General features: G+C 60.0%; 53 protein-coding genes and 1 pseudogene (1 of these 54 only partly in view). 25 read left to right on the top strand and 29 right to left on the bottom strand.

From position 1 onward, the window contains the following. Positions 1–110: 110 nt before the first annotated feature. Together JBO08_RS06570 and xerC are read left to right on the top strand one after the other, a co-directional pair. Complete coding sequence (locus JBO08_RS06570) at positions 111–923, top strand: M949_RS01915 family surface polysaccharide biosynthesis protein (protein WP_065945301.1); 813 nt, start codon at positions 111–113, stop codon at positions 921–923. Positions 924–1,031: 108 nt separating this feature from the next. Then, a complete protein-coding gene (gene xerC, locus JBO08_RS06565) occupies positions 1,032–1,946 on the top strand; it encodes a tyrosine recombinase XerC (RefSeq protein WP_065873090.1) in 915 nt (304 codons plus the stop codon). Between the two features lie 125 nt (positions 1,947–2,071). Here the strand turns inward: xerC and JBO08_RS06560 are convergent, their stop codons facing one another. Together JBO08_RS06560 and JBO08_RS06555 are read right to left on the bottom strand one after the other, a co-directional pair. Further along, the gene (locus tag JBO08_RS06560; RefSeq protein WP_065873091.1) at positions 2,072–2,929 is read right to left on the bottom strand and encodes an SDR family oxidoreductase; all 858 of its coding nucleotides are present in this window, start codon (positions 2,927–2,929) and stop codon (positions 2,072–2,074) included. A gap of 114 nt (positions 2,930–3,043) precedes the next feature. Continuing rightward, on the bottom strand, positions 3,044–4,252 hold the full coding sequence (locus JBO08_RS06555) for a multidrug effflux MFS transporter (protein ID WP_065873092.1): 1,209 nt from the start codon (positions 4,250–4,252) through the stop codon (positions 3,044–3,046). A gap of 158 nt (positions 4,253–4,410) precedes the next feature. Here JBO08_RS06555 and JBO08_RS28410 point away from each other — a divergent pair. The 3 genes and pseudogenes from JBO08_RS28410 to JBO08_RS06545 form a co-directional block, all read left to right on the top strand. Then, positions 4,411–5,166: pseudogene (locus JBO08_RS28410) on the top strand (MCP four helix bundle domain-containing protein); the annotation flags it as partial. Then, positions 5,161–6,024: a methyl-accepting chemotaxis protein gene (locus tag JBO08_RS28405; RefSeq protein ID WP_371905344.1), complete on the top strand. Its 864-nt coding sequence runs from the start codon at positions 5,161–5,163 to the stop codon at positions 6,022–6,024. The pseudogene JBO08_RS28410 and the gene JBO08_RS28405, both read left to right, overlap by 6 nt. Positions 6,025–6,352: 328 nt before the next feature. After that, positions 6,353–6,772, top strand: a complete 420-nt coding sequence (locus tag JBO08_RS06545) for a hypothetical protein (protein ID WP_065873094.1) — start codon at positions 6,353–6,355, stop codon at positions 6,770–6,772. A gap of 840 nt (positions 6,773–7,612) precedes the next feature. Here JBO08_RS06545 and JBO08_RS06540 read toward each other — a convergent pair. The 9 genes from JBO08_RS06540 to JBO08_RS06500 are packed head-to-tail and all read right to left on the bottom strand — an operon-like array spanning position 7,613 to position 15,943. Further along, complete coding sequence (locus tag JBO08_RS06540; protein WP_065880512.1) at positions 7,613–8,689, bottom strand: chemotaxis response regulator protein-glutamate methylesterase; 1,077 nt, start codon at positions 8,687–8,689, stop codon at positions 7,613–7,615. Further along, entirely contained in the window at positions 8,652–9,185 is a 534-nt protein-coding gene (gene cheD, locus JBO08_RS06535; RefSeq protein WP_065873097.1) for a chemoreceptor glutamine deamidase CheD, read from the bottom strand. The genes JBO08_RS06540 and cheD overlap by 38 nt, the downstream gene beginning before the upstream one ends. Next, entirely contained in the window at positions 9,182–9,991 is an 810-nt protein-coding gene (locus JBO08_RS06530; RefSeq protein ID WP_065873098.1) for a protein-glutamate O-methyltransferase CheR, read from the bottom strand. Before JBO08_RS06530 ends, cheD begins: the two co-directional genes overlap by 4 nt. A 9-nt stretch (positions 9,992–10,000) precedes the next feature. Beyond that, positions 10,001–10,540 carry a chemotaxis protein CheW gene (locus tag JBO08_RS06525; RefSeq protein WP_065873099.1) on the bottom strand — a complete coding sequence of 180 codons (540 nt, stop codon included), beginning with the start codon at positions 10,538–10,540 and terminating at the stop codon, positions 10,001–10,003. A 37-nt stretch (positions 10,541–10,577) separates the two neighbouring features. Then, entirely contained in the window at positions 10,578–12,236 is a 1,659-nt protein-coding gene (locus JBO08_RS06520; protein WP_220074288.1) for a methyl-accepting chemotaxis protein, read from the bottom strand. Positions 12,237–12,265: 29 nt separating this feature from the next. After that, positions 12,266–14,302, bottom strand: a complete 2,037-nt coding sequence (locus tag JBO08_RS06515) for a chemotaxis protein CheA (protein WP_065873101.1) — start codon at positions 14,300–14,302, stop codon at positions 12,266–12,268. Positions 14,303–14,343: 41 nt separating this feature from the next. Continuing rightward, a complete protein-coding gene (locus JBO08_RS06510) occupies positions 14,344–14,631 on the bottom strand; it encodes a lipid asymmetry maintenance protein MlaB (RefSeq protein ID WP_065873102.1) in 288 nt (95 codons plus the stop codon). Between the two features lie 22 nt (positions 14,632–14,653). Continuing rightward, positions 14,654–15,022: a response regulator gene (locus JBO08_RS06505; protein WP_065873103.1), complete on the bottom strand. Its 369-nt coding sequence runs from the start codon at positions 15,020–15,022 to the stop codon at positions 14,654–14,656. A gap of 9 nt (positions 15,023–15,031) precedes the next feature. Next, positions 15,032–15,943 (bottom strand): methyl-accepting chemotaxis protein, encoded by a 912-nt coding sequence (locus JBO08_RS06500; protein WP_225930702.1) that lies wholly within the window; start codon positions 15,941–15,943, stop codon positions 15,032–15,034. A gap of 636 nt (positions 15,944–16,579) precedes the next feature. Between JBO08_RS06500 and JBO08_RS06495 the strand changes: the two genes are divergently transcribed. Continuing rightward, positions 16,580–17,206 carry a DUF1349 domain-containing protein gene (locus tag JBO08_RS06495; protein WP_065880509.1) on the top strand — a complete coding sequence of 209 codons (627 nt, stop codon included), beginning with the start codon at positions 16,580–16,582 and terminating at the stop codon, positions 17,204–17,206. Positions 17,207–17,264: 58 nt separating this feature from the next. On the opposite strand, the gene JBO08_RS06490 is transcribed toward JBO08_RS06495, so the two are convergent. Beyond that, positions 17,265–17,777, bottom strand: a complete 513-nt coding sequence (locus tag JBO08_RS06490; RefSeq protein WP_220078210.1) for a GNAT family N-acetyltransferase — start codon at positions 17,775–17,777, stop codon at positions 17,265–17,267. 90 nt (positions 17,778–17,867) lie between these two features. Continuing rightward, positions 17,868–18,116, bottom strand: coding sequence for a CsbD family protein (locus JBO08_RS06485; RefSeq protein ID WP_220074290.1), 249 nt, complete (start codon positions 18,114–18,116; stop codon positions 17,868–17,870). Positions 18,117–18,306: 190 nt separating this feature from the next. Here JBO08_RS06485 and JBO08_RS06480 point away from each other — a divergent pair, with 190 nt between their 5' ends. From JBO08_RS06480 to JBO08_RS06470, 3 genes are all read left to right on the top strand, one after another. After that, on the top strand, positions 18,307–19,119 hold the full coding sequence (locus tag JBO08_RS06480) for a DUF1206 domain-containing protein (protein ID WP_065873106.1): 813 nt from the start codon (positions 18,307–18,309) through the stop codon (positions 19,117–19,119). A gap of 80 nt (positions 19,120–19,199) precedes the next feature. Next, positions 19,200–20,642, top strand: coding sequence for an ATPase domain-containing protein (locus tag JBO08_RS06475; protein WP_065880508.1), 1,443 nt, complete (start codon positions 19,200–19,202; stop codon positions 20,640–20,642). A gap of 23 nt (positions 20,643–20,665) precedes the next feature. Then, positions 20,666–21,028, top strand: a complete 363-nt coding sequence (locus JBO08_RS06470; RefSeq protein WP_065873108.1) for a response regulator — start codon at positions 20,666–20,668, stop codon at positions 21,026–21,028. A gap of 88 nt (positions 21,029–21,116) precedes the next feature. Here JBO08_RS06470 and JBO08_RS06465 read toward each other — a convergent pair whose 3' ends face one another. Next, entirely contained in the window at positions 21,117–22,157 is a 1,041-nt protein-coding gene (locus JBO08_RS06465) for a zinc-dependent alcohol dehydrogenase family protein (RefSeq protein WP_065880507.1), read from the bottom strand. A gap of 135 nt (positions 22,158–22,292) precedes the next feature. Here JBO08_RS06465 and JBO08_RS06460 point away from each other — a divergent pair, with 135 nt between their 5' ends. From JBO08_RS06460 to idi, 5 genes are all read left to right on the top strand, one after another. Then, positions 22,293–22,757, top strand: coding sequence for an Lrp/AsnC family transcriptional regulator (locus tag JBO08_RS06460; protein WP_065873110.1), 465 nt, complete (start codon positions 22,293–22,295; stop codon positions 22,755–22,757). 131 nt (positions 22,758–22,888) lie between these two features. Continuing rightward, a complete protein-coding gene (locus JBO08_RS06455) occupies positions 22,889–23,758 on the top strand; it encodes an oxaloacetate decarboxylase (RefSeq protein ID WP_065873111.1) in 870 nt (289 codons plus the stop codon). A 432-nt stretch (positions 23,759–24,190) separates the two neighbouring features. Further along, positions 24,191–26,428, top strand: a complete 2,238-nt coding sequence (locus JBO08_RS06450; protein WP_065890995.1) for a cytochrome P450 — start codon at positions 24,191–24,193, stop codon at positions 26,426–26,428. Further along, complete coding sequence (locus tag JBO08_RS06445) at positions 26,425–27,231, top strand: trans-aconitate 2-methyltransferase (RefSeq protein WP_220074291.1); 807 nt, start codon at positions 26,425–26,427, stop codon at positions 27,229–27,231. Before JBO08_RS06450 ends, JBO08_RS06445 begins: the two co-directional genes overlap by 4 nt. 27 nt (positions 27,232–27,258) lie before the next feature. Beyond that, the gene (gene idi / locus JBO08_RS06440) at positions 27,259–27,801 is read left to right on the top strand and encodes an isopentenyl-diphosphate Delta-isomerase (RefSeq protein WP_065873114.1); all 543 of its coding nucleotides are present in this window, start codon (positions 27,259–27,261) and stop codon (positions 27,799–27,801) included. A 129-nt stretch (positions 27,802–27,930) separates the two neighbouring features. Here idi and JBO08_RS06435 read toward each other — a convergent pair whose 3' ends face one another. After that, positions 27,931–29,286, bottom strand: a complete 1,356-nt coding sequence (locus JBO08_RS06435; protein WP_065880504.1) for a PAS domain-containing methyl-accepting chemotaxis protein — start codon at positions 29,284–29,286, stop codon at positions 27,931–27,933. A gap of 123 nt (positions 29,287–29,409) precedes the next feature. After that, on the bottom strand, positions 29,410–29,898 hold the full coding sequence (locus JBO08_RS06430) for a helix-turn-helix domain-containing protein (RefSeq protein ID WP_065873116.1): 489 nt from the start codon (positions 29,896–29,898) through the stop codon (positions 29,410–29,412). Positions 29,899–30,006: 108 nt separating this feature from the next. On the opposite strand from JBO08_RS06430, the gene fabF reads away from it, so the two are divergent. The 3 genes from fabF (at position 30,007) to JBO08_RS06415 (ending at position 33,871) form a co-directional block, all read left to right on the top strand. Further along, positions 30,007–31,275: a beta-ketoacyl-ACP synthase II gene (fabF, locus tag JBO08_RS06425; protein WP_065873117.1), complete on the top strand. Its 1,269-nt coding sequence runs from the start codon at positions 30,007–30,009 to the stop codon at positions 31,273–31,275. Positions 31,276–31,340: 65 nt separating this feature from the next. Continuing rightward, complete coding sequence (locus tag JBO08_RS06420) at positions 31,341–31,721, top strand: RidA family protein (RefSeq protein ID WP_065873118.1); 381 nt, start codon at positions 31,341–31,343, stop codon at positions 31,719–31,721. Positions 31,722–31,891: 170 nt separating this feature from the next. Then, positions 31,892–33,871: a U32 family peptidase gene (locus JBO08_RS06415; protein WP_220074292.1), complete on the top strand. Its 1,980-nt coding sequence runs from the start codon at positions 31,892–31,894 to the stop codon at positions 33,869–33,871. 113 nt (positions 33,872–33,984) lie between these two features. On the opposite strand, the gene JBO08_RS06410 is transcribed toward JBO08_RS06415, so the two are convergent. Next, entirely contained in the window at positions 33,985–34,899 is a 915-nt protein-coding gene (locus JBO08_RS06410) for a DMT family transporter (RefSeq protein WP_065945973.1), read from the bottom strand. A gap of 109 nt (positions 34,900–35,008) precedes the next feature. Between JBO08_RS06410 and JBO08_RS06405 the strand changes: the two genes are divergently transcribed. Next, entirely contained in the window at positions 35,009–35,449 is a 441-nt protein-coding gene (locus JBO08_RS06405) for an Lrp/AsnC family transcriptional regulator (RefSeq protein ID WP_065880500.1), read from the top strand. A gap of 119 nt (positions 35,450–35,568) precedes the next feature. Here JBO08_RS06405 and xylB read toward each other — a convergent pair whose 3' ends face one another. Genes xylB through JBO08_RS06380 form a run of 5 tightly spaced genes read right to left on the bottom strand, consistent with a single transcriptional unit; the run spans position 35,569 to position 41,527 of the window. Beyond that, complete coding sequence (gene xylB, locus JBO08_RS06400; RefSeq protein WP_220074293.1) at positions 35,569–37,029, bottom strand: xylulokinase; 1,461 nt, start codon at positions 37,027–37,029, stop codon at positions 35,569–35,571. A 14-nt stretch (positions 37,030–37,043) separates the two neighbouring features. After that, positions 37,044–38,036, bottom strand: a complete 993-nt coding sequence (locus JBO08_RS06395) for a LacI family DNA-binding transcriptional regulator (RefSeq protein WP_065873122.1) — start codon at positions 38,034–38,036, stop codon at positions 37,044–37,046. Positions 38,037–38,057: 21 nt separating this feature from the next. Next, positions 38,058–38,990 (bottom strand): ABC transporter substrate-binding protein, encoded by a 933-nt coding sequence (locus JBO08_RS06390; RefSeq protein WP_065873123.1) that lies wholly within the window; start codon positions 38,988–38,990, stop codon positions 38,058–38,060. Positions 38,991–39,024: 34 nt separating this feature from the next. Next, positions 39,025–40,002, bottom strand: coding sequence for an ABC transporter permease subunit (locus JBO08_RS06385; RefSeq protein WP_065873124.1), 978 nt, complete (start codon positions 40,000–40,002; stop codon positions 39,025–39,027). Beyond that, positions 39,995–41,527: a sugar ABC transporter ATP-binding protein gene (locus tag JBO08_RS06380; protein ID WP_220074294.1), complete on the bottom strand. Its 1,533-nt coding sequence runs from the start codon at positions 41,525–41,527 to the stop codon at positions 39,995–39,997. The genes JBO08_RS06385 and JBO08_RS06380 overlap by 8 nt, the downstream gene beginning before the upstream one ends. 324 nt (positions 41,528–41,851) lie before the next feature. Here JBO08_RS06380 and JBO08_RS06375 point away from each other — a divergent pair, with 324 nt between their 5' ends. From JBO08_RS06375 to JBO08_RS06360, 4 genes are all read left to right on the top strand, one after another. Beyond that, complete coding sequence (locus JBO08_RS06375) at positions 41,852–43,192, top strand: HAMP domain-containing sensor histidine kinase (protein ID WP_065873126.1); 1,341 nt, start codon at positions 41,852–41,854, stop codon at positions 43,190–43,192. Further along, on the top strand, positions 43,177–43,560 hold the full coding sequence (locus JBO08_RS06370; protein WP_065909326.1) for a response regulator: 384 nt from the start codon (positions 43,177–43,179) through the stop codon (positions 43,558–43,560). The genes JBO08_RS06375 and JBO08_RS06370 overlap by 16 nt, the downstream gene beginning before the upstream one ends. Positions 43,561–43,569: 9 nt before the next feature. Then, positions 43,570–44,787: an EAL domain-containing response regulator gene (locus tag JBO08_RS06365; protein ID WP_220074295.1), complete on the top strand. Its 1,218-nt coding sequence runs from the start codon at positions 43,570–43,572 to the stop codon at positions 44,785–44,787. Between the two features lie 251 nt (positions 44,788–45,038). Continuing rightward, positions 45,039–46,391, top strand: a complete 1,353-nt coding sequence (locus tag JBO08_RS06360) for a sodium:proton antiporter (RefSeq protein ID WP_065880495.1) — start codon at positions 45,039–45,041, stop codon at positions 46,389–46,391. Here the strand turns inward: JBO08_RS06360 and JBO08_RS28090 are convergent. The 3 genes from JBO08_RS28090 to JBO08_RS06350 all read right to left on the bottom strand — a co-directional run bounded on the left by JBO08_RS28090 (position 46,382) and on the right by JBO08_RS06350 (position 47,366). Next, on the bottom strand, positions 46,382–46,516 hold the full coding sequence (locus tag JBO08_RS28090; protein WP_256530457.1) for a hypothetical protein: 135 nt from the start codon (positions 46,514–46,516) through the stop codon (positions 46,382–46,384). The two genes, JBO08_RS06360 and JBO08_RS28090, sit on opposite strands and share 10 nt — an antisense overlap. Before the next feature lie 11 nt (positions 46,517–46,527). Continuing rightward, positions 46,528–46,740 carry a hypothetical protein gene (locus tag JBO08_RS06355; protein ID WP_049708360.1) on the bottom strand — a complete coding sequence of 71 codons (213 nt, stop codon included), beginning with the start codon at positions 46,738–46,740 and terminating at the stop codon, positions 46,528–46,530. An 80-nt stretch (positions 46,741–46,820) separates the two neighbouring features. After that, positions 46,821–47,366, bottom strand: coding sequence for a hypothetical protein (locus tag JBO08_RS06350; protein ID WP_065873130.1), 546 nt, complete (start codon positions 47,364–47,366; stop codon positions 46,821–46,823). Between the two features lie 405 nt (positions 47,367–47,771). Here JBO08_RS06350 and JBO08_RS06345 point away from each other — a divergent pair, with 405 nt between their 5' ends. Together JBO08_RS06345 and JBO08_RS06340 are read left to right on the top strand one after the other, a co-directional pair. Beyond that, positions 47,772–49,181 carry a circularly permuted type 2 ATP-grasp protein gene (locus tag JBO08_RS06345; protein ID WP_065873131.1) on the top strand — a complete coding sequence of 470 codons (1,410 nt, stop codon included), beginning with the start codon at positions 47,772–47,774 and terminating at the stop codon, positions 49,179–49,181. A 2-nt stretch (positions 49,182–49,183) separates the two neighbouring features. After that, the gene (locus tag JBO08_RS06340; protein ID WP_065873132.1) at positions 49,184–50,134 is read left to right on the top strand and encodes an alpha-E domain-containing protein; all 951 of its coding nucleotides are present in this window, start codon (positions 49,184–49,186) and stop codon (positions 50,132–50,134) included. A gap of 63 nt (positions 50,135–50,197) precedes the next feature. Here JBO08_RS06340 and JBO08_RS06335 read toward each other — a convergent pair whose 3' ends face one another. Together JBO08_RS06335 and JBO08_RS06330 are read right to left on the bottom strand one after the other, a co-directional pair. Beyond that, entirely contained in the window at positions 50,198–51,139 is a 942-nt protein-coding gene (locus JBO08_RS06335) for an alpha/beta fold hydrolase (protein WP_065880494.1), read from the bottom strand. After that, positions 51,096–52,058 carry an AraC family transcriptional regulator gene (locus JBO08_RS06330; RefSeq protein WP_065873134.1) on the bottom strand — a complete coding sequence of 321 codons (963 nt, stop codon included), beginning with the start codon at positions 52,056–52,058 and terminating at the stop codon, positions 51,096–51,098. The genes JBO08_RS06335 and JBO08_RS06330 overlap by 44 nt, the downstream gene beginning before the upstream one ends. A gap of 102 nt (positions 52,059–52,160) precedes the next feature. On the opposite strand from JBO08_RS06330, the gene JBO08_RS06325 reads away from it, so the two are divergent. Continuing rightward, complete coding sequence (locus JBO08_RS06325; RefSeq protein WP_065873135.1) at positions 52,161–53,120, top strand: oxidoreductase; 960 nt, start codon at positions 52,161–52,163, stop codon at positions 53,118–53,120. Here the strand turns inward: JBO08_RS06325 and JBO08_RS06320 are convergent. Together JBO08_RS06320 and JBO08_RS06315 are read right to left on the bottom strand one after the other, a co-directional pair. Next, positions 53,110–55,374, bottom strand: a complete 2,265-nt coding sequence (locus tag JBO08_RS06320) for an ATP-dependent DNA helicase (protein WP_065909319.1) — start codon at positions 55,372–55,374, stop codon at positions 53,110–53,112. The genes JBO08_RS06325 and JBO08_RS06320 overlap by 11 nt on opposite strands. Next, a protein-coding gene (locus JBO08_RS06315; RefSeq protein WP_220074296.1) for a VRR-NUC domain-containing protein crosses the window boundary here: on the bottom strand, positions 55,371–56,837 show its 3' portion. The gene runs 180 nt beyond the window's last position; the window shows 1,467 of its 1,647 coding nt (coding positions 181–1,647); the start codon falls outside the window, past its right edge; the stop codon is at positions 55,371–55,373. Before JBO08_RS06315 ends, JBO08_RS06320 begins: the two co-directional genes overlap by 4 nt.

Below are 56,837 nucleotides of genomic sequence, written 5' to 3'. Positions count from 1 at the left end.
AGGGTTCAACTTGGGCACGCACGCTCGGCCACCGAATTTTAGTGAAGAATCTTCTCTGCAATGCACCCCAAGTGCCGGTAAAGTAAGCCGTCTCTTGCCAGGGTGATCGGATGAATAGCGTGCAGCTTTTACGCGGCCAGTTGCGGCCAGTGTTGATGGGGTTGTTGATGAGCGTGGCGTGTGTCACGACCGTGCAGGCCGATGACGGGGTGGCGCTTACCAGCATCGACCAGGTGCCGGAGGGTGTGGAAGTGCGTGGCAAGCAGATCGCCGCCTATACCTGGGACGATAAACAAGGCAAGAACTTGCTGGTGCTCGCCGAGCAAGTCAGCGAGCGTGACGACGACGGCACCCAGTCCGCCTTTGTGTACGCGGCCCAGTACCTGATCGACGGCAACCGCCCTAAACGCGTGTGGATGCTGTACGACGATGTGCAGCATTGCGAGTTCGACGCGTCCCTGCGCTTCGACCGGGCCGCCACCAAGGTCACCGACTTGACCGGCGACGGCATCACGCAGGCTACCGTGGGGTATTCGCGCACCTGCACCAGCGACGTCAGCCCTAACGAATTCAAGCTGATCATGCATGTCGGTAAGTCGCAGAAGTACCGTCTGCGCGGTGTCGACCGCGTCGGTGCGGCCTGGTGGGACGAAGAGGCCGGCGCACTGCGTGGCATGCCATTGCCCAAGGATTGCAGCGTGGCCGGGCAGCAGGAGCTGGTCAGCCAATACAAGGAGCAGGGCACCGAATTGCCATTGCCGGGGTGTTATGGCGACGAGAAGGACTTTGCCAAGGCGCCGGAAGCGTACCTGACGTTCATGCGCCAGCACTGGTTCGCGCTGATGCAGAAGCAGGACAGCGACTGGAGCCAGACCCTGGTCCAGCCGCAGGAGCCCACCGAGGATGACGACACCGCCCCGTGACTTTGTGCCAGGGCCCGTCCTGGGTTAGACTCGGCCTTCGCCAATTCACTAAATACCTCGATTAAACAAAGGCTTGCTCGAGGTATTTAATCCAAAGGCTGATTTACTTTGACTGAGTCTATCCGCAACCCGCTGACCCTCTACCTCACCCGCCTGGCCCCCTCCAGCCAACTGACCATGCGCTACGTGCTGCAAGATGCAGCCGACCGCCTGGGCTTCGAGGACATCAACCTCGAAGACATCGACTGGCATCTGCTGCAACCCGAACACGTCATCGCCCTGGTCGCCGCTTTGCGCGAAGATGGCTATGCGCCAAACACCTCGTCGCTGTACGTGAATGCCGTGCGTGGAGTGATGAACGAAGCCTGGCGTATGAGCCTGATCAGCCAGGACCACCTGCTGCGCATGCGCACCGTCAAGGCCACACCCGGCACGCGCCTGAGCCAGGGCCGCAACCTGCGGCGCAGCCTGATCCGCGAAATGATGGAAGTCTGCGCCGCCGACCCACGCCCGCAAGGCCTGCGGGACGCGGCGGTGATCGGCATTCTGTATGGCTCCGGCATGCGCAAGTCGGAGTCGGTCAACCTCGATTTGGCGCAGATCAACTTCGAAGAGCGCAGCCTGCGGGTGATCGGCAAGGGCAACAAAGCGTTGATCAAGTACGCGCCGGACTGGGCGTTCGCTAAGTTGCAGGCGTGGCTGGCGTTTCGACGTGAGCAGCTCAAGGAGGGTGAGCAGGACGACAGCTTCCTGTTCAACCGCATTCGCCGCGGCAGCCATATCACCCGCGAGCGCATCACCAAGCATGCGATTTACTACATTGCGCGCCAGCGCGGCGAGCAGGTGGGGGTGAAGATCATGCCCCATGACTTCCGTCGCTCGTTTATTACGCGGGTGATCGAGGAGCATGACCTGTCGATCGCGCAAAAACTGGCGCATCACACCAATATCCAGACCACTGCCAGCTATGACGTGCGCGATGACAATGAGCGACGGCGGGCGGTGGATCGGTTTGATCTGTAGAACCGGCGAAGGGGATCCCCTGTGGGAGCCGGGCGTGCCCGCGATGCAGTCACCTCGGTATTTCTGGTGTACCGAGATGATGCAATCGCAGGCAAGCCAGCTCCCACAAGGGTATTGGGCAGGGTTTAGAGGATGGGTTTGCCGCCGGTCACCGCGTAGCGCGAGCCGGAGATATAGCTGGCCTCATCCGAGGCCAGCAACACGTAAATCGGCGCCACTTCCACTGGCTGCCCAGGCCGGCCCAGCGGCGTTTCACTGCCGAAGCTCTTCACGTCTTCATCGGTCATGGTCGCCACAATCAACGGCGTCCAGATCGGGCCCGGCGCGACGCTATTGACCCGAATGCCTTTACTGCCGAGCAATTGCGCCAGACCACCGGTGAAGTTGGCAATCGCGCCTTTGGTGGCGGCGTAAGGCATCAGCGTTGGCTTGGGCATGTCGGAGTTGACGGACGACGTGTTGATGATGGAGCTGCCGGCCTTCATATGCGGCACCGCCGCCTTGCACAGGCGAAACATCGCGGTGATGTTGATATCGAAGGTCTTGACCCATTCCTCGTCCGAGATTTCATCCAGCGTTTCATGGCTCATCTGGAACGCAGCATTGTTGACCAACACATCGATATGGCCGAATTGCTCGACCGTCTTGTCGACCAGCGCCTGGCAGACGCTGCGCTGCGCGATGTCACCGGGCAGCAACAGGCACTGGCGACCGGCTTCTTCGACCCAGCGTGCTGTTTCCTTGGCGTCTTCGTGTTCGTCCAGGTAAGCGATGGCCACATCGGCGCCTTCGCGGGCAAACGCGATGGCGACCGCGCGGCCGATACCGCTGTCGGCGCCGGTAATCAGGGCGATCTTGTTGGCCAACCGACCAGACCCTTTGTAACTCTGCTCGCCGCAATCGGGGTACGGGTCCATTTTTTTCTGGGAGCCGGGCACGGATTGAGCCTGCGGGGTGAAGGGCGGGCGAGGGTAGTCAGTCATTTCAATCTCCATAGGTTTCCAAAGGTGCTATGGGATTAGTAATGAGCAGGCCGGCGATAGTTGTAATGGATGCCGGTTGGGCCCGACGAATGGTTTACGTCGGGCCTGAGCCTATCAGGCGGAGGGCGGGGCGCTTGCCAGGTGCGCGGGCAAGCGTCGCAACGTCCACCACGTGGTGAGCATCGCCGCGATGGCACACAGTGCGATGCCGACCAACATCGGCGCGGGCGTGTGATCGGCAAACACGCCGACCAGGGTCATGGACAGCGCGGCGGTAATCATCTGGATCGCTCCGAGCAAGGCCGACGCCGAACCCGCTATCGCACCATGATCCTCCAGGGACAACACGCCGGCCGCCGGCAGCAACAGGCCGAGAAAGCCGAAGCCGATAAACAGCAGCGTCATCATCAATGCCAGGCTGTCGACCCACAACGTGGTGATTGCCAGCAGCACCATGACCGCCGCCACGGCCACTACCGACCAACGAATCAGCGGCGCCAGGCCAAAACGCGCGCTGAGGCGGGCGGTCAGTTGGCTCATCGCAAAGAACGACGCGGCGTTCAGGGCAAAGCACAGGCTGAATTGCGTAGGTGTCAGGCCGAAGTACTCGATGTACACGAACGGCGCACTGCCGATAAACACGAAGAATGTGGCCAGGCCGAAGCCGCAGACCACCGATAAACCAATGAACACCGGATCGCGCAGCAACGCCCCATAACTGCTGAATGCGTTGCCCAGGGTTTTGCCCAGCCGGCGCTCGGCGGGATGGGTTTCCGGCAGTTGCACGATGGTCATTATCAGGCACGCCACGGCGACCACCGCCAGTACGGCAAACACTTCACGCCAGCTCCACAGCGAGATCACCAGGCTGCCGGCCAGCGGCGCGAGGATGGGCGAGACACTCATCACCAGCATCAGCAGCGCCATGAGTCGCGCGGCTTCATGCCCGGTGTACAGGTCACGCACGATAGCCCGGGGAATCACCATGCCCGCGCACGCGCCGAACGCCTGCACGGCGCGAAAGGCGATCAGGCTTTCGATGGTGGGCGCCAGCGCGCAACCCACACTGCCCACGGCAAAAATCACCAGGCCGGCATAGATCGGTGGCTTGCGCCCGAACACATCACTGATCGGCCCGTAGAACAACTGGCAAACCCCAATGATGACAAAGAATACCGTGAGGCTCATTTGTACCAGCGCCGGCGAGGCGTGCAGGCTGGCGCCCAGGGTTGGCAGGGCCGGCAAGTAGATGTCGATGGCAAAGGGGCCGACGGCAGTGATCAAGCCAAGGAGCAAGGCAAGGTGGGCGATACGTTGAGGCATGGGGCAGTTCCGGGCGAAGCAAAGGTCGATCAGCTTAAGGGATCCGTACAAAACCGCAAACGTGGGCTTCAATAACTCGTGGTGGCGGCCGATAACGTGACCAGTGGCGCTTCTGCGGTTGACTTTCCAACCGGCTCACCAGATACGGGGATATCTGCATGACGATCAAATTACGCTTGATTCTGTTGATTGTGACAGGACTGCTTACCGCCTTGATCATGAGCTTTGTCAGTTACCTGGGAAATACCCGGATGGGTGACGCCGTGCAGGAAAATGAAGTCAGCATGACGGTGCTGCGCAACCACATGGAAGCCGACATGATGCACGACGCCCTGCGCGCCGATGTGTTATCGGCCATGCTGGTGGGCTTGGGTAAAAGCACCAGCACCAAGGCCGAGGTCAACAGTTCGCTGCAGGAACACGCCGAGCATTTTCGCCAAGTGTTGGCGGACAACCTGAAACTGCCACTGGACGATACGCTCAAGGCAAACCTGGAAAAAATCCGCCCGAGCCTCGATAGCTATATAGGTGCAGGCGAGCGCATCGTCGCCCTGGCGCTGGACAATCCGGAAGCCGCTCGCGGCGAACTGGATACGTTCAACACCGCTTTCACCCGGCTTGAAGAACAAATGGCAACCCTGAGTGAGCTGATTGAATCCAACACCCAACAGACCAGCGTTGGCACTCACCATACCATCAGCAACGCCAACTTCACCCTGGGCACCGTGCTGATCGCCAGCCTTTTATTGCTATTGGCTCAGGGCCGCTGGGTCATCCTCAGCATCATGGGGCCGCTGCAGACGGCCAGCCGCATTGCTGCCAGCATTGCCAGTGGCAACCTGAGCGAACCGATTGTCGAGCCCAAACGCAAGGACGAAGCCAGTTCATTGATTCGCAGCCTCGCCACCATGCAGCGGGATTTGCGCGGCATGATCGAAGTGGTGCGCAGCAACGCTCATGGTGTGAATGACATGAGCGAGCAATTGAGCCACGGTTGTCATGAAGTGGCTGGCAGCAGCCAGCAACAAAGCGCAGCGGCCAGTACCATGGCTGCTGCCGCGAGTGAAATGACCGCCAGCATTGAAGAAATCACTCGGCACGCCGGGCGCGCATTGGACATGGCCAACCAGGCTGAAACCTTGGCCAAGGACGGCGGCCGGGTGATTCATCAGGTGGTCAGTGACATGGACGGCATTGCCCGTTCCGCGCAGCAATCCGCCCAGGTTATCCGCACGCTGGACAAGGAGTCCGAGGCGATTTTCAGCATTATCCAGGTGATCAAAGGGATCGCCGATCAAACCAACCTGCTCGCCCTGAATGCCGCAATCGAGGCCGCACGCGCCGGTGAGCAAGGGCGTGGTTTTGCTGTCGTCGCCGATGAAGTACGCAGCCTTGCCGGACGCACCAGTGCTTCGACCCAGGAGATTGCCAGCATGGTCGGGCGTATCCAGCAAAGCACGCGGGAAGCGGTGACCAGCATGGAGGAGGGCGTAGCCCAAGTGGATAAAGGCATGGCGGTGACCGCCGAGGTGGAGCGGGCGATTCGCGAAATTCTCCAGGCCACCTTGAACACCACGGAAATGGTCAACGATATCTCCCGTACGATCGGGGAACAAAGCCTGGCCAGCAATGAAATTGCGCATCAGGTCGAGATGATTGCGGGTATGTCGGAGGGTAATAGCCGGGTCATCGCAACGACGGCGTCGACCACGGACGAGTTGTCGTCGTTGGCGGGCAAGCTGTCGCAGTCAGTTGATCGCTTCACGCTTTAGGTGCTTAACTATTTGATTTTAATGGTTATTTTTGTGCTTACTATCAGGGCAGGGGACTTAAGGTTCCGTGCCCCTTTGGCACACTGCACACCGGGCTGCCTCCGACTTTCCACGAATCTCTTTAGCTCAGGCGGCGGTCTACAACCGCCTTTGTCTCGCTGACCTTTTCTCACCCATTTGTTGGTCAATATATATAACTAAACTAAATGACTATTTAGTTGAGTTATACCTTAATTGCATTAATAAAGAGCAGGGTACAAGCGTTGGGGTAACCAGTTCATTGCCCTATAATTCCCGACCATGCCCAACACTTAGGAGCAACATCGCTATGGAAACAAGCACCTCCCAACCTTGGTACAACACACGTCCCGCGCCGGTCTTCATGACGGTTTTCTACTGCACTATTGTCTTGCTGCAAGCCGGTCTCTGGGTGGGATACGTAGGATTTCCAATGGTCCGGATGGGCGACATGTCGATCTTGCTCTTTATCAATGTCTGTGCCGTCACGCTGCTGACCTTCGCAGGCGGCTTGATGCTGCTGTGCAGGAAAAAGAGCAACTCGTTGTGTTTTATTCTGGCGTTGGCGTTGGGTGCGGTTTCTACACTGAGCCTGTTGAGCAGTAATTCCTTCGGAGAGGTGTTGTCGCTTCCAGTATTCAAGGAGTACGCCTTGGTGTTCGGCATTTGGATTTACAGCCTGCAACTGCGTACTTGCGGCTATTACGATTCCAAGCACGTTGCCAGTTAGTCAGCGTCGCTGAGCTGGGCCGTATCGAGTTAACCGTCGCAGGGCTTTTTTGGCGTCGCCAGATTTAGAGTGAGGCGTCGCTGGATATTTGTGGGTGGCGTTTGCTCTGATGCGAGAAGTTCGGCTTGGTCAGCTGGTAAAAGCAGCCTTCAGGGCTGCCCAGCTCTATAGATAACACTTCGCATAATGTATATTATGTTAAATTGTGTATTATGCTGTGGGTGGTTAATCCCTGTATCTCAGCCACTCTCATTTGGTGTGCTGGCCCGATGGGGTTTGTGGCAGTTTTTTCCAGTGCACAATCGACGAAGGCCTGACCGCTGACGCCAATCCTATTCGGTCCGTCAAACAAGAACCCAACTTTAAGCAGCGCAACACGGTGATCAGCCCTGGTAAGGCGCTGACTCCGCTCCAGTGGAATTATGTAATCGAGACCGCAGAAGTCATGGCTGCAGAGGATCCTAGGCACGAGCCTACGCTATTCATTGTGGCCACCCTCTCTCTACCTCCGAATCTCTGATCTCGTCGGTTGGGACAACTGGAAGCCTACGATGGGTTCGTTCAAGTACGACGGTGAAAACGGGTGGTTCAACGTTGTCGGTAAGGGCAACAAGGCCGCGAAAATTAGCGTGCGAGACGAATATATTGAAGCCTACTTGAAGCGTTATCGGACCACACTCTCCCTTCCTCCCTTCCTCCCTTCCCCCTTTGCCGTCTTACAAGGAGAGTACTCCACTAGTCACAACGGTCAGAGGTCGAGCTGGCCTGTCAGATCGTTACATTCGTGCCCTCATTCAGAGGGTGTTCGATAAATCACAGGAGGTGTCATGCGCCTCAAGTTCACTTATACAAAATCGCTTGATGAATATCCTCCAGTGCCATGATGCGCTGGGCGGCGTTGAGTTTGATGGCTTCCTTGGGCATGCCGAACACCACGCAACTGGCTTCGTCCTGGGCGACTGTCGCGGCCCCGGCCTCAAGCATTTCTTTGAGTCCGCGCGCGCCGTCGTCGCCCATGCCGGTCATGATGATGCCGGTGGCGTTCTTGCCGGCGAACTTGGCCACCGAGCGAAACAGCACATCCACTGATGGCCGGTGCCGGTTGACCAACGGTCCATCAATGACCTGGGCGTGATAATAGGCGCCGCTGCGAGTGACCATCAGGTGCTTGCCGCCAGGGGCGATCAGGGCCAGGCCAGGCAGGATGCGGTCGTTGTTGCGCGCTTCGCGCACCTCGACCTCGCATAAGCTGTTGAGGCGCTCGGCAAACGAGGCGGTGAATTTTTCTGGCATGTGCTGCACGATCACCATGCCTGGGCACACCCTCGGCAATGCCGTCAGTACCGCCTCCAACGCTTGGGTACCGCCGGTGGACGTGCCGATGGCGACGATACGCTCGGTGGTCTGTGCCATGGCATGGCCATTGGCGGCAGGCAGGATCGCATCCGCACTGAGCTTGCTGGCCGGGACCCGTGCCGGGCTGGCGCTTCGCTTGCCCAGGTTCCTGACGTTGGAATTCGCTGCGGCGCGGATCGCGGTAACCAACTCGGCCGCCGACTCGATCAGGAAACTCTTCAACCCGGTGCTGGGCTTGGTGATGATTTCCACAGCACCCGCCGACAGCGCCTGCAGGGAAGTTTCCGCGCCTTTCTGGGTCAGCGAGGAACAGATCACCACCGGTGTCGGCCGCTCGCTCATGATTTTCTTGAGAAAGGTGATGCCGTCCATACGTGGCATTTCCACGTCCAGCACGATCACATCCGGCCATTCCCGGGCGAGTTTGTCCATGGCGAAAATCGGGTCGGAGGCGGCGCCCATGACGTGAATATCCGGCGTATCGCTGAGGATCGCCAGCAGTACCTGGCGCACCACGGCCGAGTCATCGACCAGCAGCACACTGATTTTTTTGGTAGGCATCTTGTTGAATTATTCCCATTGGTTGGTGCCGGACCCAGACGTTGCCGTTCCACAGGTCGAACATGATCGTGCGGTAACCGGTACTGCCCATGTCCTGGGCTGTCAGGTGCAGGTGATAGTGCTCGGCAAGGGCCAGCGCTGCGCGAATATTCAGGCTGGCCACGTCCTGCGTTGGCAGGCGGCGCTGCTGCTCGGGAAACATCTTGCCGCCGCCGAACAACTTGACCTGGTAATCCCGTGCATGCGTGCCATTGACCTCGGCGTGGCGCAGCAGCAGTTCCAGGGCTTCGTCGGCATATCGGCCATCCAGGGGCTGGTGGTCGCGCAGGCGCCCCGGCAGCATGAAGTGACACATGCCGCCGATCAGCCGTTGCGGGTGCCAAAAGGTGATCGCCACGCAGGAACCGAGCAAGGTGCGCAGGCGCGTCGACTGCGTCGCAAAGCTGACCTGCCCAGGGGCTAATACCACTTCGGCCGTACCGACAGGCTTTTTCATGGCTTGCGGTAAATCGACGGTGCCACCAGCTTCAGGGTGTCATTGACGCCGTGGAGGCTTTCCGAGTGACTGATGATCAAGTAGCCGCCGGGTCTGAGCAGCGGCAGCAGGCGCGCGATTACCTGGCTCTTGGTCTGCTGGTCGAAATAAATCATCACGTTGCGCAGGAAGATCACCTCGAACTCTCCCAGGGCGGGCAGCGCTTCGTTAAGGTTGACCTGGACAAAATTGACGCGGCTACGCAAGGCCTTGTCGATCAGCAAGGTGCCCTCCTGGCGACCAATGCCCTTGAGGCAGTACTTGGCCAGCAGCGGCTGGGGCAATGTCTCGGTGCGTTCCATGGAGTAATGGCCGGTGCGCGCCTTGGCCAGCACTTGGGAGCTGATGTCCGAGCCGACCACTTCCCAGGGCGTGCTGCCGAGGCTTTCGGCCAGGGTCATCGCCAGGCTGTAGGGCTCTTCGCCCGAGGAACTGGCCGCGCTCCACACGCGAAACACCTTGCCAGGCACGGCCTGGGGCAGCACCTGCTGACGCAGGAAGTCGAAGTGCTTGGGCTCGCGAAAAAAATAGGTTTCGTTGGTGGTCAGCAAATCCAGCGCAACCTGCAATTCGCCCTTGCGCTGGTCATTCATGATCAGCTTGAAATACTCACCATAGCTCTGCAGCTCATAGTGCTTGAGGCGCTTGAACAGGCGCCCGGCCACCAGGGCTTTCTTGGCCGGCGACAGGTTGATGCCGGCCGCGCGGTACAGCCAGGTCTGGAACTGACCGAATTCACGGTCGTCGATGGAGACAGTGTCTTGCATGGTCGGGTCTCAACGCGGGTCGAGGTCGAGGGCCGGCGCCTGGCCGGCCTCGGCGAGGCTGGACATCTCATCGATAGACAGCACCCTGTCCACCTCCAGCACGATCACGAACTTGCCGTCGACCTTGGCCATGCCGCTGATGAAATCGGCGCGAATTCGCGCGCCGAAGTTGGGTGGCGGTTCGATCTGCGTGGCCGGGATCTCCCTCACGGCAGACACCGTATCGACCAGCAGCCCGATGTCCTGGGGCTGACCATCTTCGGTACTCGCTTCGATGATGATCACGCAGGAGCGCCGCGTGATCGCCGAGTTGGCCCGCCCAAAGCGCGCCGACAGGTCGACCACCGGCACCACCGCGCCGCGCAGGTTGATCACCCCGCGCACAAAAGCAGGCATCATCGGCACCACGGTCAGGCTGCCGTATTCAATAATTTCCTTGATCCCCAGAATGCCGATGGCGAACATTTCGCCGCCGAGCATAAAGGTCAGGTACTGCGCATCCTCATCTACCGCCACCGCGGTCTGCCGGTTCGTCATTACTGCGCCCATGTCACTCTCCCTAGTAAGGCCCGTATTGATCGTGCGATCAGAAGCGGGTGAAATCTGCTTCGTCAGGGGCACTGGCCATGGTGTAGGCGAACGCCTTGCGCTGCGCCGGTGGTTTCGGGCGTGGTGCCTGACGGTTGGGCTTGCTGCCCGGGCTGTCCACGCTGCTGCTTTGAACCGCGGCCTTGGGCGCCGAATCCAGCACGAAGAAGCTCATGGCCTGCTGCAGTTGCTCGGCCTGGCTGCTCATTTCCTCGGCCGTGGCCGCCAGTTCCTCGCTGCTCGAGGCATTTTGCTGGGTCACCTGGTTGAGCTGGGTCATCGCGGTGTTGATCTGCGCGACACCGGCGGCCTGTTCCTCGGACGCGGCGCTGATTTCCTGCACAAGGTCGGACGTCTTGTTGATGGAAGGCACCATTTCGTCGAGCAACTTGCCGGCTTTCTCGGCCATGTCCACGCTGCTGGAGGACAGTTCACCGATCTCTTGGGCGGCTACTTGGCTGCGTTCAGCCAGCTTGCGCACTTCGGCGGCTACCACGGCGAAACCCTTGCCGTGCTCGCCGGCCCGAGCAGCCTCGATGGCGGCATTGAGCGCGAGCAGATTGGTCTGGTAGGCAATGTCATCGATGATGCTGATGCGCTGGGCGATTTTTTTCATCGCCACCACCGTCTGCTGGACCGATTCGCCACCCTCGGTGGCTTCCTTGGCGGCCTTGCTGGCCATGCCATCGGTGACCTTGGCGTTTTCGGTGTTCTGGTTGATGCTGGCGCTCATCTGCTCGACCGACGCACTGGTTTCCTCGACGCTGGCGGCCTGCTCACTGGTGGCCTGGCTCATCGATTGCGCGGTGGCGCTGACCTCCTCGGAGGCACTGGCCAGGTTATCGGCGGCGTTACGCACTTCGCCGATGATATGCGCCAGCTTGCCGACCATATTGCGCATGGCGTTGAGCACCATGCCGGTTTCATCTTTCCCACCCGGCTCGATGTGCGCACTGAGGTTGCCTTCGGCCAATTGCTCGGCGGCGCTCGCGGCTTGGCGCAACGGGCGGGAAATGATCCGTGCGATGAATACCGCCAGGCCCAGGCCGATCAACAGGGCCGCGACCAGTACCGCGATAATCGACACGCGTGCGCTTTCATACAGCGCCGAGCCCTTGTCACCGGCGGCAGTCGCGCCGGCGTCATTGAGCTCGACCATTTTCTGCAGGCGAGTGGTCACCTCATCAAAATGGCTCTTGGACTCTCCCCTGAGCAAACCGCGCGCCTGGGCTTCCTGGTTCTGCCGGGAAAACTCGAGCAACTGCTTGCTGGATGCCAGGTAGGCGTCCCAAGCGCTTTTCACGCTGGCCAGGAGCTGTCGATCTTCATCGTTCGACAGCAATTGCTCGTAGGTGCCCATGCGGGTTTCGAACTGTTGGCGCGCGTCGATGGCTTCGCGTTCGGCCTGGGCCTTCTCCTCTGCAATCTCGGTACCGATGTGGCGGTTTTCTTTCAAGCGGTAGTTGGCGGCAAAAAAACGCATGCCTGCCGCTGCGCGCATGGAGGGCATCCAGTTGCCCTTGATGTCCTGGGCGGCCTGGTTGACGGCACCGAGCTGAAGGACGGCGAAGCCGCCCATGGCCCCGGTGAGCGCCAGGACCACCAGGAATGAGCAGATCAACTTGGTGGAAATTTTAAGATCGTAGAACCATTTCATCGGGGAACCTCCATGGAATTGCAAATACGTCAGCGGGCGACGACCGGTAGCGACTGAGGCGCCTGGGTCGTGCGGGCTTCCAGGTGTACGATTTGGTTGAGCAGTGCCGGTACATCCAGGATCAGGGCCACCGCGCCGCTGCCCAATATGGTCGAGCCGCTGATGCCGCGCAGTGCGCCGAACAACTTGCCCAAGGGTTTGATCACGGTCTGGAACTCACCGAGCAGGTCATCCACCACCAGCCCGGCCTTATGCTCGGCGTAGCGCACCACCACCACATTCTGGCGTCGGCCAACAGGGCCTTCATGGCTGAAGTGATCACGCAAGTGCACCAGCGGCAACACCTCGCCACGCAGATCCAGATAGCCCGTGTCGCGGCTGGACTGGCGCTGGTGTTCATCCAGCTCGATACATTCCTGGACCATGTCCAGGGGAATCACGTAGGTGGACTGGTCGATGCCGACCAGGAACCCATTGATGATCGCCAGGGTCAGCGGCAAGCGAATGCGCACCACGGTGCCCTGCCCTGCGCGGCTGTCGAGGTCGACAGTGCCGCGCAACAAGGTGATATTGCGCTTGACCACGTCCATGCCGACGCCGCGCCCGGACAGGTTGGTCACGGCCTCTGCGGTGGAGAACCCCGCTTCGAAGATCAGGTTGTAGATCTCCTGGTCGGTGAGCACCGCACCGCCGGCCACCAGCCCGCGTTCCTGGGCCTTTTGCAAGATGCGTTCGCGGTTGAGCCCGGCACCGTCGTCGGCGATCTCGATGACGATGCTCCCCGAGTCATGGTAGGCATTGAGGCTCAAGTGGCCCTTGGCCGACTTGCCGGCCGCACGCCGCGCATCGGCGCTTTCGATACCGTGGTCCATGGCGTTGCGCAACAGGTGCATCAGCGGGTCGCCGATCTTCTCGACCACGGTCTTGTCCAGTTCGGTCTCCGCGCCGCTGATGCTCAGTTCGATGTCCTTGCCCAGCTCCTGGCTGATATCGCGCACCACGCGGCGAAAGCGGTTGAACGTATCGCCGATCGGGATCATGCGCAAATGCAGGGCGCCATCGAGGATCTCTTCCACCAGCCCCGATACCGTCGAGGTGGCCTCTTGCAAGGGGTCGTTGTTACAGGAACGGGCCAGCAGGCTCGCGCCGGCGCTGGCGATGACCAGCTCGCCGACCAAATTGATCAACTCGTCGAGCTTGTCGGCGTTGACGCGTACGTAATTGCCGTCGCGGGGTTTCGCCTCGCTGGCTGCCGGACGCTGCGGTGCGGCGGTCACAAGGCCCGGCTCGACCGGCGTGACCAACTCGCCAGCGATGGCCGCCGTGCTGGCGGGCGCTTCGTCGACGGCACTGATGTGCACTTCACAGTCGTCACGCACAAAGTCGAATACTTCGTTGAGGGTGGCGTGGCCGGCGGTCGAGCGCAGGTCGATCTCGAAACCCAGGTAGCAGCTTTCCGGGTCCCAGCTGTCCATGGGCGGGATGCTGTCGGTCAGTGTGGTGACCTGCATCATCTGCCCCAAGGTCTCGAGGTAGCGCAGAAATGACAGCGGGTCCATGCCATTACGGAACACATCCACGCCGAAGCGCAGGGAGATGTGCCAGAGCACTTCGACCGCCGCGTCGTCGGCCACCTCAGCGGTTTCGACGATGGCAGTGGCGGTTCGCATCGGCTGATAGGCACTCAGCGCCTCGCGCAATGCCTCACCGCGCTCCAGAGCCGCAGGCGTCGGCGCTTCACCGCGGTTGGCGACCACTTCGACCAGTTCGAGCATGTGATCGCCGCACTTGAGCAGCAGCGCGATCAATGCGGCGTCCACCGCCACATTGCCTTCGCGCAGGCGGTCAAGCACGTCTTCGACGATATGCGTGAACCCCACGATCGACGCCAGGCCGAAAAGGCCCGCCGAACCCTTGATGGTGTGTGCGGCGCGGAAAATCGCGCCAATGGCATCCTGGTCGCCGGGCTCGCTTTCCAATTGCAGCAGGGATTGCTCCATGGCCTGCAACAGCTCGCGTGCCTCTACGATGAATGTCTGCTGTGCCTGATCGAGATTGATGCTCACCGGGACTTTCCTTGTCGATCAAAAAACGTGGGAAGCGCTGACTACGAGGCCGCGCTGCGACACAGTTGGAGCGTCTGCATGACCACCTGGCTCTGGCCGGTCACGCTCAAGGCGGTACCGGCGATGCCGGCTTCACGCCGGATGACCGCGAGCAACTGCAAGCCGGCGCCATCCATTTCCGTGACCTCAGACAGGTCCAGTTCCAGGCGGGGTGCCGCGCCCATCTGCGGCAGCAGCGCCCCCGCCAGTTCCGCTACGGTGTAGATCGTAAGCTCGCCGTCAATGCGCACGTGGGCAGTGTCGTCGACTGTTTCAGTGGTTATCGGCATGGGAGCCTCCCTGGCGCCGGGATCAAGGCAGGATCAGTTTAGACACGGCTGCCAACATCTGCGCAGGCTGGAACGGCTTGACCACCCAGGCCTTGGCGCCAGCGGCCTGGCCCTCGGCCTTCTTCGACTCCTGGGACTCTGTGGTCAGCATGATGATCGGGGTGAACTTGTAGTTGGCCAGCTTCTTGACCTCCTTGACGAAGGTGATGCCGTCCATGTTGGGCATGTTCACGTCGCTGATGATCAAGTGCACTTTCTGCCCGGTCAGCTTGCCCAGGGCATCCTTGCCGTCGCTGGCCTCGATGACGTCGTAACCGGCGCTTTTCAAGGCGATGCCGACCACTTGCCGCACGCTGCTGGAGTCGTCGACCACTAATACATTCTTCGCCATGATGTGCTCCTAAAAGAAGGTGATGTCTTGAGAATTCTGCTGCACGGCCGCCTCTCCATGATGGAGGCGCCGTTGCTCGTCGGTGGCGTAGGTGGCTTCCATGCGCGCCAGCCATTGGCGGGCGTCGACGGCCACGGCCTGGTCCGGGGCCCGGCTGGCCTGCAGGAGGTGCTCATGCAGGGCGTGCATGTTGTCTCGTACGTGGCTGAGGATCTGGCTGACCCGGTCCTGGAATTGCAGGTTCACCAACACTTCGGTCATCTCATCCCGGATGCCGTAGCTTTCCTGCTTGAGCAGGTCGGCGGATTCGGCCAGGCGCCCGGTGATGTTCTGGAAGCGTTCGAGCACCACTTGAATACTGTTTTCGGACTCGGCCACCGAATGGCTGTCCTGGTCGGCACTGCTGGACGCGGCCTGGACCAATTGCGTAATGGCGCTATTGATGATGTCAACCTTGGCCGACATCTGCTGGCCGGTTTCACTGGATTTGCTCGACAGGCTGCGCACCGCGTCGGCCACCACCGCAAAGCCGCGACCGGCCTCACCGGCACGTGCCGCTTCGATGGCTGCGTTGAGGGCCAGCAGGTTGGTTTGTGCGGCAATCGCCGCCACATCAGCGGCCATGGTGCGCAGTTCGCCAGTGTAGGCGGTCAGGCTGCGGACCTGGGCCAGGGTTTGGTCACGGCTGCTTTGAGTGGCCTTGAGCGAATTGATCACCTGGCTCAGTTCACTGTCACTGCGGGCCAGCGCCTCAAGCGCCCCGTCGGCGGCGTCGCCATCCAGTTCACCGGCAGCGTGCTGCGAGGCTTGTACCGTTTCCTGCAAGCGCGCGGCGATCCCGGTAAACCGGTTAGCCAGGCTCACAATCGCTTCTTCGGTCTGATGGCGCGAGCTTTCCACCTGCTTGGCCCAGATCGGCATGGCGCCCAGCAACACCTCATCGAGCTGTGTCCGGGAGGCCATGCCGGTGCGCGCCGCGTCGGCGTCGGCCAGATCCGCCTGCGCCCGCGCAACGCCCAGCTGTACTGCGTCACGCTGCGAACTCGCGCTCCAGGCGCAGGCACCGAGGCCGATCAGCACCAGTACCGCGCAGGCCGCCAGATTGGCCGCAGAGGTTGATTGCACGAGTGTCCAAATCACGGCCGGTACGACTGGAATGAAAGCGAACCAGCGAAAACGCGGATGACCGGGAGGGGTGATGCGGCTAGCTTGGCGCGGGGTCATGGGTTCGATCCTTGAACTTTGTTGCGGATATAAACGACATAGGAGTTATCTGCCCTGTGCGTAACAACTTTAGATATCCAATGTGCCTTCCGTCTGGTTTCTGCCAGATTTCAACCAGGTCCCAAAGCATGTTTTTTTGAACGAGCATCCATTAGCCTCTGGACTGGGATCGTGGGAGGTCGAGGCGGCGAGGCTAGGGATGTCGAGGAGACCAGGTCTATAAACATCAATCGATGAACAGTCGCGTTAACTTTTAGAGCATTGAGCCAGTAATCTCAGGCTCGTCAGTAGTTTGCAACGCAGACCCACCCAATAAATTGTGGAGGTGACAGGATGGATAGGAAGCAGACTGTAGAGGTCAGTCAGGACATTGATGCGTCAGTTTGGCGAACGGCCAATTGGCTGAACAAGCCGAGCTTTTGCCAAGCCTTTACTGACGGCACCTTGGAGGTGGTTACCGGTTTACAAACCGACTTCTGGCGTGAAACGCACTACGGATTCATACGCGACAGCGGACATTTCTTAGGGTTTGCAACCTCAGGAAGCTTTACGGCTCAGGTCAGAGTTAACGCCGATTTTCGCGAGCTCTATGATCAGGCGGGCATTATGGTCAGGCTCAATGAGGAGACTTGGCTCAAGGCAGGGATAGAATATAACGATGGAATGCCAATGATCAGTAGCGTCCTGACCAAAGGCCGGTCGGACTGGGCGCCTAGCTGCTTCACCGGTAACCCAAATGATTTTTGGCTTCGCTTAACCATTTCCGATGGAGCGCTACGCTTGCAGTATTCAACGGATGGCGTGACTTGGCCATTGCTCAGGCTTGCACCATTTCCAGAAGCGCAAAGCTATACAGTTGGCCCCATGTGCTGCACACCGGAACGGCAAGGGTTGCGGGTAAAGTTTTCTGAATGGTCTTTGAGTCAGCCTATCGGGAAAGACCTGCATGATTTGAGCTAGCCAATATGCCGAGCATACAAGTCAAGCAAGGAAGTCCCGCAACGGAAACCCCGCACGATTAGCGCTCATCGGCCAGAAGTGCCCAGCGCTCGTGATCGCACCAGACCCCGGCGATCTGAAGGTATTTCGGAGAAAACCCCTCTTTCTGAAATCCGAGACGTTTGACCAGAGCTATTGATCGCACATTTTCAGGTTGAATATTGGCTTCGATACGGTGAAGCCCTAACTCCTCAAAGGCATACATCGTTGTCAACTCGACCGCCTGGGACATTCTTCCAGTCCCAGCAAACGAGACCATGCCCCAGTAGCTGAGATAGGCGTTTTGAAATCCTTTATAGAAGATCTGGCTCAGATGGGTGACTCCGACAATGTGGCCAGATTCTCTATCGCGGGCCACTAGCCCAACGCTTGCGCCTATGATTTGAGCCGAATACCACTCCTCGAACCCCACAGCGGTTGTGAACGGCTGTACCCAGCAGCCATGATATTCCCGGCTTTCCCGATTTGCGTGTAGAAGCTCGTCAACATCTTTGCGCGTTACCCGGGCAAGCTTAACGTCTGACATTTCCATACTATCTTTTTTCCAGAGATTTCATTGCGGTGGAAACCGTCAATAGGGGGCCACCGCAACCAAAAGACGTTATACGCCTGCTGGTCTGAATCAGCGGCGCAAGAGACGCTCTAGAACCAAGAGCGCAACTGCACCAATTGCAAGTGCGGCACCCGGTTTCTCTTTAACAAACGTAGATACGCTGTCCAGTGCATCTCCATAAGTTTGGGTCAGTTGACCGGCAGCTTGGCGTCCAGCGCCTTCAGCTTCAAGCTTCGAATCACCAAACAGTTTCCCGACAACACTCTGTGCCTTCCCAGCAACTTTTTCTGCAACACCTTCTACTTGTTCACGCTTCATAAATCACCAAATCTTTGCGAGTAAGTGGGTATATCCAGGTCAACCTGAACGAGAGGTCATCTGCACTGCTTTAGGGGGATGAGCACCTTGATAAGTTCAACGTTGATGAGCATCGAAAGAGGCATCGCCTCAATCGAACCCCTCCCGGCAAGATGGGTCTGCTCTTGTATCACTCTTGGGAATAGATCCAATGTCCACGCAACACAGCCTTGTAGTACTCGCTCGCGGCGGATACGCCGCTCGGGGCGTGCTTTATTTGATCATCGGTATCTTCGCGCTGCTGGCAGCACACGATTCGACAAAACCGAAGGACAGCCATAAGAGCCTGGAAGCCTTGCTAGGCCAGCCGTTCGGCTATTTTTTGGTTGGGCTTGTGGTGGCAGGTCTGCTCGCTTTTGCAGGTTGGCGTGTCCTGCAAGCGACGCGTGATGTCGATCATCACGGCACAGAACTCAAGGGTTTGGTTATTCGAGCGGGCCTGTTTTCCGGAGGTGTCGTCAACGGTGCTTTAGCGTTTTTTGCACTCGGCCTCCTCATGAGCGGCATTCGAAGCTCGGGCAATTCCGGAGGGCAAACCAAAGATTGGCTGGCGCATCTGTTGTCTTGGGAGTACTCGAACGTGTTGGTGTACCTGATCGCCCTCCTTCCACTTGGCGTTGGAGTGGCTCACATCATTAAGGGATGGAAGGCGTCGTTCGAGAAATACTTTAATGCCGATGAAGATGTCATGCGCTACGTCCGGCCAGTGTCTCGGTTCGGTCTCATGGCACGTGGCGTCGTGTTTATAGAGATTGCGTTACTACTGGCAGTCAGCGGTTCTACCTATCAAGCCATGGACCCACCTGGTATGAAGGAAGCGCTCGACGCGCTCCAGAACCTTCCGGGTGGATGGTTGATTTTGATGGTGATGGCCTTGGGGCTGATTGCTTTCTCGGTTTACAGTTTTTCTGAAGCGTTTTGGCGCAGGATAAATATGGATGTGCCAGGAGTACCGAAAGCGTAGGTTATGCAAATCCTGAATGGCCCCAACGCTCGAATGGCGTTAGCATCCTGCCCATTGGGTTTAACGATCAGGGTCGTACTGTGGAAAAGCTAAATCGCCTTCAAAGCGGAATCGAAGGGTTGGATGTCCTCCTCAAGGGCGGACTGGTCGCTGGGGCCTCCTATATCATTCAGGGTCGCCCTGGGTCCGGCAAAACCATTCTGGCCAACCAGCTTGGGTTCCACCATGCGCGCAACGGCGGGCGTGTCTTGGTTGCCACGCTGTTGGCCGAGTCCCATGACCGGCTGTTCCAGTTCCTGTCGACCTTGAGCTTCTTTGACGCAGCCCGGGTGGGCGCGGAAATTCAGTTCGTCAGCGCGTTTGACACACTGGAAAACGAAGGTCTTGATGAAGTGGTCAAGCTGCTACGGCGCGAAATCAGCCGGCAGAAGGCCACGGTCTTGGTCGTAGACGGTTTACTCAACGCCCGCTCCAAAGCCGACTCCCCGATCGATACCAAGAAATTCATTTCTGAACTGCAAGGTCACGCCGCCTTTGCCGGTTGCACCGTCCTGTTCCTGACCAGCTCGCGATTGGATGACGGTAGCCCCGAGCACACGATGGTCGACGGTGTAATCGAAATGGGTGAGGAGTTGTTCGGTACGCGTTCGGTCCGGCGTATTCAATTGCGCAAGACCCGAGGCAGCGGCGCCCTGACCGGCCTGCATGAGTGTGAAATCACTGACGACGGCCTGATGGTCTATCCGCGCCTGGAAAGCCTCTATAGCTACCCGTCTTCACACGACAACGCCGACCTCACGCGTATCCCCAGTGGCATCGGGTCGTTGGATGACATCCTGAATGGCGGCCTGCACCGCTCCAGCGTCACGCTGGTGATGGGGCCATCAGGGATCGGCAAGACCACCTTGGGCCTCAAGTTTCTGGCTGAATCAACGGTAGAGTCGCCGGGCCTGCACTTTGGTTTCTATGAAAGCCCGCAGCGCTTGCGCCTGAAAGGCGAATCGTTGGGCATCGATATAAAGCAGCTGGAAGACAGTGGCGCGCTGACGATCGCCTGGCAACCGACTACCGAAGGTTTGCTCGACGGGCTGGGTGCACGCTTGTTGCGCGTGGTCGAGGAGAAAGGCATCAAGCGTCTGTTCATCGACAGCTTGAGCGGGATGACCCGCGTGTCGAATAACCCCGCGCGCATCACCGACTTCTACAGCGCTCTGATGAACGAGCTGCGTGCCAGGGGCGTCACGGTATTTGCATCGATCGAGATCCACGACCTTGTCGGCTCCGAGGTCAGCGCGCCCGCCTCTGAACTGTCCAGCATCGCCGACAACCTGATGCTGATGCGCTTCCAGGAAATTCAACTTGAACTAAAGAGGACGCTTTCCATTCTTAAAGTGAGAGACAGCTTCTATGACACCTCATTGCTGGAGGTGGTCGTCCGTGACCAAACCGTTGAACTGAGAAAGGTTTCCCGACATGCATCCTCAGTTCCCGCACACTCTGCGCTACCAGGCTCAGCATCATAAGTACTTGGTTAGGTTGAATTGACATGTCCACCATCCTTGTCGTCGACGACGAATACTTGATCGCCGATATTCTCGGCTATGCGCTGGAGGATGAAGGATTCATGGTCGTGAAGGCCGGTAATGGTCGCAAAGGCCTTGAAGTGCTGGAGCGGGAACGGCCAGCGTTGATCATTACCGACTTCATGATGCCCGTTATGGACGGACTCGAGTTCGCAACGGCCGTACGTGCGCTGCCGTCGCTCAATCACTTGCCTATTATTCTGGTGAGTGGTGCGCAAGCCCATGTCGGCATGGAAAGATCAGACTTGTTTGATGCTGTGCTGGATAAGCCCTTCAAGATTGATTTGATCATCGCCGAAGTACGGCGCCTGTTGACACCAGCTTGAATGCCGAACCTTTGGCAGGTGTCGGCGATGCGGCGACGGCGCCCTCCTCCTGCCTGCGCTTATCAGGCTGGATGGGCGCTCCAGTTGATCAAAACTGCGTAATCACAGTGACACCGGCAACTTCGAACCTGTCCATATTCATTAACGCGTCTATGGACTGTTCCAAGCTGATGGTGCGCCCTATCAGTCGCTGCGGAGACAGTTTTCCGGACTTGATCATCGCAAACATCGCATCGTACCGGTGAGCCTGCATACCGTGGCTGCCCAGGATCTCAAGTTCCTTGGCGATCACAGTGCTCATGGGCACGATGGGCGTGTTATTACCGCCCAGCATCAAGCCAACCTGGACGTGCTTGCCGCGTTTGCGCAGGTTGCTAATGGAGTTGAAGCACGTCGTCGGGTGTCCCAGGGCATCCAGGGACACATGCACCCCGCCGCCGCTGATCTCCATCACGGCGCCCACTACATCATCGACTTGACTGGCATTCACAGTCACCGCCGCACCCAGCGACTGAGCCAGATCAAGCTTGTCCTGGGCAATGTCGATCGCGATCACATTGGCGCCCAATGCATTGGCGATCATCACGGCGGATAAACCCACGCCACCACAGCCGTGCACCGCCACCCATTGGCCTGCGGTGGTTTTGCCTTGATCCACGACCGCTCGGAACGACGTGACAAAACGGCAACCCAGACTGGCGGCGGTGGCATATTCCATAGCGTCAGGCAGGGCAACCAGATTGAGGTCTGCCTGATGAATCGATACGTATTCGGCGAACGACCCCCAGTGCGTGAAGCCGGGTTGAAATTGGCTGTCACAGACTTGCTGGTGACCCGCATTGCACTGTGGGCAGGCGCCGCAGCCACCCACGAACGGAACGGTGACGCGATCGCCGATTTTCCACCTCACAACGTCCTTGCCCACCGCCTCGACAATGCCCGCCAATTCATGCCCGGGCACATGCGGCAGCTCGATGTCCGCATCGTGCCCGACCCACCCATGCCAATCGCTCCGGCACACGCCGGTGGCCATTACTTTTACGACGACGCCATGTGCTTCCGGTGCCGGGTCGGCAACCACCTGCAGCGTGGGCGGTGCTGAAAATGCTTCGTAGACCACGGCCTTCATAGAACCCCCTTAATTTGAAGTGTTCATTCATTATGCGTTGATCTTATGAATTTACCTTTCTTATAAAGGCGCCATTACAGTAAGTTCTGCAAGAAACTGATTTGGCCTGCGGGTCTGCTGAAAGGATCTTTCACTGTGGAAAAACTCGATAAAGTTGACCTTGAAATTGCCGACCGTCTACAACGGGATGGAAAGCTGTCCAATGCGAAATTGGCCGAGCAATTGGCGATGAGCGAGGCCTCCTGCTGGAGGCGGCAAAAACGGCTTGAAGAGTCTGGGGTCATCGAGGGTTTTCAGGCGGTACTCAATCGTCGCAAACTCGGTATCGGCGTCATGGCGTTCGTACAGATCGCGTGTACCCAGCATGGCGAAGATGTAACCGCGCAGTTCGAAGCGATCATTCTGGACAGCCCGAATGTGCTCGCCTGTTACAACACCACAGGAGAAGCCGACTTCCTGTTGCAGGTCGTCGCTAAAGACCTTGATGACTACAGCCGATTCGTCGAGAAAGTGCTGCGCAAGCTACCAGGCGTGTTCAACATCCGCTCAAATATCTCGCTGCGCGAGATGAAGGTGATCAACCGTTTGCCGCTGCTTTGAAGAGGCCGTATGCGTTAAACGCATACGCCTGCCTTAAACGTCATAATCCCCTGTTTCCTGGCGTGTTAATCTCGCACCACCACGAATAGACATTGATCGTCACTCGACGATGACCAGAACCAGGAAAGAACATGCCGAAACTCTCTCACTCAGCCTTGCGCCGCAAATTCCGTGAATTGCTAGCCACCCCAACGTGCGTTGAAACCGCCTCCGTATTCGACCCAATGTCGGCGCGTATCGCCGCCGACCTGGGTTTCGAAGTCGGCATCCTTGGTGGCTCAGTCGCTTCGTTGCAGGTACTGGCCGCACCCGATTTCGCGCTGATCACCCTGAGTGAGTTTGTTGAACAGGCCACCCGCATCGGTCGCGTCGCCCAGTTGCCGTACATTGCCGACGCTGACCACGGCTACGGTAACGCGCTGAACGTAATGCGTACTGTCGAAGAACTTGAGCGCGCCGGTGTGGCCGCGTTGACGATTGAAGACACATTGCTGCCGGCGCAATTTGGGCGTAAGTCCACCGACCTGATCTCCATTGAAGAAGGCATCGGCAAGGTGCGGGCTGCACTGGAGGCGCGGGTTGATCCAGAGTTGTCGATCATTGCGCGGACCAACGCAGGTGTGTTGCCGACCGAAGCGGTCATCGAGCGGACCCTGGCTTATCAGAAAGCCGGTGCCGATGGGATTTGCATGGTGGGTGTGGCTGATTTCGAGCACCTGGAGAAGATCGCGGAGAACCTGACGGTGCCGCTGATGCTGGTGACGTATGGCAATCCTAAGTTGAATGACGCCCAGCGGCTGGCCAGCCTCGGTGTGCGCGTAGTCGTTGCCGGCCACGGCGCTTACTTTGCCGCGATCAAGGCGACCTACGACAGCTTGCGTGCCCAGCGCCAGTTGACCCATAGCACCGACAACCTCAGCGCCACCGAGCTGACGCACACGTACACGTTGCCGGAAAGCTACGTGGCGTGGGCTGAAGAGTTCATGGACGTAAAAGAGTAAGACTCAAGCCCGAACGAGGGGACATCGGTCCCTTTTCGTTCAGGTTAAGAACCGATTACCCGCCTGCGGTAACCCCAGGTTCTCCTGTTTAATTGCCCTCCTCCTACCGCCCTTGTTGCATCTGGTCAGCATTGCTTCGCGCTGTCCCCACAAAAGACAAGTCGACATAACTACTCAGGCGCTGGGCCTTTGCGGGCCGTATCCAGCGGCTTTTTCCGTATCAATCTCAACCTTTTCCGACATCGAACGCTGTTCGCTTTCGAGTAAGGTCACGCCGGCTGGAAAGCTGACCGATAAGGCGCTAGCGCCGGAACGGCTGGGGCAACGATCTCGACGCGTTCCGCAGGGCGTTTCGGACATCCATGGCCAGTGGTCGCAAAACAGGCGGCTTCCTGGAATAGCCGTCAATTATCTATAAAAAAGGAGAGTTTCATGCCCCCGGAACACCGCGAAAGCGATCCCGGCACCGGCCACGGCCACGGCCATAGCGATCATTTACCGCGATCAACGCTGATTATTCCTCAGATAGACCTTCCTTTCTCCTGTCCGCCACCCCGCACCGACAGCGCTCATTTGCGCGCGCATGCTCTCGCCTGGGCCCAGCGCTACGGTTTGATCGGCCGCCGCGGTGCACATCGTCTGAGCACCACTCCACTGCTCGAACTGGGGATAGCGCTGTGCGGGGAAGCGCCCACGCATCGGGCCGAGATCCTGGTGTGCTGGTATCTGTGGGCACTCATTCTCGATGACCGCATCGACGACGGGCCATGGGCGGAAAACGGTACGTTGGCGTGTTTCGTCAGTGCGGTGCGGGCCGTCACCGAGCAGAACAGTGCTGACCTGTCGGGTGACAAGAACCGATTTGACGACCCCATGCTCGTTGCCCTGGTCGATGATCTGTGGCCACAGACCCGGTACTTGGGTGACGAGCGTTGGCGACAAAGGCTCGTGCGGCATTTGATCCGGCATCTGCATGCGCAGGCGACGCTGGTACGAATGCGCGAAACCGACACGACGCTCACATTGGCCGAGTATCTGCCGCTGCGTCGGGACTCGTTTGGCGCGCTGTTCTTCTTTGATCTGATCGATGGGGCCGAAACGCTCGACCCCTACCAGCCTTCAGCCGACATCGAAGGGTGGAACAGGTTACGCGAACACAGTGCCGACATTATTGCCTGGACGAACGATATCCATTCGATTGCCAAAGATGTGGTGTGTGGTGAGCGCTTCAATCTAGTCTCGATACTGGCGGGCAGCGCTGGCCTCGATTGGCCAGCCGCAATCGAATCCGCCCATCAGATGGTAAATACGGCGGTCGCGCAGTTCACCACTGTCGCCACTCGGCAGGCAGATCAACCGCCGTTCGCCGCGAACCACCCGGATCGGCTGCGACACATTGTGCGGGCGGCGGGCGATTGGCACCGTAGCGTTTCCCGGTATCACCTGCATGCCAACGATTCCGCGGCGCAGGCCGGCCGGCAAGTGGACCTGAATCTCACCCCGCCGACCCTCAAGTCCCGACAGTTCGAAATCGACCCTTACCCCTTATATGAGCGTTTGCGTACCACACTACCGATTGTCTACGACGAGCCCACCGATGTGTGGCTGGTCAGTCGCCATGTGGATGTCAAAGCCGCACTCACCCATCCAGCGGTGAGCAGTAATAACTACGCTTGGCAGATCGGACCGCTGCTGGGACACACGCTAGTCGCCATGGACGGCTGCGAACACACTCAGCACCGGGCGTTGCTCACCCCAGCATTTCGCAGCAAAACACTCGCCGTGCTCGAAACCTCCATCATCTCGGTCACCACCGATCTGCTCGAACGCATGCGCGGCCGCTCCCAGGTGGAACTTATTGAAGATTTCACCACCGCACTGCCGGTGCGGGTGATGGCCAAGGTGCTGGGTCTTCCGGCTGAAACCTGCGAGGAGGTGACGCAGCTAAAGAACTGGTGTGCCATCGGCTTCGCTTATATGGGTAACTATCGACAGGATCCTTCACTGTTGACCGGTGGGTTATCCAACCGAGACAGTTTCTACGACTTCATCCAGCCACACATCGACGCCCGCCGTGCGGAGCCGAAAGACGATTTGATCTCGCAACTCCTGGCAGCCTGCATTGACGGTCAGCCGTTGTCCGAGACGTTCGTGAGGGCCTACTGTGCGATCCTCATGACAGCGGGCAGCGAGACCAGTCACGGCGCGCTGGCCAATCTCATCGTCAACCTGTTGAGCGAGCCAGGCCTCAAGGATGCGGTGATGGCCAATCCAGAGTTGATGGACGATGCGCTCGCCGAAACCCTGCGACGTAACCCTCCGCTGCAGCTCATATTGCGAGAGGCCCGTGAAGCGTTGGAACTGCCGTCCGGAACGATTCCTGCTGGCGCGACCCTGGCTTGCCTGATCGGTTCGGCCAACCGTGATCCGGACCAATTCACCGACCCGGACACCTTCAATATGGCTCGCGGCAATCAGTCGACCAGTCACTTCGCTTTTGGCGCGGGGCGTCACTTCTGCCTGGGATCGCTGCTGGCACGGATGGAAATCACGATCGGCGCTCGCCTGCTGCTGCAGACCTATCCAAACGTACGCTGGTCGCCGGGCTTTCAGCCCATCGAGCGTGGGTTCCTCAACCGCGGGCCCGATCGACTGGAGGTCTCACTATGACCGCTATCGACGCCGCCGAGGCGCCCGACTACACCAGCAGCTATCTCGGTGATCGGCACGACGGCCAATTGGAACGGCTGCGCACCCTGGAATATGCCTTTGACCCGTTGAGCTACACGGTTTTTGATCAGCTTGAGCTGCCGGCCAAGCCCGCTATCCTCGATCTGGGCGCTGGCGCTGGATCGTTCGCGGGTTGGCTGACCCAGCAATATCCTGATGCGACGGTCACGGCCACCGACATCGATACCCGATTCCTGACTGGTTTACCCGGCATTCGGGTGCTCTCCCATAATGCGGCAACCGAGGATTTCCCTGCTGCCTCCTTTGATGTCGTGCACGCACGGGCGCTGCTGTGTCACCTCAATGAGCGCGAAGATGTATTGACGCGAGCGATCACTTGGCTGCGCCCTGGTGGCTGGTTGGTAATCGAAGACATGAGCCTGCAACCGAGCTTGAACACTGCGCACCCGCTGTTCCGCAAAGTGGCCCAGGCCGGCATCGCGCTGCTGGAGCAGTCCATCGGTTCCGACATGCTTTGGGCCGATACCCTCCCCGACCAATTACGTGCCCTTGGACTCGCGAAAGTTACGCACCGCACCGTCGAAGGCCGAATCGGCGACAGCAGCCCAGCCGATACCTTCTGGGCGTCAACCACTGCACAGGCAGGGCCAGCGCTGCTGAAACTCGGGCTACTCACCCAGGAAGACCTGAATGCCATGGCCAACCTGCGTGCGGATCCAGCGTTTACCGACGCAGCGATGACATTAGTCAGCGCCTGGGGACAAGTCCCCACTCTTGAGTAAAAGGCATAGCACTGAAGGACATACAAAATGACCCATAATGTGGTGTTAGTTGACGCACAGGACGTAGAAATCGGTGTTTGTGACAAACGCGTCGCCCACTTGGGGGCGGGACAGCGCCATCGCGCATTTTCGGTACATTTGATCGACAGCGCGGGGCGTCATCTGCTCCAACGGCGTGCCGCAGGCAAAATGCTGTGGCCAGGCTTCTGGTCGAATGCCTGCTGCAGCCATCCAGCCCCTGGCGAGAGCATTACGGATGCCGCGTCTCGTCGCCTGCGCGAGGAACTGGGCATTTCTGCCTCCTGCCGCGTTCTCTATAGTTTTGAATACCATGCGCACTTTGGTGAAATCGGTGCGGAACACGAATTGTGCCATGTGCTGGTTGCCCAATCTGACGCTAAGGTGTTGCCGGCTACCGAAGAAGTCAGCGAGATCAAGTGGCAGACCCGCGCTGAAATATCAGCCCAACTTTCATCGGCACAGGCCCCATTCACGCCGTGGTTCCGGATGGAATGGCAGCGCCTTATATCGGAGCACCCTTCGTTTGATACGCCCGCCTTGCAGGCGTGAAAAATCCGCCGCAGATTCTGCGGCGGCAACCTCTACCGCCCCCTCGACACCGGCAGCGCCAAGGCTGGCGCGATCAATAAGGGGGGCCCTGACCAAAGCCCCCCTCACCACAACCCCCCCTTCTCCACATCAGCCCATCCAACCCACGGCGGTCTTGGGAATCACTTCCGACTCGTCCAGCTTCGACGCAAACATGCTCACGGCCTGCACCGCATCACTGGTGCTGGTGCGAATCTGCAGGATGACCGAGCCCGCCTGATCCGCCAGGTTGACACCGCGTTGGGCGCCTTCCTGGGTGGCGTTCATGCTGGTGACGGCGTCACGGGTTTCCGAGAGGATCATGCCGATCATCTCAGCGATTTCCGCCGTGGAACGGCTGGTGCGCCCGGCCAGTTGCCGCACTTCATCGGCCACTACCGCAAAGCCGCGCCCTTGATCGCCCGCACGTGCCGCTTCGATGGCCGCGTTGAGCGCCAACAGGTTGGTCTGGTCGGCGATACCGCGAATGGTATTGACGATGGCGGTGATCTGCTCCGAACGATCGCCCAGTTGCCCGACCAGTCGCGCAGAAGCGCCAATGTTGTCGGCGATGCGGCGCATCTCGCTGGCGGTCTCCTGGATCACCTGGGTGCCATGCTCGGCAAAACGCTCGGTTTCGGACGAAATATGGTAGGCCCGTGAAGCACCACGGGAGTCTTCCTCGAACTTCTCCACACGCTCGGTGATATCGCTGGCGAACTTGACGATCTTGACCAACTTGCCGTCGCCGTCGTAGACCGGGTTGTAACTGGCTTCCAGCCATACCACCCGGCCATGTTTGCCCAGGCGCTTGAATTGCCCGGTGAAAAATTCGCCGTTGTTCAGGCGACGCCAGAAGTCGGCATATTCACTGCTGTTGACCAGGGTCGGTTCGCAAAACAGGCGGTGGTGTTTGCCTTTGAGTTCCGCCAGCGAATAACCCATCACGTTCAAGAAGTTGGCGTTCGCGTCCAATACGTTGCCGCCGAGGTCAAACTCGATCACGGCCATTGCCCGGTCCAGCGCGACCAGTTTGCTGGAAGTGGCCGCTTCCTGCTCCACTTTGGCGGTGACGTCCAAGGCGTACTTGACCACTTTCAGCACCTGGCCGCGTTCATCCAGGACCGGGTTGTAGCTCGCTTCCAGCCAGACCGTCTTGCCATTGGCATCGACGCGCTTGAAGGTGCCTGATACAAACTTGCCGGCTTTCAAATCACTCCAGAATTGGCTGTACGCTGCACTGCTGGTCAGCGCCGGCAAGCAAAAGTCGCGGTGGGATTTGCCGCTCAATTGACCCGCGCTGTAGCCCAGGGTCTTGAGAAAGTTATCGTTGGCCCGCAGCACCTTGCCATTGAGGTCGAATTCGACCACGGCCATGGAGCGTTCCAGTGCGACGATCAGTCCTTTGTACTCAGTGGATTCGGCCGTCCTGGCCGCCAGTTCGGTTTTGAGTGTTTTGTTGAACATGACGTACCCTCAGCCGCGCGGAAAAACTAATCTCTTGATTGGCTATCGGCTGGGAAATACGCGACTTGACGCGGCAAAAATGTTTATTTTCTGGCGCCAGATAATTGCTGCAGCCCCCGTCATTCAAGGCTTTGCGTCGAGCAGTGCCAACCGCTCGCGCATGCCGGCGCTGGCTGCAGGGCCAGCCTGCAACACGCACTGGTCCAACGGCACCACACGCCCTTCGGCATTTGCAAACATCGGCTGCACCGGCCTGCCCGTTTCGCGCTCCACCAACTCGACACTGGCGCCCTCCTCGGCGTAATGCCGATTGCCCCAGGCCACCAGTGACATCAGCACCATACGGAAATCCTCACCCTTGGCCGTCGGCACATATTCATGGCGCGGCGGGCGTTCGCTGTAGGCCCGGCGTTCGAGCATGCCCGCCTCCACCAACGCGTTGAGACGGCGTGTGAGCATATTGGGCGCGATGCCCAGGCTGCGCGAGAACTCATCGAACCGGCGCAGGCCCTGCAATGCGTCACGCATGATCAGGATGCTCCACCACTCCCCTACCCGTTCAAGGCTGCGGGCGATGGGGCATTCGTCGCGGGTGAGGGACTTGCGTTGCATGGCGGTAACCTGTGGATGAGTACAAATGTGCGTGACGCCATGTTACTTTCATGATGATAGTGACGTCCATAGGGTCTGTTCCCTCAACGCAACTGGAGTCGATTGATCATGAATAAACGCATCGTTGTGACAGGCATGGGCGCACTGACGCCGCTGGGCGCTGACGTGGAATCCACTTGGCAACGCCTGTTGGCCGGGCAGTCGGGCATTCGTCGCCTGCCGGAGGCGTTGATTGGAGACTTGGCCGTCAGCATTGGCGGCCAGGTGCAAAGCGTGCAGCAGGACCCGGAAGCCGGGTTTGATCCTGATCGGCTGCTGGCGGCCAAGGAGCAACGCAAGATGGACCGCTTTATTTTGTTCGCACTGGCAGCGGCGGATGAAGCACTGAAGCAAGCCGGCTGGGCACCGAAAACACCTGAAGAGCAAGAGCGCACTGCCACCATCATTGCCTCAGGCGTGGGCGGCTTCCCGGCGATTGCCGATGCTGTGCGCACCACCGACAGCAAAGGCCCGCGGCGGTTGTCGCCGTTCACTATTCCCTCCTTTCTGAGCAACATGGCGGCCGGGCATGTGTCGATCAACTACGGGTTGAAAGGCCCACTGGGTGCCCCGGTGACCGCTTGTGCGGCGGGTGTGCAGGCCATTGGGGATGCAGCGCGGATGATTCGCGCCGGTGAAGTCGACGTGGCGGTGTGCGGCGGTGCCGAAGCAGCGATCCATCGGGTCAGCCTGGCGGGTTTTGCGGCAGCGCGGGCGTTGTCCAGCGACTTCAATGACACACCTGAACGGGCCTCGCGGCCATTCGACCAGGCGCGTGACGGTTTCGTCATGGGCGAAGGCGCCGGCATCCTCGTCATCGAGGCGCTGGAACATGCCCTGGCGCGGGGTGCACAGCCGATTGCGGAGTTGGTCGGCTACGGCACCAGCGCCGACGCCTATCACATGACGGCCGGTCCTGAAGACGGCGATGGCGCACGGCGGGCGATGGTGCAGGCACTGCGCCAGGCCGGAATCCAGGCGGCTGAGGTGCAGTACTTGAATGCCCACGCCACGTCGACGCCAGTGGGTGACAAAGGTGAATTGGCCGCGATTAAAACGGTGTTCGGCGCCAACGGCAGCCTCGCAATAAGCTCGACCAAATCCGCTACCGGCCACCTGCTGGGGGCTGCGGGTGGCATCGAAGCCATTTTCACCGTACTGGCCCTACGCGATCAGATCGCCCCGGTCACCCTCAACCTGCAAAACCCCGACGCCCTCGCCGATGGCCTGGACCTGCTGCGCGGTGAAGCCCGGCCAATGGCGATTGAATACGCACTGTCCAACGGCTTCGGTTTTGGCGGCGTCAATGCCAGTGTGCTGTTCCGCCGCTGGGCGTAGTTTGCCCCTGCTGTCGTTTTCGAGGACCATGGGCGCCTTTCTGAACCTGCCAACGCGAGGCGCCCATGGCCAACCACGACCTGCACTACACCCCTGACCCAGATGCCGACTCGATTTCATCGGATGTGATCGGCTTCAACGGCATCCTGGTGTCCACCCAGATCCCGACCCGCGCCGATGGCAGCCTGGAACTGGGCGACATCACCCTGCAAAGCGAATGCACCCTGCAAGCCTTGAAAGTCGCGCTGGAAAAGGCCGGCAGTTCCATGGATCGGGTGATGCACTTGACCATCTACCTCACCGACATGGCCGATCGCGCCGCCTTTAATGAGGTCTACAAACGCTTCTTCGCCAAGCCCTGGCCCGTGCGCGCGGCGGTGGGTGTGGCTGCGTTGGCGGTAGAAGGCATGCGCGTTGAAGTCACCGCAATGGCCGCCAAGGCCTAAGCCGAACTCGGTCAAAAATGTGGGAGCGGGCTTGCTCGCTCCCACATTCGATTGGGTTTGCACCCTCTAAGCATGGGACGCATAGGCCGCCAGCCCTGCGGTAGGTGCCCGCCCAGCGTTTCACAGCTACAATGCGCGCCTCAACCGTGACAAGCCTGACTAAAAAAACTATGTCCTTGCCCAAGCATCACCTCGAATTGCTCAGCCCTGCCCGTGATGTCGCCATTGCGCGCGAGGCCATCCTGCATGGCGCCGACGCCATCTACATCGGCGGCCCGAGCTTCGGCGCGCGCCATAACGCCTGTAACGAAGTGAGTGAGATCGCTTCCCTGGTGGAGTTCGCACGCCGCTACCACGCGCGCGTGTTCACCACCATCAACACCATCCTGCATGACAACGAACTGGAACACGCGCGCAAGCTGATCCATCAGCTCTACGACGCCGGCGTCGATGCGTTGATCGTGCAAGACCTGGGCGTGATGGAACTGGATATTCCGCCCATCGAGCTGCACGCCAGCACCCAGACCGACATTCGTACCCTCGGCCGCGCCAAGTTCCTCGACCAGGCCGGTTTCTCGCAGCTGGTATTGGCCCGTGAGCTGAACCTGCAGGAAATCCGCGCCATCGCTGATGAAACCGATGCGGCCATTGAGTTTTTTATCCACGGCGCCTTGTGCGTAGCGTTCTCCGGGCAGTGCAACATCTCCCACGCGCAAAATGGCCGCAGCGCCAACCGTGGCGACTGCTCCCAGGCCTGCCGCCTGCCGTACACCTTGAAGGATGACCAGGGCCGCGTCGTGGCGTTTGAAAAGCACCTGCTGTCGATGAAAGACAACAACCAGAGCGCCAACCTGCGCGCCCTGGTCGAGGCCGGCGTGCGCTCGTTCAAGATCGAAGGCCGCTACAAAGACATGGGCTATGTGAAGAACATCACCGCCTATTACCGCCAGCGCCTCGACGAGATTCTTGAAGACCGCCCGGACCTGGCTCGCGCGTCCAGCGGCCGTACGGCGCATTTCTTCCTGCCCGACCCGGAAAAAACCTTCCACCGTGGCAGCACCGACTATTTCGTCAGCGACCGCAAGATCGACATCGGCGCCTTCGACACCCCGACGTTTACCGGCTTGCCGGTGGGTGTGGTGGAAAAAGCCGGCAAGCGCGACTTGCAGGTTGTCACCCATGAGCCGTTGTCCAACGGCGACGGCCTCAATGTGCTGGTCAAGCGTGAAGTCGTGGGTTTCCGCGCCAACATCGCCGAGCCTAAAGGCGAGTTCGAGGAAGACGGCGAGAAACGCTACCGCTACCGCGTCGAGCCGAACGAAATGCCGGCCGGCCTGCATCAACTGCGCCCGAATCATCCGCTGAACCGCAACCTGGACCATAACTGGCAGCAGGCCTTGCAAAAGACCTCCGCCGAGCGCCGTATCGGGCTGGCGTGGGCCGCGCGCCTGCGTGAAGAGCAGTTGGAAGTCACCGCCACCAGCGAAGAAGGCATCAGCGCCAGCGTCACCCTGCCCGGCCCGTTCGGCGTGGCCAACAAGCCGGAACAGGCGCTGGACACCCTGCGCGACCTGCTCGGCCAGTTGGGCACCACCGAATACCACGCGACGGACATCGCGCTGGATGCACCGCAAGCGTTCTTCATCCCCAACTCACAGCTCAAGGCACTGCGCCGCGAAGTGATTGAAGCGCTGACCGCCGCACGCATCGCCGCTCACCCGCGCGGTGGCCGCAAAGCCGAGACCTCGCCGCCGCCGGTGTACCCGGAAGCACACCTGTCGTTCCTGGCCAATGTGTACAACCAGAAAGCCCGCAACTTCTACCACCGTCACGGTGTGAAACTGATCGACGCCGCCTTCGAAGCCCACGAAGAAACCGGCGAAGTGCCGGTGATGATCACCAAGCACTGCCTGCGTTTCTCGTTCAACCTGTGCCCTAAACAGGCCAAGGGTGTCACCGGCGTGAAGACCAAGGTAGCGCCGATGCAGTTGATCCATGGCGATGAAGTGCTGACCTTGAAGTTCGACTGCAAGCCGTGCGAGATGCACGTGGTGGGCAAGATAAAGGGGCACATCCTCGGTCTGCCGCAGCCGGGCAGTGCGGTGGAGCATTTCAACCCGGAAAACATCATCTTTCAGGGCACACACTGATCCATCGCCAATATTGGAACAGCTTGTAGTGAGCGGGCTTGTCCAGCGCTGGGCTGCGAAGCGGCCCCAATAAAAAACACCGCGTTCTTCCAGGTAGAACACGGTGTCTGATTTTAGGGCCGCTTCGCAGCCCAGCGCGGGACAAGCCCGCTCACTACAGGCCAGCGCCAGCCGCGCTGCAGGCCGGCAGCCGCCAGCAGAATCGCCACGACCCCCAGCCATTGCAGCCAGCCCAGGCGATGCCCGAAAGCCATCCAATCGACGAAGATCGCTGCAATCGGATAGATAAACGACAGTGCTCCGGTGATGGCCGTCGGCAATTTCTGGATCGCGCCATACAGCAACACATACATCAAGCCGGTGTGCACCACGCCAAGCGTTACCAGTGCGGCCCAGGCGTCTGGCGCCGTTGGCAGGCTGTTCCAGGGCACTAAAGGCGCCAGCAGCACCGCCCCGGTTGCGACTTGGATCAACGCCATCAAATGCGGCGGTACCTCTTTCAAGCGCTTGATGATCAACGCCGCAATCGCATACAAAAACGCTGCGCCCAACGCCAGCGCGATACCCACCAGGTAATCTGCGCCGCTGCTCTGTTGATCGCCATGGGCGGTAACAATCGCCAACATCCCGAGAAACGCCACGCTCAGCCACGCAAGCTTCTGCACGGTGATCTTTTCACCCAGGAACACCGCCGCCAACATCACCAACATGAACGGCTGCACGTTGTACACCGCCGTACTGATGGCAATTGACGCGTGGGAATAGGACTCAAACAGCAACAACCAATTACCGACAATCGCCACGCCACTGAGCATGGCCAGCCCGACCTTGGCCCAGCTGAGCAGGTCCAGGCGCAAGTACCCGAGCAGCGCGCACACCAGCAACAGTGTCAGCCCGCCGATCACGCAGCGCCAGAACACCACTTCGATCACCGACACGCCAGAGACCAATACAAACCAGCCAATGGTGCCCGAGATCAGCATGGCGGCGACCATTTCCCACGACCCGCGACGGATGGATGTGTCCATGATTAAGGCTCCTCAAGTGAGGCTCAATTATGGCAATCTGCTTGAGAGCGGCTCCAGTGACTAAAAAAGGTCAAACACCTGGATAGCCTTTACTTATTAGGCGGACCCCATGATTGACACCATCGACCAGCAACTGATCGCCGCTTTGACGGACGACTCACGCCTGTCGCTCAAGGCCTTGGCCGGCATTACCGGGCTGTCTTCGCCCAGTGTTGGCGAGCGTTTGCGGCGTCTTGAAGAGCGCGGCGTGTTGACCCACTACACCGTGGATATCGACCCCAAGCATTTTGGCTATCTGTTGCAGGCCATCGTGCGCATTCGCCCGTTACCCGGCAAGTTGCAGGAGGTGGAGCGCCAGATCCAAGCGATCCCCGAGTTCACGGAGTGCGACAAGGTCACGGGCGAGGATTGTTTTATTGCGCGGCTGCATGTGCGCACCATGGATCATCTGGACAGTTTGCTTGACCGGCTTAACGCCTATGCGGAAACCAACACGGCCATCGTCAAGAAAACCCCGGTGAAACGGCGTTTGCCACCGCTGGGGGATTAACACGGCAGTTCTAATGTGGGAGCTGGCTTGCCTGCGATTGCGATCTGCCAGTTGATACTTGCATTGCTGACCCACCGCTATCGCAGGCAAGCCAGCGCCCACAATTCGAACGGCTTCGTTTATTCGTGCAGCGTTTTGGCCGCTACCAGCAAGCCTCGGAACTTGCGGTACCGCGCTTCCAGCACCGGCCGCTGCGTGGCATCAGGCAAATACCTCGCCTTCACCGGCATCCCCGCCTGCAACAACGCCTCCCCCTGCCCGATCGCCAGGAACCCCAGCTTTGCCGCACCGATGCACGCACTCAACTCACTGCCGTGCAAGGTGAAGATTTCCCGCTGCAGGATATTCGCCAGCAACTGCGCCCAGTATTCGCTGCGCGCCCCGCCCCCCACCAGGGCGCAGGCACCGACATTCGCACCCGCCGATTGCACGGCGTGCAAGGCATCGAGCAACCCGAAGCCCACACCTTCCATCACCGCGTAGCCGAGCATGGCGGGCGTGCAGTCATGGCCCAGGCTCATGAATCCACCGCGCAGCAACGGATCGTTATGGGGGGTACGTTCACCGGCGAGGTACGGTAGAAACAGCGGTGTGTTCAAAGGCACAGGCTGCCCTATGGGCAACTGCAGTTGCACGTGGTCCAACAACGTTTGCTCATCCGCCATGCCGGTCAGCCGCGTCACCCAGCGCAAGCAACTGGCACCGGCCAGCATCGCGCCCATGGTGTACCAACGGTTGGGCAACGCATGGCAGAAGCTGTGCACGGCACTGGCTGGGTTGCCGGCAGCGTGGTCAGTGATGGCGACAATCGCCGCGCTGGTGCCGAGGGTGATGAAGCCATCGCCTGCGTTGATCGCACCGATACCCACGGCGGCCACCGGATTATCGCCACCGCCGCCAGCAATCACTACGTCAGTCGACAGCCCCAGCTCGGTTGCCGTCAAACCCGCACTCGCGGCGCCGCCTTCGACCAACTTGGGCATCTGTTCCGGCACAAGGCCCGTCGCGCGCAGCATCGGGGCGAACCACTCACGCTGTGCCACATCCAGCCACAACGTCCCGGCAGCGTCGGACATCTCGCTGATACGCTCGCCACTCAGGCGCAAACGCAGGTAGTCCTTGGGCGACAACACGCAGTCGATGGCCTTGAATACCTCAGGCTCATGCTGTTGCAACCACAGCAATTTCGGCGCCGTGAGCCCGGCCATGGGCAGGCTGCCCGTGACGTCGGCAAACCCCGCCCCCAACTGTTCAGCCTCAGCGATCGCGCGCGAATCGTCCCACAGGATTGCGGGATACAACACGCGGTTGTCCTCCCCCAACAACACAGCACCGTGCATTTGCCCGGACAGGCCGATACAGGCCACACGCGCAAACGCCTCGTGCGCACGCAGTTGCCCCAACGCCTGCACACACGCCTGCCACCAATCTTCCGGCGCCTGCTCGGACCAGCCGCTGTGGCGCCGCGACACACTCAGACGCACGCCGGCGTGGGCCAGCACCCTACCGTCGAGGTCCATCAGGATGGCCTTGAGTTCTGAGGTGCCGAGGTCTATTCCGAGGGAAACAGGAAGGTTCATACGTGGTTTTCCAATCAACTACAGCCACATGAGTCACGCCATTGCAGGGTTGGCGCCAGGCGCACGCTCTGGGGCGGTGCCGTGGGCGAAGCCATGCGTTGCAACAACAGGCCGACAGCGCGAGCGCCGAGTGCCTTGACCGGCTGAGCGATCAAGGTCAGGCGCGGCACGAAAAAGTCCGCCCAGTCAAAATCATCAAAGCCGACCAAGGCCATCTGCCCCGGCACGGCGATGTGTGCGTCACGCAGCGCGTGCATGGCGCCGAGGGTCATCAGGTTGTTGCCGGCCATGATTGCCGTGGGCGGCGCGGCCAGGCCCAGCAACTGCGCCGTGGCCTGGCGTGCCGGCTCTGTGTTGGAGCCGCCATTGACCAACAGCTGTGGATCAAACGCCAGCCCCGCCACGTGCAACGCCGCGCGGTAACCGGCCACTCGCTCATCGGTGGTGCTGAACCCCTCGCGTCCGGCGATAAAGCCAATGCGGCGGTGACCATGGGCGATCAGATGTTCAATAAGGGCCTGGGTGGGCTCGGCGTTGTCCACCCCGACCTGGTCAAACTGCTCGCTCATCATGCGGTCCACCAGCACCGCTGGAATCTCGTTGGCGCGCAGGTACTCCAGCGCCTTGGAGCCGTTCGAGGGTGCCAGCACAATCCCGTCGACCCGCCGATGATGCAGCGCCGTGACCACCCGCAGCTCCTGCTCCGGGTCGTCGTGGGTGTCGACAAACAGCATCATGTAGCCGTGTTTGGCGCATTCGGTTTCAATCGCGTGCACCGTTTCACTGAAGTAGTGGTTGGACAGCGCCGAGATCGCCACGCCAATCGTGCTTGTACTTGACCGGGCCAGCGAGCGCGCCAGGGTGTTGGGGATGTACCCCAGCGCCTGGATTGCCTGCTGCACCGCTTGCACCGTGGCCGGGCTGACCTTGCGGGTACCGTTCAACACATGGGACACCGTCGATGTCGACACCCCCGCCCTGCTTGCGACGTCATCCATGGTGACCACGGCGCTGTTCCTCTCACTGATTCAACGTTTACTCGACCAACCGCTGTACGTACCGACGTTGTCACGGGTGATTAGTTTTGGCGTGAGCAGGGTCACCGCTTCGGCTGGGGCTTTGTCGTTGAGAATGTCATTGCCCACGTTCACCGCGGTCTGCGCCATGGCCCAAGGGTCCTGGCTGGCGGACGCCTGGATTTGCGTGTCGGTCTTCAGCGCATTCTCGATATCCGGCGCGCCGTCCACCGACGTGATAACGATGCCGCTGCGCTTGAGCTGCTTGGCCGCCAGGTCGCTGCCGATGGCTTGCGGGTCGTTGATCGCGAACAGGCCGTCGATTTTCGGGAAGCGCGTCAGGTAACCCTGCATGGCGTTCAAACCACCTTCGCGCGAGCCCTTGGCGTCCTGGTCATCGGACAGCACCTTGATCTGCGGCGCACTGGCGAGTGCCGCCTTGCACCCTTTGACGCGGTCGGTCACGGCAGTGACTTGCGGGCCGTTCTGGATGATCACATTGCCCTTGCCGGCGAGCTTATCCACCAGGTACTGGCAGGCCAGCTTGCCGGCCTCGACGTTGTCGGTCTGCACGGTGGCGTTCACACCTTTGGCGTCGACATCCACGGCGACCACGACAATGCCGGCGTCGCGGGCTTTCTTGATGGCCGAGGCCATGGCGGACGGGTCTACCGCGTTGATCAGGATCAGGTCGACCTTGGACGAGATAAAGTTGTCGATCTGCGAAAACTGCTTGCTCAAGTCATAGTCGGCCGACACCGAGGTCACCTTGACGTTGGGATTGAGCTCCTTGGCCCGCGCCGTGGCGCCATCGGCCAGGGTCACGAAATACGGGTTACCCAACGAGCCCATGCTGATGCCGAGGGCTTTGAGTTCGCGCGCTTCGACGGCTTGGGACATCAAGGCAGCCAAGGCAATAACGGGAAAGATACGTTTGACGTTCATGCGGGTCTCTCTTGTGATTGTTGTATGAGTGAAATCAGGTCCGCGCACCGGACTGGCGATAACGATCCAGCGCCACTGCGCCAATGATCACGATGCCCTTGATGATGTATTGCCAGATATCCGAGACGCCCAGCAGCACCAGGCCGTTGGTGAGTACCGCGATGATCAGCGCGCCGATCAGCGTGCCGCCGATGGTGCCGACGCCGCCGGTAAAGCTGGTGCCGCCAAGGATCACCGCGGCAATCGCGTCCAGCTCATAGGATTGCCCCAGTTGCAGGCCGTTGGCCGCGAACAGGCGCGAAGCGCTCATCACCGCGCCCAGCCCGGCCAACGCACCGGACATGGCGTAGACGAACAGCAACACCTTCCACACCTTGATCCCCGACAATCGCGCCGCTTCCGGGTTACCGCCCACCGAGTAGATCTGCACGCCCATCACCGTGCGCCGCAGGATAAACCACGACAGCGCCACCACCGCGACGGCAATGATCACCAGCCAGGGCACACCGAGCACCGAGTCATTGCCGATAAACGCAAACGGCAGGTCGGGGTTGAACACGGTCTTGTCATCGGCCAATAGGCGCGCCAAACCGCGCATGGCGGTCAGTGCGCCGAGGGTGACGATAAACGGCGGCAGGCGCATAAAGGCGATCAATCCGCCGTTGACCAGGCCCAGCAACAGCCCGAAGCCAATACCGGCGGCAATCCCGAACATGCCGAACTGCGGCGACATCGACGCTTGCAACGCCACCACCGCCGACGCGGCCAGGATTGCGCCCACCGACAGGTCGATACCCGCCGTGAGAATCACAAAGGTCATGCCCGCCGCCAGCACCACGTTCACCGAGGCCTGCTGGGTGATGATCGACAGGTTCTGCACCGTCAGGAAGTTCTCGCTGGCCAGGGCAAAGCCCACCAGCAACAGGATCAGCACCGGCAACATGCCGACGGTGCGCATCAACTCGCGTGCGCGTTCAGCTTTACCTATTGTTGCAACGTTCAATTCAGCCATTGGCAACCACCTGATCGCCACCGGTGGCGAGGTCAATAATACGTTCTTGGGAAATAACCTGGCCCGACGCCCCGCCGACTTCAGCCACCAACTGGCCTTCGCGCATGATCAGCACGCGGTCGCAGGTGCCGATGATTTCCGGCAGCTCGCTGGAAATCACCACAATGCCGACACCGGCCTGCGCCAGTTGATTGATGATGCGGTAGATCTCGGACTTGGAACCGATGTCCACGCCGCGTGTAGGCTCGTCGAGGATCAGCACATGCGGCTTGACCTCCAACAGTCGCGCCAGCAGCACCTTTTGCTGATTGCCGCCGGACAGCGCGCCGACATTGACCTTGCCCGACGCCACGCGAATCGACAGTGACTGGATCGCGTCCCTCGCGCGTTGCGCCGCGTGGCCACGATCGAGCACACCACCGGCATGCGCATCCGGTACACACGCGCAGACATTGATGTTGTCGGCCACGCTCATGTCGAGGAACAGGCCCTGGGCCTTGCGGTCTTCGGTGAGGTAAACGACGCCGGCGCGAATCGCATCCGCCGGGGTGCGCAGTTGGGTGATGGTCTTGCCGACCACTTCCAGGGTGCCGGAGGTGCGTGGGTCGGCGGCAAAGATCAGCCGTGCCAGTTCGGTGCGCCCTGCCCCGACCAGGCCGGCAATACCGAGCACTTCGCCGGCATGCAGGTCGAAACTACAGTTGCGCACGCGCTTGCCATCGGCCATGTCGCGCACGCGCATCACCACGTTGCCGGGGTTATACGCAGCGTGTTCCTTCTTGTAGAACCCCGACAGGTCGCGGCCCACCATCATTTTCACGAGCACTTCGGCCGACAGCGCCTCGCGGGTCAGCTCGCCGATGTATTGGCCGTCACGCAGCACCGAAACGCGGTCCGACAGCTCGTAGATCTCGGCCATGCGGTGGCTGATATAGATGATCGCCAACCCTTGGCTGCGCAGCTGTTTGATCAGCGCGAACAAACGGTCGGTCTCGCGGGATGACAAGGGTGTGGTGGGTTCGTCCATCACCAGGATCTTGGCGTGGGCATGCAAGGCGCGGGCGATTTCCACCAGTTGGCGCTCGGCAATCGACAGGTTGCTGACCCGCGTTGACGGGGTGAACTCCGCGCCAAGGCGTTGCAGCACCTCGATGCACCCGGCCTCCATGCCTTTGCGGTCGATGGTCCAGCCACGCCGCAGTTCGCGGCCCAGGTAGATGTTCTCGGCCACGCTCAGGTTCGGGCACAGGCTCAGTTCCTGATAGATCACGGCAATGCCGAGGGCTTTGGCGGTGGCGGGGTCGAAGGTGGGGATGGGCTGGCCGGCAATGCGGATTTCACCGCCGGGGTCGGCTTGATAGGCGCCGGAAAGGATTTTCATCAAGGTCGATTTGCCGGCACCGTTCTCCCCCATCAAGGCGTGGATTTCGCCGGGGTAGACCTTCAGGCCGACATTCTTGAGCACGCGCAAACCATTGAAGGTTTTGCTGATGCCCTGCATCTCAAGCAAGGGTTCAAGGCTCATGAATGAGCTCCTGGAATTATTATTTTTGTAATCGAGTGAGCCGACTCTAATTCAGATACATTTTCTTACGCAAGCGCTTGCGTTGACCATTTGTCGATTGATGAAACGTTTCATCACCCTCAAATTCGAAAACCACTGTTTTCGGATCGAATATATCCATTCGAAGGTATTTCTCCCTTAGCCAGCCATCAAAACGCCATAATTTCTGCTATTGTCCAAGGACCTCATCTCCTCCTCGTCGCCTCCAAGCGATCTTCTGTGAGCATGCTCTGCGCCATCGCCGATTGACGATGACGGGCCTGAATACCACGGAACGCCACAGCGATGGACACACCGTTACCCGAACAGCCGCAATCGCGCGCCGAAAAAATCGTCGAGTTCAAACGCCAGAAAACCCTGCTCAAGACCGGCGCCCTGCAAGACGCCATCTTCAACAGCGCCTATTTCTCGAGCATCGCCACCGATGAAAAAGGCGTAATCCAAATCTTCAACGTCGGCGCAGAACGCATGCTCGGCTATGCCGCCGCCGATGTGGTCAACCGCATCACCCCCGCCGATATCTCCGACCCCATCGAACTGGTCACCCGCGCAGCCGCGCTCAGCCAGGAACTGGACACGCCGATCACGCCGGGCTTCGAAGCGCTGGTGTTCAAGGCCTCCCGGGGTATCGAAGACATCTACGAGCTGACCTATATCCGCAAGGATGGCAGTCGCCTGTCGGCCATGGTGTCGGTGACCGCCTTGCGCAACCGGCATGACACGATCATCGGTTACCTGCTGATCGGCACCGACAACACCGCGCGCAAGCAGGAAGAAGCCGAACGCAAAGGCTTCGAGCGCGCCCTGGAAGAGAAGAACCTGGAGCTGGAGCACGCCAGCCACATGAAGTCCGAGTTCCTCGCCACCATGTCCCACGAACTGCGCACGCCGCTGAATGCGGTGATCGGTTTTTCCGAGGCGCTCAAGGACGGGCTGGTCGGCGAAATGAGCGAGACCCAGCGCGAGTACATCGGTGACATCTTCACCAGCGGCCAGCACTTGCTGTCATTGATCAACGACATTCTCGACCTGTCCAAGGTCGAGGCCGGCATGATGGAGCTGGAACTGGAGAGCGCGGAGCTTTCCGGCTTGTTGGCCAACAGTCTGTTGATCGTGCGGGAAAAGGCCGCGCTGCAACGTATTCAACTGAAGCTGGAAAGCCCTGAAGACCTCGGCTGCCTGGAACTGGACCTGCGCAAGACCAAGCAGATCGTCTACAACCTGCTGGCCAATGCGGTGAAGTTCAGCGAGCACGGCAGCTCAGTGACGCTGACGGTGCGCCAGGTGGCCCGCGAGCAGGTCGGGCAGATTCCCGGCGAATGGCCGGTGTACCGCTTCGACTTGCCCGACAGTGCGCATCAACAGTTCCTCGAGTTGAGCGTCAGCGACACCGGGATTGGTATCGCTGAGGACGACATGGGCAAGCTGTTCAAGGCGTTCAGCCAGATCGACAGCGGCCTGGCGCGCAAATTCGAAGGCACCGGCCTGGGGCTGGCGATGGTCAAGCAACTGACGGATTTGCACGGCGGCAGTGTTGCCGTGGCCAGCCGTGAAGGCTGTGGCGCGCGGTTTGTCGCGTGGTTGCCGCTGCATCGCACGCCGGAGGCAGCATGGCCGAGATCCTGATCATTGAAGACAATGAAGCCAATATGCGCCTGGCGCGCTTGTTGTTGGTGAATGCCGGCCACACGGTGCTGTGGGCACCCGATGCCGAAACCGGCATGACCCTGGCCCGCGCACAACAGCCGGCGTTGATCCTGATGGACATTCAACTGCCCGGCATGGACGGCCTGGCGGCCACGGCACTGCTCAAGCAAGACCCGCTGACCGCACACATCCCGGTGATCGCCCTGACGGCCATGGCGATGAAAGAAGACCGCGAAAAGACCCGGCTCGCCGGGTGTGACGCCTACATCACCAAGCCGTTGCGTTACAAAGAGCTGTACCAAGTGATCGACACCTTGCTGCAAACGCCCAACAGACCCCTCACATGAGTCCGCTCCATGGCCAGCCAACCCGCGACGTTGTTGATCGTTGATGATGAACCCCAGGTGCGCAAACTCCTGGAAACCCTGCTGCAACACGAGGGCTACCAGACCCTGAGTGCGAGCAGCGGTGAAGAAGCCTTGCAGTTGGTGGCGCAGCAGCCCCCGGACCTGATCCTGCTGGACGTGATGATGCCGGGCATGGACGGCTATGAAGTCGCCAGCCAATTAAAGGGTGATGACACCACCGCGGGTATTCCGATCATCATGTTATCCGCCCTCAGTGAGCAAAGCGCCCGTGTCAGTGGGCTGGAGGCCGGTGCCGAGGAATTCATCAGCAAGCCGGTCGAGCGTGTCGAGTTGTGGTTGCGAGTGCGCAACCTGCTGCGGCTCAAAGAACGTGGTGACCAGGCAAGCCATTCGCGCGAGCTGGGGCAACTGCAAACGGGAATGAATGTGCATGACTTGGCCCTTCAGGACCTCGAAAATGCCTTGCGCCACGCCGTCGAGCGCGAAGACTTCACCGTGCATTACCAGCCCAAGGTCGATATCGCCAGCGGCCGCCTCTGCGCCCTCGAAGCACTGCTGCGCTGGGAGAGGCCCGACTACGGCCCCGTATCCCCGGCCGTGTTTGTGCCGATATTGGAACGCCTTGGGCTGATTGTGCCTGTGGGACGCTGGGTGATAGAGCAGGTGTGCCAACAGATTGCCGAGTGGCAACGTGGCGCCATTGGTGCGGTGGAGGTGTCGGTGAACGTCTCCGGCCATCAACTGATCGAAGGCGACCTGATTGCCGATATCGCGCGCACCCTGGCGCAAACCGGGGTCGAGCCGCATTGGCTCGAAGTGGAGCTGACCGAAGGCTCCTTGATGGAAAACACCCAGCACACCATCGCCAGCCTGCAGCGCCTGCACGCCATGGGCGTGAAGATTTCCATCGATGACTTCGGCACCGGCTATTCGAGCCTGGCGTACCTGCGGCGTTTTCCTATCGATACGTTGAAGATCGACATTGCGTTTATCCGCGAAGTCACCACCAACCCGCAGGACGCGGCGATCACCCGCACCATCATTGAACTGGCCCACAGCCTCAAACTGCGGGTGGTGGCTGAAGGCGTGGAAACCCAGGCGCAGTTGGCGTTCTTGAAAGAGGCCGGTTGTGATCAGATCCAAGGTTACCTGTTCAGCCGGCCGTTGCCGGTGGAAACCCTGGAGCGCTTGTTGCTGGAGCGTTGAGAGGTCCCGCTCACTACACAGTTGCGTCGAGTTGGGGGGGAGCGCTACGGATCCAGCACACGCTGGCCTTCTTCCACGTAGTCGCCCAGGCGTTTCTCGAACACCAGCACGCCGGCGCAGGTTGGTTTTAGCGGGCTGTCGTTTATGGGTCAAATAGGTCGCGAATGAATGTTCGAGGCCGCAATCACATTGAACCTGCTTGCGGCGCGTGCTCTCAAACCTGAACAGACCACGGCCCTGGTGCATGCTCGATGACTTTTATTCTATGGATGGCCGTACTGGGCGCTGTATTGCTTACCCTTGCCCTCACCTCCTCCTATCTGCGCTGGATGCCTGTCACGACCTCGGCGGTGTGCTTGCTGTTGGGCGTGGGGATCGGCCCACTGGGCGTGGATTTGCTGCACCTGGATATCCAGCACTCCGCGCGCTGGATGGAACACCTGACCGAAGTTGCCGTGCTGTTTTCGCTGTTCGTCAGCGGCTTGAAGCTGCGCCTGCCGCTCAAACATCGCACCTGGCGCATCGCGTTTGGCATGGCCGGGCCGGTGATGTTGCTGACCATCCTTGGCATCTGCCTGGCGCTGCATTACGTGTTTGCGTTGCCGTGGGGCGCGTCGTTACTGGTGGGTGCGATCCTGGCGCCCACGGATCCCGTGCTGGCGGGCCTGGTGCAGGTCAATAACGCTCAGGATTACGACGCGCTGCGCTTCGGCCTGTCCGGCGAAGCAGGCTTGAACGACGGCACGGCCTTCCCCTTTGTGATCTTTGCCCTGCTATTTATGCAGCACGGTGGGTTTGATGGGGATTGGCTGGGCGGCTGGGCGTTGAAAAACCTGCTCTGGGCAGTGCCCGCCGGGCTGTTGATCGGCTATTGGATGGGGCGCGGCATTGGCCGCGTGACGCTGTGGTTGCGCATCACCCACAGTGACAGCACGCTCTCGCCTAACGATTACCTGACGCTCGCCCTGATTGCGCTGGCCTACGTGGTCGCCGAGGCGGTGGGCGGTTATGGCTTCCTGTCGGTGTTTGCCGCCGGGCTCGGCTTGCGCCAGGCGGAGTTCCGCTCTACCGGTCATTCGCAGACACCGTCGGAGCACTTGGCGCTGCCGGTGGTGGGTCACTTGGAAGTCGAGCCTGAGCGCGCATTGCAGGGGGATGTGAGCGATCTGCAGGATACGCAGATCGCCGCCGGCGTGATGATGGGCGACATGCTGTCATTTGGTAGCCTGGTCGAGCGCTCGATGGAGGTGTTCCTGGTGACGGTGCTGGGGATCGTGCTGGTGAGCCATTGGGATTGGCGGGCGCTGCCGATGGCGGCGCTGCTGTTTTGCGTGATTCGCCCCGTCAGTGTGCTGGCGATGCCCTGGGGCAGCCTGGTCGATCACCGGCAGCGCGGCCTGATGGGCTGGTTCGGTATACGGGGGATTGGCAGTATTTATTACCTGTTCTACGCACTCAATCATGGGCTGATCGGTACCAGCAGTGCGGTGGCGGTGAACCTGACCTTGTCAGTGATCGCCTTGAGCATCGTCGTTCATGGCCTGAGTACCCAGCCAATGCTGGCGTGGTATGAACGACGAGCCAAGGTCAACACTCAGTCCTGATGCTCGGTATTGCCCACATCCGCCGCTTCATCCAGATCGTTGAGCGGCACTTCTGCGTCATCCATCAACGAGCCAGGGTCTTCATTGCCTGGGTCGTTGAGTTCCTCATCAAGTTCTTTTGACATGACCGTCTCCTCTAACCGCCTTGGGTATCGATATCGGCATCGGTTTCAGCCTTGGGCTCTGGCTCAGGCTCGAAGTCTGGACTGTAGTCGTTTTCTTCAGCCTTGGGGTCTTTGGCGGGTGCCGGGTCTTTGGGCGCGTCGGCGGCAGTACCTGGTGCTGGTTCGCCGCCGTCGATGGCCGGGTCGTTGCGACCGCTGACTTGGGGATCGTCGTGTGTGCTCATGGGTCACCTCTTCGCAGTGTTGGGAAAATGAAGCCTGCGTAAAGGTAAGGTCACGCCCTGGGCAATGAAGTTCAACTTGCTTATGAGCCTGGGTTATCGACCTGAATGTAGAACGCATAGGCGGCGAGCATTATCCAAAACACCATGAAGATCCACGGTGTACGCACCGAGAACAGCAAGGATTTGCGATAGCCCTTGTGCGAGGACTCGACTTCGGAAAACAGCGGCGACTCGTCATAAGCCAAGCCCATCACCGGCTCGCTGCGCAGCAGTTCGCTCTGTTTGAAGTGCCAGTGATCGATGATGTCATACGCTGCGCGGATGCCGGGCCAGGCGTTGAGGGAGCTGAGAATGCCCAGGAGCGCTAGGAACAGCGGGACCACCAGGGTGAACAATTTGCCCCATTCCGGGTTGAGGTTGCCCATGCCAGACACAAAGGCGATGACCAAGAACGACTGCGCCGTCAGGTAGGCGTCGGTGCGGTTGGCCAGGATCGAGGTTTCGTACTGTATCTCGCGCCGGTAGAAGTCGAGGCGGTCTTTGGGTGAGCCGAAGATCTTGGCGTTGTGCTCACTGTGATCGGTCAGGGTCGATTCTGGGCTGTCAGGGGATATGATTCTGGGCACATGCGTGCTCCGTTTTGGATCGAGTCTGTTTAGAAGGAAGGGGCGGCGGCGAAGTTCAAGTTAGTTCGCGCACCAATCTGGCGCATTTTGTAGTGAGCGGGCTTGCCCCGCGCCGGATTGCGTAGCGCTCCCGCCCTTTTGGGGGCCGCTGCGCAGCCCAGCGCGGGGCAAGCCCGCTCACTACAATAGGGTTATTGGCGGTTTCGGCACAGGCATTGCTTAACCCTTTCATCACCCACCTGCCTTGCCCGGTTACAGGAGCATTCGTTACCCACCGACCCAGAGCCGACCCCATAAGAAAGTAAGGACCAGGCCGGTTGGCACCTTCAGCCACGGCCTTATAAAAATGCGTTTTTTGAAGCGGCAGTGCCACTTGGCTATCCTCGGCACTGACAAGGTACTGGAATGGCTCGATCTTTCTTCGATGAAATGAATGACGCAAACGGCGCGTGCCGTGCGCATTATCAAGACTTCTCCCGCTGGCTGGCGAATACGCCGCCGGAGCTGCTGGCCCAGCGTCGCCGTGAAGCCGACTTGCTGTTCCACCGCGCCGGGATTACGTTCACGCTGTATGGTGACGAGCAAGACACCGAGCGCTTGATCCCCTTCGACATCATCCCCCGCAGCATCCCCGCCAGCGAATGGAGCGTGATCGAACGCGGTTGTATCCAGCGCGTCAACGCGTTGAACATGTTCCTTGCCGACATCTACCACGACCAGCGCATTATCAAGGCCGGGATCATTCCAGCGGAACAGGTGCTGGGCAACGAGGGTTATCAGAAGGCCATGGTCGGCCTGGACCTGCACCGCGACATCTACTCGCATATTTCCGGTGTCGACCTGGTGCGCGATGGCGACGGCACCTACTACGTGCTCGAAGACAACCTGCGCACCCCCAGCGGCGTGAGCTACATGCTCGAAGACCGCAAAATGATGATGCGCCTGTTCCCCGAGGTCTTCGCCAAGCAGCGCATCGCGCCGGTGGACCATTACCCCAACCTGCTCCTTAAGACCCTGAAAAGCGCCAGCCGCCTGGATAACCCCAACGTGGTGGTGCTGACGCCTGGGCGCTTTAACAGTGCGTTCTTCGAGCATGCGTTCCTGGCCCGGGAAATGGGCGTGGAACTGGTGGAAGGCGCCGACTTGTTCGTACAGGACCTCAAGGTGTTCATGCGCACCACCGACGGCCCCAAGCCGGTGGACGTGATTTACCGGCGTATCGACGACGCCTTCCTCGACCCCAAGGCCTTCAACCCCGACTCCATGCTTGGCGTGCCCGGCCTGGTGGCCGCTTATTGCGCCGGCAACGTGGTGCTGGCCAATGCCATCGGCACCGGCGTGGCTGATGACAAGTCGATCTACCCCTATGTGCCGGAGATGATCCGCTTCTACCTGGATGAAGAACCGGTGCTGCAAAACGTGCCGACCTTCCAGTGCCGCAAACCCGATGAGCTGTCCCACGTCCTGGCCAACCTGCCGCAACTGGTGGTCAAGGAAACCCAGGGCTCCGGCGGCTACGGCATGCTGGTCGGCCCGGCCTCCAGCGCCGCCGAGATCGAGGACTTCCGCCAACGCATCAAGGCCCGACCCCACGCGTATATCGCCCAACCCACACTGAGCCTGTCCACCTGCCCCACCTTTGTCGAGAACGGCATTGCTCCGCGGCATATCGACCTGCGGCCCTTTGTGCTGTCGGGCAAGGAAACCCGCCTGGTACCCGGTGGCCTTACCCGTGTTGCGCTGAAGGAAGGCTCACTGATCGTCAACTCGTCGCAAGGCGGCGGAACCAAGGACACCTGGGTGGTGGAGGACTGAGTATGTTGAGTAGAACCGCCGCAGATCTGTACTGGATGTCCCGTTACCTAGAGCGCGCCGAGAACCTGGCGCGCATGCTCGAGGTCAGTTACTCCCTGTCGTTGATGCCCCAGGCCGGGCGCAGTGATGGCCTGGATGAACTGGCCATGTCGCTGCTCAGCAGCGGCACCCTGGACAATTACCTTGAGCGGCATACGCAGCTGGATGCCGAGCGCATGTTGCACTTCTTTGCCCTCGACGAAGAGAACCCCGCCAGCATCTATAACTGCCTGCGCGCGGCCCGCGGCAATGCCCATGCGGTGCGCGGGCGTATCACCGCCGACATGTGGGAAAACCTCAACGCCACCTGGCTGGAGATGCGCAGCATCGCCGCCGGCGGCCTGGCGCGGCATGGCATCAGCCACTTTTGTGATTGGGTCAAGCAGCGTTCACACCTGTTCCGGGGGGCTACCTCCGGGACGATCATGCGCAATGACGCCTATCGGTTTATCCGCCTGGGCACCTTCGTGGAGCGTGCGGACAACACCTTGCGCCTGCTGGATGCGCGCTATGAGATGTTTGGCGAGGAGTCGGAAGAAGTCAGTGACTTGTCGGCACGCGGTTATTACCAATGGAGCGCCCTGCTCCGCGCGTTGTCGTCGTTCGAGGCGTACACCGAGTTGTATCCGAATGCGTTGAATGCTCGCTCGGTCTCAGAGTTGCTGTTGTTGCGCAGTGATGTGCCGCGTTCGTTGCATGCGTGTATCGAGGAGTTGAGTCATATCCTGGCGGACTTGCCCGGCAGTTACGGGCGCACGGCGCAGCGGTTGGCGGCGGAGTTTGAGGCGCGGCTCAGGTATACGGGGATTGATGAGATTCTTGAGGATGGGTTGCATAGCCGGTTGACGGAATTCATTGACACGGTTCGGGAGTTGGCGCAGGCGATTCATAGTTCATATCTGGAAGTGGTTTAGCACACGACGCTGATCAAAATGTGGAAGCGGGCAAGCCCGCTCCTACATTTGGTTGGGGTGGGTTTACGGTTTTTGTAGGAACGCGAGGATTAGCGTGTTGACCTGCTGGCTTTGTTCGTTCTGGATCCAGTGGCCGCAGTTGGGCAGCACGTGTTGTTCAAGGTGAGGCACTGAATCGGGCATGCGCTTGAGCGTGTGGGCCTCGAATATCCCGACCGGGTCTCGGTCACCGATGAGGAATAGCGTGGGTTGCAACACCTGCTGGCCAGCCAGGCATTCAGTGCGTTGCCAGTTGCGTTCAAAGTTGCGGTACCAGTTCAGCGGGCCACGAAAACCGTGGTCGGCGAAGGTTTTTACGTAGACGTCCAGATCTGCCTGGGAACACCATTGCGGCAATGCGCCGGGCGCGGGAACGCCCTCAAGTAACCGGGCGCTCGGCGGTTTCTTTTGCAAAAACACATCCTGATCCTGCATGAACAGGCGCAACGTGCGCTCGATGTCAGCGTTCAGCTCCTGCTCGGCAACGCCCGGCTCCTGGAAATACAGGATGTAGTTGAAGCGGTCGGCGTACAGCTCACGCATGATTTCGATCACCGGCCGCCGCGCGCGTCCGGCGAAAGGCACGGACATCGTGACCAAGCGCGTGACACGCTGGGGTTCGAGCAACGCCAGGTGCCAGGCCACCACTGCGCCCCAGTCATGGCCGACCATCACCACCTGCGCATGGCCAAAATGGTCCATGGCCTGCTGGATATCCCCGCACAGGGTCAGCAGATCATAATCGGCGATCGCGGCGGGCGAACTGGTTTGGCCGTAGCCGCGCATTTCCGGGGCGAACACTCGGTAACCCGCAGCCGCCAATGCGCGAATCTGCTCGCGCCAGGAGTGCCAGCATTCCGGGAAACCGTGGAGAAGCCAGATCGGCGGACCTTCGTCGGCTCCCGTGACCTGCACACTTAATTCAATGCCGTTGACCTGGATCCTGTGCTGCCGGGTAGCGTTCATCAGTGGCGTCCTTGTGTAGTTTGCGCTCGCGGTACTCTCGCGGTGAGCAATTCATCAAACGTTTGAAAGCACTGCTGAATGCACTGTCCGACTGATAACCCAATGCTTGGCCGATGCTGGACACACTGCTGCTGGAGGTGTTCAACGCCTGTACCGCCAAATGCATACGCCAGCGGGTCAGATATGCCTGAGGTGCCATGCCAACACGTTGCTTGAAATGCTGGGCGAAGGTCGAGCGAGACTGATTGGCCGTGCCTGCCATTTCGCTCAATGTCCAACGCCGTGCCGGTTCTGCGTGCACTTGCGCCAGTACCGGCGCCAACCTCGGATCGGTCAATGCCGCCAGCCAACCGGTGGTACTGGCGCCCAGGGAAGCTTGATAGAGGCGCAGGATTTGCACCAGCATCATTTGCGCCAAATGCTCGGTCATCAACGCCGCACCCAGCTTCGGGCTGGCGTATTCAAGAGACAGGCGCTCCAGGCACCAACGCAACACACTGGCCTGGTCGGAGCGAGCACTGATACGCACCACCGGTGGCAATCCCTCCAGCAAGAGGCGGGCTTCATCACCGTAGTAAAACAGTCCGCCAATCAGAAACAGATCAGCCGTATCACCCAGGCTGGCGATACCGCCCACGGCCTTGCTGTAGACCTGCCGAGCATCGACCCCCTCCAGTGCCAGGTGGCTGGATAATTTCCACGGTCGATTTTGCGTCAATAGAAAGCAATCACCTTCATACAGCCGGACGGGCACGATCATCCCTTCTACTTCCAGCCAACACTCGCCCTCTACTACCGCGTTGAACTTGATGCCACCCGGTGGTGGAAAATCCAGCGCCCAGTCGCCGCCCGCCTTCAAACCCGCAAAATACGAGCGGTGACTGCGTAACAACGCCACCACATCAGACAGGATATCCATAAATAAAAAAGCTCCGGACGATCGCGACAGAAATACAGACTTTAGGCTATTCCGAGTCCGGCCCCAAAAAAACACTATAGGTCCTCCTGAGTGGAGAGCCTTATGACCAGCAAGCAAACCCCTATTAACAGCGGATTCGACGGTGCGACGACAGCCACACAAGCATTGGCGGGTAAAGATTTACACGGTATGACCGTTATCGTTACCGGTGGCTATTCCGGCATTGGCCTGGAGGCCGTACGGACATTGGCGGGCGCAGGCGCGCAGGTGATCGTTCCTGCACGCGATGCGCTTAAAGCCGAGCGCAACCTACGCGGGATCCGCGGCGTTGAACTGGCCAGCCTGGATTTGTTCGACGCGGCCTCTATTGACCGCTTCGCCCAGGACTTCCTGGCGTCCGGGAGGGCGTTGCATCTTTTGATCAACAGCGCGGGGATCATGGCTACCCCACTGCAAAGGAACGCCAACGGCCTGGAAGCGCAGTTCGCCACCAACCACCTGGGTCACTTTCAGCTGACCGCCCGCCTGTGGCCGGCCTTGTGTAAAACAAGCGGTGCGCGCGTGGTGACGGTGTCGTCCCTCGGGCATCGTTTGAGCCCCCTGCACTTCGAAGATCCCCAATTTGAACGCCGTGCCTATGACAAGTGGCTGGCCTACGGTCAGTCAAAAACCGCCAACGCGCTGTTCGCCGTGGCGCTGGACCAGCGTGGCCGGGCATGCGATGTGCGCGCGTTTTCGGTACACCCCGGTGAAATCCTCACTGACCTGCTCCGTTACCTGGACAAAGACGACCTGGCGTTCGTCGGCGCGCTGGATGAACACGGGAATATTCGCCCGGCCAGTCATTACAAGAACCCTGAACAAGGCGCCGCGACGATGGTGTGGTGTGGCGTCAGTCCCCAACTTGAGGGGCTGGGCGGCCTGTACTGCGAAGATTGCGATGTGGCCGCCCCCGCTCACGATGAACGCGGGCGCAACGGCGTCTATCCGTGGGCCGTCGACCTGGAGCACGCCGAGCGGTTGTGGGCCTTGAGCGAACGACTGTGTGGCGTCACGCTCTGATCGTCGGTGCCCACCAACGCGGCAACAACTGGCGCACCCGCGCCTCGCCGAACCGGTCATCGATCAACATCACCACGCCCCGATCCTGCTGGCTACGGATCACCCTGCCCGCCGCCTGAACCACTTTCTGAATGCCGGGGTACAGGTAGGTGTAGTCGTAACCTGCGCCGAAGATCGCGCCCATGCGCAGTTTCATCTGTTCGTTGACCGGGTTCAGCTGGGGCAGCCCGAGGGTGGCAATAAAGGCACCGATCAAGCGAGCGCCGGGCAAATCAATGCCCTCGCCAAATGCGCCACCCAGTACGGCAAAACCGATGCCCTGGCTGTGCTCGGTGAACTGGTCAAGAAAGGCCTGGCGCTCGGCCTCCGTCATGCCGCGTGACTGCTGCCAGAGCACGATCCGCGGATGTCGTTCGCCGAGCAACTGCGCCACCTGCTGCAGGTAATCAAAGCTTGAGAAAAACGCCAGGTAGTTGCCAGGCTGTTGGGTGTACTGGTGGGCGATCAGCTCAACGATGGGTTCCAACGAAGCGTTGCGATGCACGAAGCGTGTGGAGATTGCATCGACGATGCGCACCTGCAGTTGCTCGGCCTTGAACGGTGACTCCACGTCGATCCACGCAGTATCCGCCGGCAGGCCCAGCAAGTCGGCGTAGTAATGACGGGGGCTGAGGGTGGCGGAAAACAGCACACTGCTGCGGGCCGCGGTCAATCGCGGGCGGATGAACTCGGCGGGCACCACGTTGCGCAGGCACAAGGTAGAGCTGCTGCGTTTGCCACTGAACTGGCGCTTGCTGATATCGAAAATAAAGTGCTCGTTGAACAGCTCGGCAACCTTGGCAAATTGTAGCACCTCGAAATAAAACGCTTGCAGGTCGCCACTGAGTGACTCGGGGTGCGCGTTGAAATAGTCGCCCATGGCGCTGGCGCACAGGGTCAGGGCCTGCAACAGTTTTTCGGGTCGGGCGGCGTAGGCCTGGTAGGGCGCGAGCTGGCCCTTGTGCAGCGCGTTCCACTCACGGTTAACGCGCTGCAACGGTTTCTTCAAGGCTTCGGGCGCGGTGTCCCGCAGGGTCTTGAGGCTGTACTGGTCAAGGCTGGCGCTGTACATCGAACGGGCACGTTCGACCAGGTTGTGCGCCTCGTCCACCAACACGGCGGCGCGCCACTGATTGAGCTGTGCGAGGCCAAACAGCATGGCGCCAAAGTCGAAGTAGTAGTTGTAGTCGGCGACCACCAGGTCGGCCCAGCGCGCCATTTCCTGGCTCAGGTAGTAAGGGCAAACGTCATGGGCCAGGGCGACGTCGCGCAGGTTTCGCTGATCGAGCAGGCGCACCTTGGACGCGGCAATGCGCGCGGCGGGCAAGCGGTCATAGAAGCCTTGGGCCAGGGGGCAGGAATCGCCGTGGCAGGCTTTGTCCAAGTGTTCACAGGCTTTGTCCCGTGCCACCAGCTCCAGCACGCGCAATGGCAGGCCGGGGCTGCTGGCGTGTAGCACTTGGGCCGCATCCAGGGCGAGCTTGCGGCCGGGGGTCTTGGCGGTGAGGAAGAACAGCTTGTCCAGTTGCTGGGGCGCCAGGGCCTTGAGCAAAGGGAAAATCGTGCCGATGGTCTTACCGATACCCGTCGGCGCCTGGGCCATCAGGCAACGCCCGGTGCTGACGGCCTTGTACACCGACTCGGCCAGCGAACGCTGGCCAGGACGAAACCCGGCATGGGGAAAAACCAGGGTGTGCGCGGCGTCGTTGCGCGCTTCGCGATGCTGCATTTCCTGCTGGGCCCAACCGAGGAACAGCGCGCATTGCTGATTGAAGAACGCCTCCAGCTCAGTCGCTTGAAAGCGTTGGTTCAGCACTGTCTCGCCTTCGCCGACGATATCGAAGTACACCAGTGCCAGGTCGATGTCCGAAAGGCCGAGTTTCTGGCACATCAGCCAACCGTAGATTTTGACCTGGGCCCAATGTAGTTGGCGATGGTTGGCGGGCTGGGCGTGGAGGTCGCCGCGATAGGTTTTGACTTCTTCCAGACGGTTGGCGTCCGGGTCATAGCCGTCCGCCCTGCCCCGCACCTTGAGCTGCTGGTAGTCGCCTTCAAGCGCGACCTCATTCTGGTAGTGCTTGCTGCGCCGTGAAGCGACGGTGCGGTGGCCGATAATGCCTTCCTGGGCGCTGGGGGAAGGCGTAAAGCGCAGGTCCAGGTCACCGACCTTGGCCGTGAACTCGCACAGTGCACGCACGGCAACGCTGTAACTCAAGCGGACTCTGCCCAGCGCACATAGCAGACCGTCACCGGCATCTGGTATTCACCGCAGAACTCCAGCCAGCGCAACTGGTTGTCTTGCAGGCGATCGCCAGGGCCCTTGACCTCGATCATGCGGTAGGTCTTTTGCTCGGGCCAGAACTGGATCAGGTCGGGCATGCCAGTGCGGTTGGCGCGGATGTCCAGCAGCAGCCGTTCAAACCAGTAATGCAGGTGCTCGGCGGGCAGGCACGCCAAAGCCTGTTCCAGCAGCTCTTCGCTAAGCAGGTTCCAGAACACAAAGGGCGACTGGATTCCCCACTTTTCGCTATAGCGCTGGCGGATGGTGGTTTTATAGCGCTCGTCCTGCAACTGCTCGAAACAACCGGCGAACAGCGGCGCGCGGCGCTGGTGGAAGTCCTCACTGTGCAAATCTGCGGGGCCGCGCTGGAATGGGTGGAAAAACGAACCTGGCAGCGGCGCAAAGATCACGTCCCAGCACAGCAGGCCGAACAGCGAGTTGATCAGTCCGTTTTCAACGTAATGCACCGGCCCATCGGGCTCGCTGAGGTGAGCCTGCACGCAGTACTCCACCGACATCAACGGCTCGGGCAGCGTCAGGGCCAGATCCAGTCGCGTGACCGGTCGGGGCTTGGTTTTGGGCAAAGCCGGTTCGCCCAATTTGCGGCGCAGGCGTGGCAACACACGCAACACGTGTTGCTGCTCGGCGGCGCTTTCCGGCATGTGTTGAGCGGCGTAAGCCAGGGCAATGGCCTGGGTGTAATCCTCCTGGCGCTCCAGCACGCGGATCAGTCGCGCGCGGGCACCTGGGTAGGCGCACGCGCGATAAATCTGCTCCGCCAAACCCAGTTCCGCATTGCGTTCACAGTACTGGCCCACTTGGAACAACAGCTTGGCCCGGCGTTTTTCCAGCCAGGGGTTGTCGGTGTTCAGGGTGGCGATGCGCACGAGTACCTCTTGCAACGCCTGGCCCGTTTCAAAAGCTTGCTGGCACTGGTGCAAGAACAAAAATCCGTGCACGTCGTCACGGCTGCGCAAACCCCGGGACTCGGCACAGAATTCGACTTTTTCATAGGTATAGATGCCAAGGTCGGCCAGCACGAATTCTGACCAGTCCTGATGCAGGTTGCCAAAGAACATCAGGCGCAGGCGGTCGCACAAATCCATCACGGTGAGGCTGTACAGCGTGTCAGCCAGGGCGGGGCACCAGGTGGCGAAACTGCGGCTGTCGGCAAACTGCGCCGCCAGCCCCTCCATCCAGTCGGTTTTCCTCGCTTTGGGTTGGTCGATCCAAGGCTTGAACGTCGCGAGAAGTTCGCCTTTCTGCAACAAGGCGAACAACTCTTGAAAACCCAGCAGGCATTGATCATCTACCCAACCCAGTGCCAACAACGGCCCGGCAGCGGCGTGCGGACAGCCGATCTCGAGGTAATTGAGCTTGCCCGCACGAAAATGCAC

This window comes from Pseudomonas sp. LAP_36, from assembly GCF_019456785.1.
GTDB lineage: Bacteria > Pseudomonadota > Gammaproteobacteria > Pseudomonadales > Pseudomonadaceae > Aquipseudomonas > Aquipseudomonas tritici.
Note: the sequence above shows the minus strand (reverse complement) of the source record. Positions and strands in the feature narration are given on the sequence as shown.

What these genes read in the sequence shown, in the direction of transcription:
- JBO08_RS06570 (WP_065945301.1), top strand. Translation starts at nt 111, where the DNA reads ATGAATAGCGTGCAGCTTTTACGCGGCCAGTTGCGGCCAGTGTTGATG.
- JBO08_RS06560 (WP_065873091.1), bottom strand. Translation starts at nt 2,929, where the DNA reads ATGACTGACTACCCTCGCCCGCCCTTCACCCCGCAGGCTCAATCCGTG.
- JBO08_RS06555 (WP_065873092.1), bottom strand. Translation starts at nt 4,252, where the DNA reads ATGCCTCAACGTATCGCCCACCTTGCCTTGCTCCTTGGCTTGATCACT.
- JBO08_RS28405 (WP_371905344.1), top strand. Translation starts at nt 5,161, where the DNA reads ATGCAGCGGGATTTGCGCGGCATGATCGAAGTGGTGCGCAGCAACGCT.
- JBO08_RS06545 (WP_065873094.1), top strand. Translation starts at nt 6,353, where the DNA reads ATGGAAACAAGCACCTCCCAACCTTGGTACAACACACGTCCCGCGCCG.
- JBO08_RS06540 (WP_065880512.1), bottom strand. Translation starts at nt 8,689, where the DNA reads ATGCCTACCAAAAAAATCAGTGTGCTGCTGGTCGATGACTCGGCCGTG.
- cheD (WP_065873097.1), bottom strand. Translation starts at nt 9,185, where the DNA reads ATGAAAAAGCCTGTCGGTACGGCCGAAGTGGTATTAGCCCCTGGGCAG.
- JBO08_RS06530 (WP_065873098.1), bottom strand. Translation starts at nt 9,991, where the DNA reads ATGCAAGACACTGTCTCCATCGACGACCGTGAATTCGGTCAGTTCCAG.
- JBO08_RS06525 (WP_065873099.1), bottom strand. Translation starts at nt 10,540, where the DNA reads ATGGGCGCAGTAATGACGAACCGGCAGACCGCGGTGGCGGTAGATGAG.
- JBO08_RS06520 (WP_220074288.1), bottom strand. Translation starts at nt 12,236, where the DNA reads ATGAAATGGTTCTACGATCTTAAAATTTCCACCAAGTTGATCTGCTCA.
- JBO08_RS06510 (WP_065873102.1), bottom strand. Translation starts at nt 14,631, where the DNA reads ATGCCGATAACCACTGAAACAGTCGACGACACTGCCCACGTGCGCATT.
- JBO08_RS06505 (WP_065873103.1), bottom strand. Translation starts at nt 15,022, where the DNA reads ATGGCGAAGAATGTATTAGTGGTCGACGACTCCAGCAGCGTGCGGCAA.
- JBO08_RS06500 (WP_225930702.1), bottom strand. Translation starts at nt 15,943, where the DNA reads ATGCCGATCTGGGCCAAGCAGGTGGAAAGCTCGCGCCATCAGACCGAA.
- JBO08_RS06495 (WP_065880509.1), top strand. Translation starts at nt 16,580, where the DNA reads ATGGATAGGAAGCAGACTGTAGAGGTCAGTCAGGACATTGATGCGTCA.
- JBO08_RS06490 (WP_220078210.1), bottom strand. Translation starts at nt 17,777, where the DNA reads ATGGAAATGTCAGACGTTAAGCTTGCCCGGGTAACGCGCAAAGATGTT.
- JBO08_RS06485 (WP_220074290.1), bottom strand. Translation starts at nt 18,116, where the DNA reads ATGAAGCGTGAACAAGTAGAAGGTGTTGCAGAAAAAGTTGCTGGGAAG.
- JBO08_RS06480 (WP_065873106.1), top strand. Translation starts at nt 18,307, where the DNA reads ATGTCCACGCAACACAGCCTTGTAGTACTCGCTCGCGGCGGATACGCC.
- JBO08_RS06470 (WP_065873108.1), top strand. Translation starts at nt 20,666, where the DNA reads ATGTCCACCATCCTTGTCGTCGACGACGAATACTTGATCGCCGATATT.
- JBO08_RS06465 (WP_065880507.1), bottom strand. Translation starts at nt 22,157, where the DNA reads ATGAAGGCCGTGGTCTACGAAGCATTTTCAGCACCGCCCACGCTGCAG.
- JBO08_RS06455 (WP_065873111.1), top strand. Translation starts at nt 22,889, where the DNA reads ATGCCGAAACTCTCTCACTCAGCCTTGCGCCGCAAATTCCGTGAATTG.
- JBO08_RS06450 (WP_065890995.1), top strand. Translation starts at nt 24,191, where the DNA reads ATGCCCCCGGAACACCGCGAAAGCGATCCCGGCACCGGCCACGGCCAC.
- JBO08_RS06445 (WP_220074291.1), top strand. Translation starts at nt 26,425, where the DNA reads ATGACCGCTATCGACGCCGCCGAGGCGCCCGACTACACCAGCAGCTAT.
- idi (WP_065873114.1), top strand. Translation starts at nt 27,259, where the DNA reads ATGACCCATAATGTGGTGTTAGTTGACGCACAGGACGTAGAAATCGGT.
- JBO08_RS06435 (WP_065880504.1), bottom strand. Translation starts at nt 29,286, where the DNA reads ATGTTCAACAAAACACTCAAAACCGAACTGGCGGCCAGGACGGCCGAA.
- JBO08_RS06430 (WP_065873116.1), bottom strand. Translation starts at nt 29,898, where the DNA reads ATGCAACGCAAGTCCCTCACCCGCGACGAATGCCCCATCGCCCGCAGC.
- fabF (WP_065873117.1), top strand. Translation starts at nt 30,007, where the DNA reads ATGAATAAACGCATCGTTGTGACAGGCATGGGCGCACTGACGCCGCTG.
- JBO08_RS06420 (WP_065873118.1), top strand. Translation starts at nt 31,341, where the DNA reads ATGGCCAACCACGACCTGCACTACACCCCTGACCCAGATGCCGACTCG.
- JBO08_RS06415 (WP_220074292.1), top strand. Translation starts at nt 31,892, where the DNA reads ATGTCCTTGCCCAAGCATCACCTCGAATTGCTCAGCCCTGCCCGTGAT.
- JBO08_RS06410 (WP_065945973.1), bottom strand. Translation starts at nt 34,899, where the DNA reads ATGGACACATCCATCCGTCGCGGGTCGTGGGAAATGGTCGCCGCCATG.
- JBO08_RS06405 (WP_065880500.1), top strand. Translation starts at nt 35,009, where the DNA reads ATGATTGACACCATCGACCAGCAACTGATCGCCGCTTTGACGGACGAC.
- xylB (WP_220074293.1), bottom strand. Translation starts at nt 37,029, where the DNA reads ATGAACCTTCCTGTTTCCCTCGGAATAGACCTCGGCACCTCAGAACTC.
- JBO08_RS06390 (WP_065873123.1), bottom strand. Translation starts at nt 38,990, where the DNA reads ATGAACGTCAAACGTATCTTTCCCGTTATTGCCTTGGCTGCCTTGATG.
- JBO08_RS06385 (WP_065873124.1), bottom strand. Translation starts at nt 40,002, where the DNA reads ATGGCTGAATTGAACGTTGCAACAATAGGTAAAGCTGAACGCGCACGC.
- JBO08_RS06380 (WP_220074294.1), bottom strand. Translation starts at nt 41,527, where the DNA reads ATGAGCCTTGAACCCTTGCTTGAGATGCAGGGCATCAGCAAAACCTTC.
- JBO08_RS06375 (WP_065873126.1), top strand. Translation starts at nt 41,852, where the DNA reads ATGGACACACCGTTACCCGAACAGCCGCAATCGCGCGCCGAAAAAATC.
- JBO08_RS06370 (WP_065909326.1), top strand. Translation starts at nt 43,177, where the DNA reads ATGGCCGAGATCCTGATCATTGAAGACAATGAAGCCAATATGCGCCTG.
- JBO08_RS06365 (WP_220074295.1), top strand. Translation starts at nt 43,570, where the DNA reads ATGGCCAGCCAACCCGCGACGTTGTTGATCGTTGATGATGAACCCCAG.
- JBO08_RS06360 (WP_065880495.1), top strand. Translation starts at nt 45,039, where the DNA reads ATGACTTTTATTCTATGGATGGCCGTACTGGGCGCTGTATTGCTTACC.
- JBO08_RS28090 (WP_256530457.1), bottom strand. Translation starts at nt 46,516, where the DNA reads ATGTCAAAAGAACTTGATGAGGAACTCAACGACCCAGGCAATGAAGAC.
- JBO08_RS06355 (WP_049708360.1), bottom strand. Translation starts at nt 46,740, where the DNA reads ATGAGCACACACGACGATCCCCAAGTCAGCGGTCGCAACGACCCGGCC.
- JBO08_RS06345 (WP_065873131.1), top strand. Translation starts at nt 47,772, where the DNA reads ATGGCTCGATCTTTCTTCGATGAAATGAATGACGCAAACGGCGCGTGC.
- JBO08_RS06340 (WP_065873132.1), top strand. Translation starts at nt 49,184, where the DNA reads ATGTTGAGTAGAACCGCCGCAGATCTGTACTGGATGTCCCGTTACCTA.
- JBO08_RS06335 (WP_065880494.1), bottom strand. Translation starts at nt 51,139, where the DNA reads ATGAACGCTACCCGGCAGCACAGGATCCAGGTCAACGGCATTGAATTA.
- JBO08_RS06330 (WP_065873134.1), bottom strand. Translation starts at nt 52,058, where the DNA reads ATGGATATCCTGTCTGATGTGGTGGCGTTGTTACGCAGTCACCGCTCG.
- JBO08_RS06325 (WP_065873135.1), top strand. Translation starts at nt 52,161, where the DNA reads ATGACCAGCAAGCAAACCCCTATTAACAGCGGATTCGACGGTGCGACG.